The following is a 53,886-nucleotide window of genomic DNA, read 5'->3' as shown; positions in this document are numbered from 1 at the left end:
GTCGGCGCCCGCACCCCCGCCGACCTGGTCTACCGGGACGAGATCGACGGCTGGCGCGGCCCGGCCCGCGTGGAGGTGACCGTCGACCGCCCAGGGCCGGGCTGGCGCGGCGCGGTGGGCGTCGTCACCTCCCTCCTGGACCGCCTCTCCCTGCGTCCCGAACGCACCTGCGCGCTGCTGTGCGGACCCGAGGTGATGATGCGTCACACCACCCGCGACCTGCTGGGCCGCGGACTGCCGCCGCAGCGGGTGCAGGTGTCGCTGGAACGCAACATGCGCTGCGCCACCGGCCACTGCGGCCACTGCCAGCTCGGCCCGCTCCTGCTGTGCCGGGACGGGCCGGTCGTCGCCTACGACCGGGTGGCACCCCTGCTCCAGGTGAGGGAGTTGTGACATGAGTACCGACCCGCGACCGGGCGACCGGCGGCCCACGCTCGCCGTGTGGAAGTTCGCCTCCTGCGACGGCTGCCAGCTGTCCCTGCTGGACTGCGAGGACGCGCTCCTCGGCCTCACCGAGCGGCTGCGCGTGGACCACTTCCTGGAGATGACCCCCACCGAGGGGGCCGGCGGGGAGCGCGCGGGGCCCGGCGGCCGGGGACCGTACGACCTCTCGCTGGTCGAAGGATCGATCAGCACCGCCGAGGACGCCGAACGCATCAGCCACGTCCGGCACGTCTCCCGGTACCTCGTGACCATCGGCGCGTGCGCCACCGCCGGAGGCATCCAGGCCCTGCGCAACTTCGCCCACGTCGACGAGTTCCTCACCGCGGTCTACGCCCGGCCGGAGTACATCGACACGCTGGAGACGTCCACGCCGATCTCGGCCCACGTCCCGGTCGACTTCGAACTGCGCGGCTGCCCCATCGACCGCGGCCAGCTCCTGGAGGTCGTCACCGCCTTCCTGGCCGGACGCAGGCCCCGGATCCCCGCGCACAGCGTCTGCTTCGAGTGCAAGAGGCGCGGTACGACCTGCATCACCGTGGCCCACGGCACCCCCTGCCTGGGCCCGGTCACGCACGCCGGGTGCGGCGCCCTGTGCCCCGCCTACGGCCGCGGCTGCTACGGCTGCTTCGGGCCCAGCGAACGGCCCAACCTGCGCTCCATGGTCGACCAGCTGCGCCACGACGGGATGAGCGAGCGGGACGTCCTGCGTGTCTTCCACACCTTCAACGCCGCCTCCCCGGAGTATGCCTCCGTACCCGACCTGGCGGCCGAGGAGCGGCACTCTCCCGGGGCCAGGACAGAGACCCGCCCGGAAAGGTCCGCATGAACCCTCGCGGAACCCGTGTGCTGCGGCTGGACGCACTGGCCAGGGTGGAGGGCGAGGCAGCGCTCCACCTGAGCGTCGACGGCGGCTCGGTCACCGGGACACGTCTGCGCATCTACGAACCGCCGCGCTTCTTCGAGGCCCTCCTGACCGGCCGGGGCCACACCGAACCCCCCGACATCACCGCCCGTATCTGCGGCATCTGCCCGGTCGCCTACCAGATGAGCGCCTGCCAGGCGATCGAGAACGCCTGCGGCGTCCTCGTCGACGGCCCCCTCGCCGAGCTGCGCCGCCTGCTGTACTGCGGCGAGTGGATCGAGAGCCACGCCCTGCACGTCTACCTGCTGCACGCCCCGGACTTCCTCGGCCTCGCGGACGTGGTGGAACTCGCCCGGCACCAACGCGCCGCCGTGGAGCGGGGCCTGCGGCTGAAGCAGACCGGCAACGCGATCCTCGAACAGCTCGGCGGCCGGCCCATCCACCCGGTCAACGTCCGGGTCGGCGGCTTCTACCGGACACCGGCGCCCGAGGAACTCCGGCCGCTGGCGGAGCGACTGCGGCAGGCCCTGGAGGACGCGCTGGAGACCGTCCGCTGGGTGGCGGCGTTCACCTTCCCCGACGCCCGCGGCGACCACGATCTGCTCGCCCTGCGCGACCCCGGCCGCTACGCCGTCGACTCCGGGACCCCGGCCGTCATGTCCGCCCGCGCGGACGGCCCCCCACCGCGCGGATTCCCGGTGGCCGGCTTCGAGGAGCACGTCCGGGAAGGACAGGTGCCGCACTCCACGGCCCGGACCGCCACCCTGGACGGCCGCCGCTTCCTGACCGGCCCGCTGGCCCGCTTCGCGCTCAGCGGCCGGTGGCTGCACCCCGCGGCGGCCGAGGCGGCGCGCGCGGCCGGGCTCGGCGACCCGGCCGGCGGCGCGGTGTGCGACAACCCGTACCGGAGCGTCGTCGTGCGCGCCGTGGAGATCGTGCACGCCGTGGAGGAGGCCCTGCGGATCATCGACGGCTACGTCCCGCCGCCCCGCCCGGCCGTCGAGGTCCCGCCCCGCGAGGCGACCGGCACGGGCGCCACCGAGGCGCCCCGCGGCCTGCTCTACCACCGCTACGACCTCGCCCGCGACGGCACGCTCACCGGCGCCCGGATCATCCCGCCCACGGCCCAGAACCAGGCCGCCATCGAGGAGGACGTGCGCAGGGCGGTCCAGTCCCGGCTGGACCGCGCGGGCCCCGCCGGCGACGAGGAGCTCACCCACCTGTGCGAGCGGGCCATCCGCAACCACGACCCCTGCATCTCCTGCGCCGCCCACTTCCTCGACCTCACCGTGGACCGCGCGTGAGCGCCCGGGTCGTGGTGATCGGCGTGGGCAACCCCCTGCGCGGCGACGATGCGGCCGGGCCGGCCGTGGTGGAGGCCCTGCGGGGCCGCGTCCCCGCGGACACCGTCCTGGCGGTCAGCGACGGGGAGCCCGCGCGCATGCTGGACCTGTGGCGGGGCGCGGACACCGTGGTCGTCGTGGAGGCCCTGCGCACCCGGCCGCCCCGGCCGGGCCGGCTGCACACCCTGACCCCGGCGGAGGCGGCCGGCCACGCACCGGGAACGGCGAGCACGCACGCCATCGGGCTGGGGGAGTGCATCGCCCTGGCCGAGGCCCTCGACCGGCTGCCGCCCCGGCTCGTGGTGCACGCCGTGGAGGTGGCCGACGTCGGGCTCGGCGCCCGGCTGAGCGAGGCGGTGCGGTCGGCCCTGCCCGAACTGACCGAGCGCGCCGCCGCCTCCGTACGGCAGGCGTACGCACGCACACCCTGGAAGACGGTGGGGAAGATGACACGTCCCGTGGTGGTGGGCGTCGACGGATCGGACGCCTCCTCGCACGCGGTCGACTGGGCCGTGGACGAGGCCGTCCGCCACGGCCTCCCGCTCCGGCTGGTGTACGCCTCCCTCTGGGAGCGCTACGAGAGCGACCCGGCCGAGCCGATGACGGCCGGGGACGTCGTGGCCGCGGCGGCCGAACGCGCCGGGCGGCGCAACCCGGACCTGGAGATCACCACCGCCGTCGTCCCCGAAGAGGCCGCGGCGGCCCTCGTCCGCGCGGGCGCGGACGCCTTCGCCCTGGTGACCGGATCGCGCGGCCGCGGCCGGCTCAAGGGGCTGCTGCTCGGCTCGGTCGGTCTGGCCGTGGCGGCCCGCGCGCACTGCCCGGTGGTGGTGGTCCGCGGCGACCGCGCGGGCCTCGCGGGCACCCACGAGCGGATCCTGCTCGGCCTGGGGGACGCGGACACGGGCACCGACGCCGTACGGTTCGCCCTCCGGGAGGCCGAGGTGCGCGGCTGCGTCCTGGACGCGGTGCGCGCCTGGCGCAGGCCCGCCTACGACCGCGGCGGCCACCGGCTGCCGGACGCCGAACGGCCGGACGAGTACGAGGAGCAGGCCGCCGACCTGCTCGCCGCCCTGCTGCGGGAGCCGGTCGCCGAGCACCCGCACGTCCGCACCCGCCGTACGACGCTCGAGGGCCCGCCGGGCCGGGTCCTCGTGGACCGGTCGGCGGCCGCGGACCTCGTGGTCGTCGGGGCGCGGCGCAGGACCGGCCACTTCGGGCTCCAGCTCGGCCGGGTGGGCCACACCCTGCTCCACCACGCCCAGTGCCCGGTCGCGGTCGTGCCACAGCGGTGAGCCCCGCGGTCACCCCAGTTCAGACGTTGGAGCCGCCGTTGGTGCGGCGCTGCCCCGAACGGCTGCCGCGCCAGTCCAGCACCAGGGCGGTGGCGTCGTCCGCCAGTTGCCCCCCGCACGCGTCGTACACCGCCCTGGTCAGGGTCCGGACCACTTCGCGTGGGTGGTCACCCTGGGTGTCGCGGATGAGGGCCGGCAGGTCGAGCGCGGCGGCGCAGCGTTCCTGCACACCGTCGGTGATCAGAACCAGGCGGTCGCCCGCCTCCAGTTGGAGCCGCTGCACCTCGTAGGGGATCTCGGACCGCACCCCGAACGGCAGGTTGACCTTGACCTTCAGCTCCTCCACGCGGCCGCCGCGCAGCCGCAGCGGCCAGGGATGGCCGGCGTTGACCAGCTCGCAGGCGCCCGTCTCCAGCTCGACGCGCAGCAGCTGGCCGGTGGTCATGCCGCGCGCGTGGTGGGCGATGGCGCGGTGGGCGGCGTTCGCCTGGTCGAGGAGGCCGAGGCCGGCGCGACGGGCCCCGCGCAGGGCGTTGACGGTCAGCGTGGCCAGCAGCGCGGACGCCGTGTCGTGACCCATCGCGTCCGTGATCGACAGGTGCAGGATGTTCTGGTTGAGGGCGTAGTCGTAGGTGTCGCCGCCGATGTCGTCGGCCGGGGCCAGGCCGCCCGCCAGGGTGAACTGGGCCCCTTCGCAGCAGGGCGCCGAGGGCAGCAGCTGGTGCTGGATCTCGGCCGCCAGGCTCATGGTGGTGGTGCGCCGCCCCCAGTGGTAGAGGTCGGTGAAGCGGCGGTCGGTCACCACGATGTACGCCAGCGCGTGCGCGGCCTGGGTGACCGAGTCCCGGACGGTGTCGTCCGCGTACGGCACCGCCATGTCCAGCACGCCGATGCAGTCGCCGCGGTTCGTCACGGGCGCCACGAGCCGCCAGCCGCCCTCCGGGTGCTCCTCCTGGTGCAGGCGCTGGGAGCGCAGCACCCGGTCGTAGACGCTGCCCGCCAGCCCGATCCGCTCCGCCTGGCCGTACGCCTGCCCGGGTGCGCCGGCCTTGGGCAGCCGCACCGCCTCCCGTCCGAGGACGTCGACGAACAGGAACGACACGTCCGTGGCCGAGAACCTCTTCTCCAGGTTCCGGGCCACCACGTCCACCGACTCCACCGGGGCGGCGTCCTCCGCCGCCCGCAGCACCTCATCCAGGCCCAAGCCGTCGTCACCGAACACAGGCACCTCCCCGCTCCCTTCTGCCCTGTGGTCCGGCCCGGATGCGCCGGCCCGGGGAGTACGCCCGGCGCGGGGAGCGGCTCCTCAGCCGAACAGGCTCCGCACCCGGATGGTCTCGACGTGCCGCCACGTGCCGTCGGGCAGCAGCATCCAGTCGCCGGCGGCGCCCCGGGCCCGCAGGTGCACCGAACCGGCCGCCGGCCGGGCGGCCCGCTGCCGCGCCTTCCGCGTCGACGGCAGGGGGGCGCCGCACCGGGCGGTCTCGGCCCGCCCGCCGCCCCGGGTGCGCTTGCGCCTGCTCATCGTCCGACTCCGTCCGCGTTCCGTCGCCCTGCCGGCGTCACTGTCCGCATACCCGTTCCGATGGGGCCGAACGGCACCCGCGGCCCCCGCCCGCCCTGGGGCCAACGGCCGGCGAGGGGGCCGTGCGGCCCCGTGACGGCGCGCCGCCGCCGGGTGAGCGTGGAAGGCGGAGGCCCGGCACGAGGAGGCAGACGTGGACGAGCGACCCACAGTACGCGGTCTGATGAACGCCGCTCCCTACTCGATCAGTGAGGACGAGAGCGTGCTGATGGCCTGGGAGGTCATGGAGCGGACCGGGCAGCAGCAGCTCCCCGTGGTCCGCGGGGACGGCTGCTGCGCCGGGCTCCTGGAGCGCGCCGAACTCGCCGCGGTCTGCGCGGCCGCCGCCACGGCGCTGTCGCGCCGCAAGGTGCGCGCGCTCGTGCACGCCCGCCGGACCGTCACCGCGCACCCCGAGGACGCGGCCGTGCGCGCGGCGGCCGTGATGACGGCGGAACGCCTCGACGCCCTGCCGGTCACCGACCGGCACGGACGCCTGGTCGGGCTGCTCACGGCCCGGGACTACGTCGCCGCGGCCGCCGGGCTGCGCGCCCACGCCGAACCCGCCGGCCAGGGCCCCGCCCGGGCCACCCTGCCCGGCCTGCCACCGCACCGCTCCACTCGGGAACACGGCATCCCCATCCCCTAGTTCGCTACCGTGGCCGGGTGGCAGACACCCGTGAGCGTCCGGTCGCCGTCTTCGACCTCGACAACACCCTGGCCGACACAGCCCACCGCCAGCATTTCCTGGCGGAACGGCCCCGGAACTGGGACGCGTTCTTCGCCGCCGCGCCGGCGGACCCCCCGCTCGCCGAGGGGGTGGCCCTCGCCCTGGAGCAGGCGCGCGCGTGCGACGTCGTGTACCTCACCGGGCGGCCCGAGCGGTGCCGGCGCGACACCGTGGACTGGCTCGCCGCCCACGGGCTGCCGGAGGGGCCGCTCCACATGCGGCGCGACGCCGACCGCAGGCCCGCGCGGTTCACCAAGCTGGCGATCCTGCGCCGCCTCGCCGGCACCCGCGAGGTCCGGGTGCTCGTCGACGACGACGACCTCGTGTGCGACGACGCCGAGCGCGCCGGATTCACCGTCGTGCGGGCCCGCTGGGCCGAGCGGTCCGCGGCGCTCGAGGACGCCCAGGAGCGCGAGGGGCGCACCTGACGGCCGCGAGACCCGTCCTCAGCACCCGTCCTCAGGATTCCTGCTCGGTGTCCTCGATGCGGAAGCCCACCTTCAGGCCGACCTGGTAGTGCTCGATCCGCCCGTCCTCGAGCTGGCCGCGGACCTGGGTCACCTCGAACCAGTCGAGGTTGCGCAGGGTCTGCTGGGCGCGTGCGATGCCGTTGCGGATGGCCTGGTCGACGCCCTCGTGCGAGGTGCCGACGATCTCGGTGACCCGGTAGGTGTGGTTCGTCATGCGGGTGCTCCTCTCCGGACACGCGTCACGGCTCACTCCACCGTCCCCCATCCCCGCCCGGCGCGCGAGGCGTCGGCCGTACCCCCCGGTAGCGCTTGACCAACGCATTGGTCCATACCAAAATCAGCACACCCGTACGAACCCTCGTGTTCGTCCCCCCACGTCGGGCCCGCTCCCCTGTCCGCACCGCCAGGCCAGACAGAACAGGACCCCTCGTGAGACCTCGTCTGCTCGCTCTTCTCTGCGTGACCGGCTCCCTCGTCAGCGGCTGCGGCCTCCTGCCCGGCGGCCACGACCGGCACACCGTCACCGTGTGGCTGATGAAGGACAGCGCCTCGCAGGACTTCCTGCGCCGCTTCACCGAGGACTTCGAGCGCACCCACCCGGACCTGCGCCTGGACATCCGCATCCAGCAGTGGACCGGCATCGTGGACAAGGTCCGCGCGGCGCTCAGGAGCGACGCCGGGGACACCCCCGACGTCATCGAGGTGGGCAACACCCAGGTCCCGCTGTACGTCGAGGACGGCCGGCTCGCCGACCTCACGCTGGAGTCGATGCGCGACTGGGGCAAGGAGGACTGGCTGCGCGGCCTCGCCGAACCGGGCAGGGACGGCACCACGCAGTACGGCGTGCCCTGGTACGCGGCCAGCCGGGTCGTCATCTACCGCAAGGACCTCTTCGCCGGCGCCGGCATCACCGACCCGCCGAAGACCCGCGCGCAGTGGCTCGCGGACACGGAGAAGCTCAACTCCGGCGGCGACCAGGGCATCTACCTCGCCGGACAGGACTGGTACACCCTCGCCGGCTTCGTCTGGGACGAGGGCGGCGAGCTCGCCGTGCGGCGCGACTACGCGTGGCACGGCGCCCTGGACACCCCGGCCGCGCTGCGCGGGATGGACTTCTACCGGCGGCTCCAGGCGCTCGGCCACGGGCCCGTCGACGCCGACGAGGAACACCCGCCCCAGGCCGGGGTGTTCGCGGGCGGCGAGGTGGCCCAGATCGTCGCCGTGCCCGGCCTCGCCGACTCGATCGTCCGCCAGAACCCCGGCCTGAAGGGCAAGCTGGGCTTCTTCCCGGTGCCCGGCAAGGCCGCCGCCCGGCCCGGGACCGTCTTCACCGGCGGCTCCGACCTCGTTGTCCCGCGGAACACCGACGACCAGTTCGCCGCGACCGCCGTCGTCGGCGCGCTCGCCGGCGCCAAGTGGGACACCGACCTCGCCCGCACCATGAACTACGTGCCCAACAAGACCACGCTGGCCGGCGCGGTCGCGGGCGAGGAGGGGGTCGCCGCCATGGCGGCCGGCGCCGCCCACGGCCGGGCGACCCCCAACACCCCCGAGTGGGCCGCCGTCGAGGCCGACAACCCGATCAAGGGCTACATGACCAGGGTGCTGCGCGGCGCGGACCCGCGGGCCGAGGCCCGCCGCGCCGCCCGCAGGATCACCGAGGAGCTCACCCCGGACCTGGGGTGAGCCGCCCCGCCGCGACGCACTCCGCCGCGACTCACCCCGCCACGCTCAGCGACAGCGCGAACCGGTCCTCGGCGTCCGTCCACCAGTGGGTCAACTCCAGCCCCACGGCTGCCAGTTCCGCGGTCACGCCCTCCTTGCGGAACTTCGCCGACACCTCGGTGCGCAGCTCCTCGCCCGCCGCGAAGTCCACGGCGAGGTCCAGCGCGGGCACCTTGACGGTCTGCGCGGTACGGGAGCGCAGCCGCATCTCGATCCACTCCCGCTCCGCGTCCCAGAGCGCCACGTGGTCGAAGGCGTCCGGGTCGAAGTCGGCGCCCAGCTCCCGGTCGACGACGGCCAGGACGTTCTTGTTGAACGCGGCCGTCACCCCGGCCGCGTCGTCGTACGCCCGGACCAGCACCCGCTCGTCCTTGACCAGGTCCGTGCCCAGCAGCAGGCCGTCGCCCGGCTCCAGCAGACCGCGCACGGACGCCAGGAACTTCGCCCGCTCGGCGGGCAGCAGGTTGCCGATCGTGCCGCCGAGGAACGCCACCAGCCGGGGTCCGGGCGTGCGGGGCAGGGCCAGCGGGGCGGTGAAGTCGGCGATCAGCGCGTGCACCGCCAGCTCCGGCCGCTCCTCGACGATCGCCTGCCCGGCCTGGGTGAGGGCGCTCTCGCTGACGTCGACCGGTACGTAGGCCCGCAGCGAGGTGAGCGCGTCGAGCAGGTGGCGGGTCTTCTCCGAGGAGCCGGAGCCCAGTTCCACCAGGGTGCGGGCCCCGCTCGCGGCGGCGATCTCCCCGCTGCGGGAGGCGAGGATCTCCCGTTCCGCGCGGGTGGGGTAGTACTCGGGCAGCTCCGTGATCCGCTCGAACAGCTCGCTGCCGCGCGCGTCGTAGAACCACTTCGGCGGCAGCCACTTGGGGGTGTCGGTGAGGCCGTGCAGGACGTCGGAGCGCAGCGCGGCGCCCGTGGCGTCCTCGGGGAGGGTGCGGGTGACGTGCAGGGGACTCACGTGCAGGGCTCCTTCGGTGCGGAGTCGGCAGTGGGGGAGGGCGCCGGTTCGCCCAGTGGGGCGAGCAGGACGCCGGCGCGGGTCGCGGTGAGCACGGTGCGGTCGGGGGCCTCCCGCCAGAGGGGGTCGTCGTCGTACGGCTCGGAGGCGACGACCGTGGCGAGGCCGGGCTCCGTGCGGTACCAGAGGCTGTCGCCCCAGGCGGTGGCGGTGACGGTGGCGCCGTCGGTCAGCAGCAGGTTGAGGCGGGAGGCGGGGGCGGCCGCGGCCAGCTGGCGAACCGTTTCTCCGAGGGCCTGTTCCGGCTCGTCGCCGCAGCGCAGCCGGTGCAGGACCAGCGCCCAGACGAACGCCGAGTCGGTGCGCGCCTCCATCGACAGCAACTCGACCGGGGGCAGCGCGGACACCAGCGCCGCCACCGAGTCCGGCCAGCCGCCGATCGCGCCGTTGTGGCTGAACAGCCACCGCCCGGCGGTGAAGGGCGCCGCCGCGGCCTCGGCGTCCGCGCCCGACAGGGTCGCGTCGCGCACGGCGCCGAGCACGGCGCCGGAGCGCACCACCCGGGCGAGGTCGGTGAGGGACAGGTCCGCCCAGATGGGCCCGGCCCGCCGGTAGCGGGCCGGCACCGGGTCGTCCGGGGCGTACCAGCCCACCCCGAAGCCGTCGGCGTTCACCGTCCCGTACCGCTGGCCGCGCGGCGCCCACGACTGCCGGAACAGGCTGTGCTCCGGTTCCGTCAGCACCCGGCCCAGCGGCACCTCGGGTCCGAGATAGGCCACATGACGGCACATCAGACGGCCTCCGAACGCGCGGTGCGGAACCCGGAGAAGATCTGCCGGCGGACCGGGTGGTCCCAGTTGCGGAACGTGCCCCGGCAGGCCACCGGGTCCACGGCGAACGAACCGCCGCGCAGCACCTTGTAGCCGGGGCCGAAGAACACCTCCGAGTACTCCTTGTACGGGAACGCGGTGAAGCCCGGGTACGGCAGGAAGTCGCTCGCCGTCCACTCCCACACGTCGCCGATCAACTGCCGCACGCCCAGCGGGGACGCACCGGCCGGGTAGCTGCCGGCGGGCGCGGGCCTGAGGTGCCGCTGGCCCAGGTTGGCGTGCTCGGGCGCCGGGTCGGCGTCGCCCCACGGGTAGCGGGTGGAGCGGCCGGTGGCCGGGTCGTGGCGGGCGGCCTTCTCCCACTCCGCCTCGGTGGGCAGCCGGCGCCCGGCCCAGCGGGCGTAGGCGTCCGCCTCGTACCAGCACACGTGCAGCACCGGCTCGTCGGGCGGGACGGCCTCGGTGACCCCGAAGCGGCGCCGCAGCCACTGGCCGCCGTCCCGCCGCCAGAACAGCGGGGCGGTCAGCGAGTGCCGCCGCACGTGCGCCCAGCCCTCCGGCGTCCACCAGCGCTCGGTGCCGTAGCCGCCGTCCTCGATGAACGCCTGGTACGCCGCGTTCGTCACCGGGGTGGTGTCGATCCAGAACGGTGCCACCTCCACCGGGTGCGCCGGGCGTTCGTTGTCCAGCGCCCACGGCTCGTCCGAGGTGCCCATGGTGAACGGGCCACCGGGGACCAGGACTTCGGCGGGGCCGGTGAACAGGGGCCGGGGTTCCGGGTCCGGGGCGGTCAGGGCCTGCGGACCGGTGCGCAGCTGATGGGTGATCAGCATCGTCTCGTCGTGCTGCTGTTCGTGCTGCGCGATCATCCCGAAGGCGAACCCCGCCTCGGTCAGCCGGGTGCCGTGGAAGTCCGCCGCCTCCAGCAGGTCCAGGGCCCGGCCGCGCACGTCGGCGGCGTAGCGGCGGGCCTCGGCGGGCGGCAGCAGCGGCAGCGAGGGGCGCTCGGACCGCGGGTGCTCGAAGGCGTCGTACAGGCTGTCGATCTCCGGCCGCATCGCCTCCCGGCCGCCGACCGCCCGCAGCAGCCACTGCTCCTCCTGGTTGCCGATGTGCGCGAGGTCCCAGACCAGCGGGGACATCAGCGGGGAGTGCTGGGCGGTGAGGTCGGCGTCCTCGACGCACGTCGTCAGGAGGGTCGTGCGCGCGCGGGCGGTGGTGAGGGAGGCCAGCGCCCGCTCGCGCAGGGACTCGGTGTCGGTCTCGGTCTCGGTGTCGGTCTCCGGGACGGTCATGTGGGGAAGTCCTTCCTCGCGTGGGCGCGCGCTCGCGTGCCGTCCACGCGGTCGAGCAGGTCGTCGGCCGGGCAGCGGCCCCGTGTGACATGGCGGTCGGCGTACTCCGCGACGGCGTCGAGGACCGCGGACGTCGCACCGAGCCGGGGCAGGGCCTCGAGCGCCGCCGCGAAGCAGGCGACGGCCGCGTCCCGCAGCTCGGGGTCGGCGAGCCCCCGCCGGGCCGCTTCGATCCACAGCGGGTTGTGCGGGGCCGGCAGCTTCAGGGCCCGCTCGGCGAGCGGTTTCACCGCCCGGTGCGCGGACTCGGCGGCCTCCGGGTCGTCGAACAGCGCCGCGGTCACCGCGAGCGGCACGATCCAGCCGTCCTCGCCGGGCTGCGCGTCGATCATGCGCAGCTCCAGGTGGCCGCGCGGGCGGACCGGCGGGAACAGGGTGGTCAGGTGGTAGCCGAGATCCTCCCGGGTGGGCGGCCGGGGCGCCCGGGTGCGGATCCACTCGCGGAAGGGCAGGCCCTCGGGCACGTGCCAGGGGCCGCCGTCGCGCCGGACGCACATCACCGGCGCCTCCAGCACGTGCCGGGCCCAGGCCGCCCGCGGCTCCCCGCCCGGCGGGGGAGCGCCCGCCCGGCCGGCGCCGATCCGCGTCCACATCAGCTGCCGCGCGGACTTCCAGCCCGTGGGCCGCCCGTCCACCAGCGGGGAGTTGGCGAACGCGGCCACCAGGACCGCGCCCAGGTGGTGCGCCAGCCACCAGCGCCGCTCGTACCCGAGCGGGCCCGGCTCCTCGTGTCCGGCGTCCAGGCACACCTGGACGGAGGCCGAGGCGCACATCATGTGCCGGCCGGCCGTGCCGGTGCGGTCGAGACAGGCCTCCATGGCGTCGTAGCGCGGTTCGCGCAGGAACCGGCGGGGTGCGTGCCAGGGGTCGTGGCCGACGCCGGAGAGTTCCAGACCGTGCCCAGCGAGGACCGCGCGGACGGCGTCCAGGTCGGCGGAGACGGTGCCGACGCACTCCATGAGGGAGGCGGCGGGCGGCGAGCTCAGCTCCAGCTGGCCGCCGGGTTCGACGGTGAGCGGCGAGCGCAGCGGCACGGTGCGCAGTGCCGCGTAGGCCGCTTCCAGTCGTTCGGGTGTCACGGGGAGCTGCGGCCGGCGCAGCTCGTGGACGAGCCATTCCACCTCGACCCCGACGGTGCGGGGCGGGCCCGTCTTGAAGCAGATGCCCCGGACCAGGGCCTCCACCTCGGCCTCGGTGACGGCGGTGCGGTGCTCCGTACAGTCGCCACCATCGCTATAGGAATCGGACATGTCGGGATCCTCCTGAGATTCCACCATGTCGCCGCAGCCCGGCGTTCGGTGAGCCGGGGCGGCACTCGTCCCACCCAAGACCCTCGCGCCGAATCGCACAAGAGTGCCCAGGGGGACGTCCCGGATCGGTAACCTCCGTTCCCTTCCGCGTTTCCGGCCGCTTCGGTCCCCGGAAACTCCGTTGCACCGCATCCCAGGATCACCCAGGATGCGTGCATGAGCACGACGGGGGAGACCGCGCGGGCCGCGCTCATGGCGTCCACGGGGGTGGCGCCATGAGCGCGCGCCTGCGCGGGATCGCGGCGCGGACCGAGGAGATCGTGGCGGCGGGCGCGTACCGCGCGCCGGACGGCCGGACGGTGTCCCTGGGGGCCGCTCTCGCGGCCGCCCGGGCGGGCACGCGGATGTACGGCCCCGAGCCGGTGCCGGTGCCGGAGGCCCGGGAGGCGGAGACCGTCGTCGAGGTCACCGGCGAGAGCAGCCTGGAGGCCGCCCGGCGGCTGGCCGGCGCGCCGGTCGCGGTGCTGAACTTCGCCTCGGCCCGCAATCCCGGCGGGGGTTATCTGAACGGCGCGCAGGCCCAGGAGGAGGCCCTGTGCCGGGCCTCCGCGCTGTACACCTGCCTCCTCGAGGCCCGCGGCTTCTACGACCACCACCGCGCACACCGGGACCCGTTCTACTCCGATCGGGTGATTCACAGCCCGGCCGTGCCGGTGTTCGGCGACGACCGGGGCGGGCTGCTGCCGGAGCCGTACCTCGCGGGCTTCCTGACGGCGGCCGCCCCCAACGCGGGCGTCGTACGGCGCACCGCGCCCGAGCGTGCGGGCGAACTCCCGGCCGCCCTCGCCCGGCGGGCCGAGCGGGTCCTGGAGGCCGCCGCCGCGCAGGGCTACCGCCGGCTGGTGCTGGGCGCCTGGGGCTGCGGTGTCTTCCGGAACGACCCGGCTCAGGTCGCGGGCGCCTTCCGGGGGCTCCTCGGACCCGGCGGAAGGTTCGCGCGGACGTTCGCACACGTGGTGTTCGGCGTGCTGGACCGCACGCCGGACGCGGTAATCCGGGAGGCATTCGTACAGGCGTTCGCGGGCGGTGGGTACGGGTCGGTGTCAGCCGCTCATGCCGAGAGGTGAGGCTCACGCCGGGCGGTAACCCGTACGCGGGGCGGTGACGCTCAGGTCCAGCCGTAGCGCTCGTGGAGCCGCTGCCGGACGAGGTTGAACCGCATCCGGTCCAGTGCGCAGGCCTCCCGGCGCATGCCGTCCTCGTGCAGCCGCAGCACACGGTCCACGTCCACCCAGGAGTCGCGCCCCGTCCGGTCCCAGGGCCCGCTGCCTATGGCGACCCACTCCCGGTCGCCGTCGTGCCGCTTGCTGGACAACTGGACGGCGAGGAAGGTGCCCGCCGCCTCGCGGGCGACGACCAGCACGGGTCGGTCCTTGCCCCGCCCGTCGTTCTCCTCGAACGGCACCCACGTCCACACGATCTCACCCGGGTCCGGGTCGCCGTCGTGGGCGGGGGAGTACTCGGTGCGCACCCGGCCGACCTGGCGCGGGTCGGCCTCGGTGGTGGCGTGGGGGCCGTGGCGGCCCGGGACGTTCTCATCGGTGACTGTGCTCACGCAGGCACCCTAGTGGTCCGGCCCGGGACGGCAACGGGCGCCCCGTCCCGGCCGGTTACGCCGGTGAGGTCCCGGCGTACGAGGGGATCTGCATACCGGGGCGGCGGCGGTGCACCGTCAAGTAGGCCAGGCCCGAGTCACCCGCGGTGATGCTGCGGGTGGAGCCGTGCGGCAGCCACAGCAGGCTGCCCTCGGTGAGCGCCTCCGGCTCCTGCGACGCGCCCTTGCCGAGCACCCCGTCCCCGGCGACCACCAGGAGCAGCACGTCCAGCAGCGGTTCGGTGTGGGTCGCGATGCGCCCGCCCGGGGCGAGCCGGATCACGTTGGCGTCGAGCTGGCGCCCGCTCTCGGCCAGCTTCCACAGCGCGCCGGCCGGGACCGGCGGCGCCCCGGCCAGCGCCCGGGTGTCGCACAGGACGCGCGGGTCCGGTCCGGCCGGACCGTCCGGCCCGCTCCCGCTCGCGGACGACGACGTCATGGGATACCCCTCGTTCCTCGGCTCCTGCTGACCACCCTACAATTACTACAGTTCCAACCGGTGAAAAATCTGCCCAGGTGAGAGGGGTGATCCGGCTTGACCACGCGGGAGAGCCCGCGCCGCCAAGAGGTGCTGGAGGTGCTGCGGGCCGCTCCGGAGCCGCTCGGGGTCGCCGAGACGGCCGAGCGGCTGGGCGTCCACCCCAACACCGTGCGCTTCCACCTGGACGCCCTGGTGGCCGACGGCCTCGTCGAGCGCAGCCTCGCCGCGCCCTCGGGGCCCGGCCGGCCGCGCACCGTGTACGCCGCGCACCGCGGCATGGACCGCGGGGGTGTACGCGGCTACCAGTTGCTGGCGCGGATGCTGCTCAGCCGGTGGGCGTCCGCCGACCCGGCCGAGGCGCGCGCGGAGGCCGAGCAGGCCGGCCGCGCCTGGGGCCGCTACCTGGTGGACCCGCTGCCGCCGTCCGTACCGCCGACGGCCGAGCGCTCGGCGGACCGGCTCGTCGCCCTGCTGGACGACCTGGGTTTCGCCCCCGCACCCGAGGGCGCGGATCCGGCGGGCGGCCCGCCGAGCCGGATCCGGCTGCGGCACTGCCCCTTCCTGGAACTCGCCGAGGAGCACGGTGCGTTGGTGTGCCCACTGCACCTCGGCCTGATGCGGGGCGCCCTGGACGGGCTCGGCGCGCCGCTGACGGCCACCGGCCTGGAGCCCTTCGCCGAACCCGACTCCTGCCTGGCCCACCTGGCCGGGCCTCCCGCCGACCGGCTCCCGACCGCCGCCCCACCGCGCGGCACAGAAAGGCGAACCCGATGAACACCGTCCCGGCCGCCACCGCGAGCGCGATCGTCTTCGTCTGGCTCGGAATGGTGCTGGCGATCTCCTTCCTGGAGGCGCCGCTGAAGTTCCGCGCGCCGGGCGTGACCATACCCATCGGGCTGGGCATCGGCCGCCTGGTGTTCCGCGCGCTGAACGCGGTCGAGGCCGCCCTGGCCGCCGTCGTGGTCGTCGCGGTCGCCGTGGGCGGCCCCCCGGCCGGGATCACCGGGCTCACGGCGGCCGTCGCCGTGCTGCTCGCCGTCCAGCTGACCGTGGTCCGCCCCCGTCTCAACCGCAGGTCGGACCGGGTCCTCGCCGGCGAGGACCTGCCCCGCTCCCGCGGCCACCTCTGGTACGTGGCGCTGGAGCTGGCCAAGGTCGTGGTCCTCATCGCGTTGGGGATCGGCCTGCTCACGGCGTGACCCCGGCCTCCGGCCACAGGTGCTCGTGCCGGCAACGACGTTCAGCGGCCGGGCGGCGCGGCCGGGAGCCGTCGCGCCCCCGGCGGCTCGGTCCGCCCTGGGCGTGACCCCGACCCCCCAGGTGCCGGCTCACGCCGCCGGGGTTCGCACGTGCGCCGGGTGCGGTGGTGGCCACCGCTCGTGCCGGCGCAGTCCGGCCTCCGGTCGAGCGGCGAGCGAAACCGGCAGCGGTCCGCTTTCCGGCCGCGGCCGGACGAACGCGGCGCACTCGGCAGGCGCCCCGCCTGGCCGCCCGGCCGCTCGGCCCGCTGACGGCATGACCCCGGCTCCTGGGTGCGGGCTCGCTTCCCCGGGGCCGGCGCGTCCGCCGGGTGCGGTGGCTCGTGCCGGCGTGCTTCGGCCTCCGGTCGCGCGGCGAGTGAGACGAGCAGCGCTTCGCTTCACCGGCCGAGGCCGGGCGGCCGTGGCGCGGTCGACGGTCGTCCCGCCCGGCCGTCCGGTCTGCCGACGGCGTGAGCCCGGCCTTCCCAGGCCGCAGGTGACCGTTCACACCGCCGGGGACGGCACGTCCGTCCGGTGTGGTGGTGGCCAGTGCTCGTGCCAGCGCAGTTCGGACTCCAGTTGGGCGGCGAGTGAGACCAGCAGTGGCTCGCTGTGGGCGGGGCCGAGGAGCTGGGCGCCCACGGGGAGGCCGTCGCCGACGAAGCCGGCGGGGACGTTGACGCCCGGCCAGCCCAGGACGTTCCACGGCCAGGCGTACGGGCACGCGGCGATGATGGCGCGGTCGGTGGCCGCGCCGCCCAGCCGGTGCAGGGCGCCGATCGCGGGCGGGGGAGCGGCGGTCGTCGGGGCGAGGATCACGTCGTACGAGTCGAAGAACGCGCCGATGCGCCGCTGCAGGACCGCCTCGGCGCGCCGCGCCGCCCGCAGCGGGGCGCCGGCGAGCAGCCGGCCCAGCCGGGCCGCCTCCCGGGTGCGCGGATCGAGGAGCGCCGGGTCGGGGACCTCGCGGGCCCACTCGGCGATCCCGGCGGTGGCGCGCGGGACGAAGGTCAGCCCGATCCGGCCGTAGGGCGGGTCGGCCTCCTCCACGTCGTGCCCCAGGGCGGCGATCCGGTCGGCGAGTTCGACGACGCGGGCCCGGACCTCCGGGTACAGCCGCGCCGGTACGGCCGTGAACGGCGGCCTCAGCGACAGCGCGACGCGGAGCCGGCCCGGGTCGCGGCCGACCGCGTCCGCGACCGTGAGCGCGGGCGGGCGGTGCGGGTCCAGGTCGTGGTTGCCGCTCGCCGCGTCCAGCAGCAGGGCGGCGTCGGCGACCGTGCGGGCCAGCGTGCCGTTGACGGTGATGCCCTGGAAGGACTCGCCGCGCGGCCAGGTCGAGATGCGTCCGCGCTGCGGCTTGATGCCGATCAGATGGGTCCAGGAGGCCGGGATGCGCACCGAACCGGCGCCGTCCGAACCCAGCGCGGCCGGGACCAGCCCGGCGGCCACGGCGGCGGCCGAGCCCCCGGAGGAGCCCCCCGGCGTGTGGCCGGTGTGCCACGGGTTGCGGGTCTCGCCGAACGCCGGGCCCTCGGTGAACGGCCACTGCCCGAGCTCGCAGGTGTTGGTCTTGCCGACGATCACGGCCCCGGCCGCCCGCAGCCGCCGTACCGCCTCGCCGTCCCGCGCGACCGGCGGGAAGTCGCCCCGGCAGCCGAACGCGGTCGGTTCGCCCGCGACGTCCATGTCGTCCTTCACCGCCACCGGCACCCCGAGCAGCGGGCGCCGTACGCCGGCGGCCCACTCCCGGTCGGCGGCGTCGGCCTCGGCGAGCGCGGCCTCGGCGCGGACGATGCGGAAGGCGTTCAGCGTGGGCTGGGCGGCCTCGATCCGGGCCAGGGCCCGCTCCACGAGCGCGCGGGAGGTGACCTCCCCGCCGGCCAGCGCGCGGGCGGACTCGACGAGGCTCTCGGTACGGTCGGGCGTCATCGCGGGAGCACCTCCGGGAACCTCGGGCACGCTGTCTACCGAACGGTAACGTCACCGCCCGTGCCTTCGTACAGAGGGCGCACCGGTGACATCCGGTCAGGTTCCCGGACGGCCCTCATCCGGCCAGCAGCCTGCGCAGCCAGGCGAGGCGGGCCGCCCGGGCCGCCCGGGACAGGGACGCCTCGGGTGCGAAGCCGTCGAACCCGTGGAAGCCGCCCGGCCAGACGTGCAGCTCGGCCACACCGCCGCACGCCCAGATGCGGGAGGCGTAGGCGACGGCCTCGTCCCGGAAGGTCTCCGCGGAGCCGACGTCGAGGAAGGCCGGGGGCAGGCCGGACAGGTCCGTGGCCCGGGCGGGAGCGGCGTAGGGGGAGACGCCGGGGCCGCCCCGCCGGTCGCCGAGCAGCGCCGTCCAAGCGGTCTCGTTGGCGGTGCGGTCCCAGACGCCGACGCCCGCCATCTGCCGGCACGAGAGGGTGTCGTTGCGGTCGTCGAGCATGGGGTACAGCAGCATCTGGCCGATGGCCGGCGGGCCCTCGCGGTCGCGCAGGGCGAGGGCGAGCGCGGCGGCCAGGCCGCCGCCCGCGCTGGCCCCGGCGAGGACGATCCGGTCCGGGTCGCCGCCGAACTCCCGGGCGTGCCCGGCCGTCCAGAGCAGGCCCGCGTACACGTCGTCGATCGGCGCCGGGTGCGGGTGTTCGGGCGCGAGCCGGTACTCGACCGACACGACGACCGCGCCGAGTTCGCGCGCCCAGGCCAGCGGGCCGTCCACGCCGGCCCGGTTGGTGCCGAGGATCAGGCCGCCGCCGTGCATGTGGTAGATCACCGGCAGCGAGTCGGCGGGACCGGCGGAGGCGGGGCGGCAGACGAGCACGGAGAGGTCCGGGGCGCCCTCGGGGCCCGGCACCGTGCGGTCCTCCGCCGCGAAGGCGCCGTCCACGGTGGGGTCGAACAGCTCGGCCAGCTCACTGCCCGCGCTCCGCCGGGCGGCGGGGATGTCGTCCGCCGTCAGTCCCGGGGTGATCGCGTCCCCGGCCGGCTCCAGCGCGGCGGCGAGCTCCGGATCGAACGGAGGCGGGGGCGGGACCTCGGGCATGGCTTCTCCTCACCTGCTTCTGCGACGCGGGTCTCGCGTCCTGCGACACATATGACCCGTACGGCTCCTTCGAACCTGCGCGTCGGCCGGACGGCGGGAGCCCGTCCCCGGCCCGCACCACGGCGAAGGGGCCGGAGCCGTGCGGCTCCGGCCCCTTCCGGGTGGTGCGGGTGCGTCTGTGCCGGGGCTCAGGCGGCCGCGGCCTCGCCCACGTTGCCGTGCAGCCGGGCGACGACCTCGGTCAGCTGGGCGGCGACCTCGGCGTCGTCGACCGGATGGGTCTCGGCGAAGCGGGTCACGGAGCCCGGGATGGACAGCTTGATGTCCTCGATCACCTTGCCGCCGGCGATGCCCACGGCCTTGCGGGTGTCGTCCTGGGCCCACACGCCGCCGTACTGGCCGAAGGCGGTGCCGATCACGGCGACGGGCTTGCCGCCGAAGGCGCCGGCGCCGTACGGGCGGGACAGCCAGTCGATGGCGTTCTTCAGGACGGCCGGGATGGTGCCGTTGTACTCGGGGGAGAAGAGCAGGAAGGCGTCGGCGGCCTGGGCGGCCTCCCGCAGCTTGGCGGCGGCGGCCGGGACGCTGCCCTCGACGTCGACGTCCTCGTTGTAGAAGGGCACCTCGGCCAGGCCGTCGAAGAGGACGACCTCGGCACCCTCGGGCGCGAGCTTGACGGCCGCCTCGGCGAGCTGGCGGTTGTGCGAACCGGCGCGGAGGCTGCCGACGAGCGCGAGGATACGGACAGACATGGTGGTACTCCAAGGGGCCTGAAACATAGCCGATACGATCCGGACCGAGGTCCGTTTAGTTGCCACTCAAAGGTGTATCAGGTCAAGCGGACCGCGGTCCAGTTTTGTTCCCGGTGCTTTACGCTGTCTTCATGTCCAGCGTCCTGCCGCCCTTCCCTCAACCCCAGGAGCCCGTCGACCCGCCTCGGCTGCTGGAGGTGGAGCCGGGTCCCGGCGAGCCGTGCCTGCGCGCCGACGCGGCCCGCAACCGGGCCCGGCTGCTGGAGGCGGCCGCCCGGCTCATCGCGGAGCACGGGGTGGCCGGGGTGACGATGGAGGCGGTGGCCGCGGCGGCCCAGGTCGGCAAGGGCACGGTGTTCCGCCGCTTCGGCGACCGCACCGGTCTGCTGATGGCGCTGCTCGACCACTCCGGCAGGCAGCTGCAGGCCGACTTCCTGGGCGGGCCCCCGCCGCTGGGCCCCGGGGCGCCGCCCCTGGAGCGGCTGCGGGCGTTCGGCGTCGCGGTGCTGTACCGCTCCGCCGAGCAGCTGGAACTGCAGCTGGCCGCCCAGCCCGAGCCGACCCGCCGCTACGCCCACCCGGCGTACCAGGCGCTGCGCACCCACGTCGTGATGCTGCTGCGGCAGATCCTGCCCGACGGTGACTGCGACCTGCTGTCCCACCCGCTGATGGCGTACCTCGACCCCGGCCTGATCCACCACCTGACCCGGCAGCGCGGGATGCCCATGGAGCGCCTGGAGACCGGCTGGACCGACCTGGTGGCCCGCGTGACGGGCACGGAGCCGCCGCGCTAGGCCTCGCCGGCCGGGTTGCGCCGTTCGCCCGGCGGGCGAGACCCGCTGGGGCGCGGGGGAGCGGGTTCCGTCGTGGGCCGCGCTCGCGCGCACGGCCGCGGCCCGGCCGGTTCCGCCACGCCTCGCGGGCGGCCCGCCACGCGCCGCGGCGCACGCGCGTCCGCGTCGGCGCGGCAGCGGTGTCAGGCTTCCCGGTGCTACCGGCCGCTCCGGGTCCCCGGCTGGTCCCGCGCCTCTTCGTGACGGCGTGCCCCGCGCCACTCCGCGCCGCCTCACTGCGGCGTGCCCCGCGCCCCGGCCGGTTCCGCGCCGTCCTGCGCGAGGCGTGCTCCGGGTCGCCGGCGGGTTCCGCGTCGTCTTGCAGGCGGCGTGCCCCGCGCCCGGGGCCGGTTACGCGCCGTCTTGCGGGCGCCGTGCCCCGTGTCGCCTTGCGGGTGGCGTGCCTTGCGTCCCCGGCCGGTCCCGTGTCGCCTCACGGCGGCGTGCCCCGCGCCCCGGCCCTGGCGCGCCGTCCTCACGTGCCGCCCTCAACAGCTGGAGAGCGGCGTCAGCCCCCACTGGCACATAGCCGCCGGACCTATCCGGCGGCGCCGCCGCTTCGTTCAGGTATGAACCACGTTCCCCCGCCCGTCCCCGCCTCCGGCCGCTCTGCCAAGATGCGGTCTGTCATGGTTCAGATACCGAACACGCCCTCGTCCCCCGCGCCCGCACCGCACTCGGTTCCCACGAGCGCGGACGTGGCCCGGCTGGCCGGCGTCTCGCGCGCGACCGTCTCCTACGTCCTCAACAACACCAGCGCCGTACGGATCAGCGAACCGACCCGACGGCGGGTCCACGAGGCGGCGCAGGAACTGGGGTACGTGCCCCACGCCGCCGCCCGCAGCCTGCGCGCCGGGCACAGCCGCATCGTCCTGATGCCCGCCCCGGCGATACCGGTGGGCCCCCTGTACAGCCGGTTCCTGGGTGAACTCCAGGCGGCCCTCGGCCGGCTCGACTACACCGTCGTGCAGTACGGCTCCGTCGGCCTGCGCGGCGACGAGGCCGCCCGGGCCTGGGCCGAACTGCGGCCGGTCGCCGTCCTGGTGCCCGGCGGGGACATCGGCCCGCGCGGGGTGGCCGTCCTCCAGCGGGCCGGAGCCCGGGCCGTGGTGACCCTGGGGCCCGAGCGCGTCGACGGCGCGCACGCCCTGCTGACGGACCACAGCGCCGTCGGCCACAGCGCCGGCGCCCACCTGTACGCACGCGGCCGGCGCCGCATCGGAGTGGTCGTCCCCGAGGAGCCCGGCCTGGAGGTGTTCTCCGAGCCCCGGCTCGCGGGCGTGCGCCGGGCCCTGCACGGCACGGACGCGACGGCGACCGTGCTGCCGCTGGCGTACACGGAGCAGGCGGCGGCCGAACTCGCCGCCGGCTGGCGCGGGTTGAGCCTGGACGCGGTGTTCGCCTACAACGACGAGTACGCGATGCTGCTCATGCGCGCCCTCCAGGACGAGGGTGTCCGCGTCCCCGAGGACGTGGCCGTGGTCGGCGCCGACGACCTGATGCTGGGCCGGCTGCTGAGACCCCGCCTCAGCACCGTCCGCATCGAGCTGCCCTCCGGCCGGGACCTCGCCGAACTGGTCGACCGCGCGGTGCGCGACCCGGGCGCCGAGCCCGAGGTGCGCGAGGTGCTGGGCGCCTCGCTCGTGCACCGCGCGTCGAGCTGACGGCGGGCGGCTACCGGTCGCCGCCCTCCTGGGCCGCGATGCTCTTGCGGACCTCGTCCATGTCGAGCCGGCGCGCCTGGCCGATGACGTCCGTGAGGGCGGCCTCGGGCAGGGCGCCCGGCTGCGCGAAGATCGCGACCTGGTCCCGCACGATCATCAGCGTGGGGATCGACTGGATGCCGAAGGCCTGCGCCAGCTCCGGCTGGGCCTCGGTGTCCACCTTGCCGAACACCAGGTCCGGGTTCTCCTCGGCGGCCTTCTCGTACACCGGCGCGAACTGACGGCACGGACCGCACCAGGACGCCCAGAAGTCGATGAGGACGAACTCGTTCCCGGTGACCGTCTCGTCGAAGTTCTCCTTGGTCAGCTCCACAGTGCTGCTCATGGCGTCGTTCCCTCTTCCTGGTGTGGGGGTTGTGCCGACGGCGGAAACACGGTGACCCGGTCGCCTATTCCGCGCGCGCACGGTCGTGTCCCGCGCGCGTACCCATGTGGCCGACGCGGCAACCACCCGACAGACTGAGCCCATGACGGAAACGGAATCCATCGCGTACGACGTCGTGGTGCTCGGGGCCGGGCCCGTGGGGGAGAACGTCGCCGACCGCACCCGCGCGGCCGGCCTGTCCACCGCGGTCGTGGAGAGCGAACTGGTCGGCGGCGAATGCTCGTACTGGGCGTGCATGCCCAGCAAGGCGCTGCTCAGGCCGGTCATCGCCCAGGCGGACGCCCGACGGCTGCCCGGCCTGGCCCAGGCCGTCCGCGGCCCCCTCGACACACCGGCCGTGTTCGCCCGCCGGGACGACTACACCTCGCACTGGCAGGACGACGGCCAGGTCGCCTGGCTGGACGGCATCGGCGCCGACCTGTACCGGGGCCAGGGCCGCCTCGCCGGCCCGCGCACGGTCACCGTGACCGCCTCCGACGGCACGGTCACCACCCTCACCGCCCGGCACGCCGTCGCCGTCGCCACCGGAACCCGCGCCCAGCTGCCCGACCTCCCCGGGCTCGCCGAGGTGCGGCCCTGGACCAGCCGCGAGGCCACCAGCGGCAAGGCGGCCCCGGGCCGGCTGATCGTCGTGGGCGGCGGCGTCGTCGCCACCGAGATGGCCACCGCCTGGCAGGCCCTCGGCTCCCGCGTCACCCTGCTGGTGCGCGGCAAGGGCCTGCTGGGCCGCATGGAACCCTTCGCCGGGGAACTGGTCGCCGAGGCGCTCACCGAGGCGGGCGTCGACGTGCGCACCGGCACCTCGGTGGAGTCCCTCACCCGCGAGAACGGCACCGTCGTCGCCGTCACCGGCAGCGGCGAGCGTGTCGAGGGGGACGAGATCCTCTTCGCCACCGGCCGCGTCCCGGCCACCGGCGACATCGGCCTGGAGACCGTCGGCCTGGAACCCGGCTCCTGGCTGGGCGTCGACGACAGCCTCCGCGTCACCGGCACCGACTGGCTGTACGCGGTCGGCGACGTCAACCACCGGGCCCTGCTCACCCACCAGGGCAAGTACCAGGCGCGCGTCGCGGGCAACGCCATCGCCGCGCGCGCCGCCGGCGACCCCGTCCTGGACGAGCCGTGGGGCGCGCACGCCGCCACCGCCGACCACCACGCCGTGCCCCAGGTCGTCTTCACCGACCCCGAGGCCGCCGCCGTCGGCCTCTCCCTGGCCGAGGCCGAACAGGCCGGGCACCGCGTCCGCGCCGTCGACGTCGAGTTCTCCTCGGTCGCCGGGGCGGGACTGTACGGCGACGGCTACAAGGGCCGCGCGCGCATGGTGGTGGACCTGGAGGAGGAGATCCTGCGCGGCGTCACCTTCGTCGGCCCCGGCGTCGGCGAACTGATCCACTCCGCGACCGTCGCGGTCGCGGGCCGCGTCCCGCTCGGCCGCCTGTGGCACGCCGTCCCGTCGTATCCGACGCTCAGCGAGGTGTGGCTGCGGTTGCTGGAGGCCTACCGCGACAACTGACCCCGCTACCGGGGCAGTTCGAAGCCGAGCTGCTCGGCCGCCGCGTCCGGGGTCGGCTGCGCCCACAGGGCCGCGGCCGCCTCGTTCGTGGACAGGGAGCGCAGCTCGGCCCGGTCGAGGTACAGGGTGCCGTCGAGGTGGTCCGTCTCGTGCTGCACGATGCGGGCGGGCCAGCCGCCGAACACCTCGTCCAGCGCGCGGCCGTGCTCGTCCTGCCCGCGCAGCCGCACCTCGGCGTGCCGGGCCACCACCGCCTGCCAGCCCGGCACGCTCAAGCAGCCCTCGAAGAACGCGGCGCGGGCGGTGCCGACCGGTTCGTACGACGGGTTGACCAGCACCCGGAACGGCTGCGGCACCCGGCCCCGGGCCACCGCCACCTCCTCGGGCACCGGCGCCGGGTCCTCGACTACCGCGATCCTCAGCTCGATCCCGACCTGGGGGGCGGCCAGGCCGACGCCGGGGGCCGCGTGCATGGTGACGCGCAGCGCCTCGACGAAGCGCGCCAGCAGCGCGGGGCCGAGCTGGCCGTCGTAGTGCTCGGCGCCGCGCCGCAGGACCGGCCGGCCGGCCGCGACGATGGGCAGGGGGCCGCCTGCGGCGAGGAGTTCCTCGACCCGCTCGGCCAGCGGGGCGTGCTCACGGGGAGGTGCCATCGCGTCAGGATGCCATGCCGCCTCCGGTGGCGGGCCGTGAACGGCCGGTCCTCCGGTCACTCCTCGGGGAAGTCGCCCGCGAGCGCCGAGGCGATGCGCAGGTGCTGTTCCGCCTCCTCGTGACGCGCCTGGCGCTGGAGGGTGCGGCCCAGCATCAGCCGGGCGTAGTGCTCCACCGGGTCCCGCTCCACGATGAGCCGCAACTCGGCCTCCGCACGCCGCAGTTGGGCGGAGTGGTAGTAGGCGCGGGCCAGCAGCAGCCGGGGTCCGGTCTGCTCCGGCACCTCCTGGACCAGCCCGGCCAGCACGCGCGCCGCGCCCGCGTAGTCCCGGGCGTCGAAGAACAGTCGCGCGCGCTCCCAGCGCTCGGCGGGCGTCCCCTGGTCGTAGTACGTGTGGTCGTAGTACGTGCTCTGCACCTGCGTCTCCACTGGTGACCTCCCTTTCGACAGGCCCCAACGAACCGCAGTAGTTCAATATTCCACTACTCTTCGCCGCTCGCCCGAGGGCCGGCCGCCGCCGGGTCCAGGGGCGTGTCCAGCAGGGCCGTCAGGTCGCGGGTCAGCTCCCTGGCCCGGGCGCCGTCCGGTCCGCCGAGCGGCTCGAGGAGCTGGGCGAGCAGTCCCTGGACGACGCCGATCGCCCGCCGGGTGGCCGCGCGCCCCTCCTCGGTGAGCGCCAGCTGGACGGCGCGCGGATCGCGCGGATCCCTGGCCCGCTCCAGGAGCCCGGCCGACTCCAGGCCCCGGGCCAGCTTGGACACGTACAGCGGCTCCAGACCGGTGTGGTCGGCCAGCCGCCGCTGGCTGGGCCGCTCGCCCGAGCGCTGCATGCCGTACAGCGACGCCACCAGCGCGTACTGGGCGTGCGTCAGCCCCAGCGGAGCCACCGCCCGGTCGACGGCGACCCGCCACTTCATCGACAGCCGCCACACCAGGAAACCGGGGGTCGCGCCCTCGGGCGCCGTGCCGCTCATGCCGGGTACCGTACATGGCTACTACGGGGCGTCCGGGCCGCGACCCCTCAGGGTCAGGAGGCCGCGCGGTGGCGCATCGCGTCCCGAGCCCGGTCCACCGGTCCGAGGAGCGGTGCGGCCAGCTTGTTCGTGGCCTCGTTGTTGACCCAGCGGTGCGGCCGGGTGGGCGCGTAGACCTGGGTCAGCTTGACCTCGGCGCCCAGCATGCGCAGCCGGGCGGCGCTGACGGCCCTGCGCAGCGCCCGGAACTCCTCGCGCTCCTCACGCGCGGCGTGCCGGGTGATCGCGCGCCGCGCCTCGTTCAGGCGCCGCAGGTACCCGGCCCCGCCCGGTCCGGTGTGCCACAGCCCGATCAGCAGTCGCTTGGCCTCCTTCTCCTCGGTGCGGCGGCGCGCAGCCAGCTCGCGGCCGTGCCGGAGCGCACGGCGCGCGGCGGGGTGGACGTGTGCCTCCTCGGCCGCCTCGTGCACGGCGAGCAGGCGCATCAGCCGCTCGAAGTTCCGGCGGCGCCACGGACCGGGCAGCGCGGCCCGCAGGAAGCCCAGCTTGATCTGCCGGTGCTGCCGGGTGAGCACGTCGACGACGTCCTCGCCGCCCAGGGCGCGCGTCACCCGCAGGGACCAGCCGGGAGCGGTGGTCGCCGCGCGGGCCGCCGTCTTGCCGGCGAGCAGCGGCCTGGCCGCCGCGCCCTGCGCGGTCAGCTTGGTCAGGGTGCCCATGATCCCTCCTCACTCGCGGTCTCGGCGCTGCCGGGTACCCCTCCTGCGGCGCCCCTAGTACCCGGGCGAGGGACGGGTCCTGACCGAGGCGCCCGCCCGGGTACGAGGCCGTGGGCTCCCGGCAGAGGGCGCGGGCGGCAGCAGATACGCGCCTGCGGGAAGCGCCCCGACGCCCTCGTCTCCCACCTCGCCGGACCGTGGACCGGGCCCGGGACGCCCTGAGCCGGCGCCGGACGGCCAGAGCCTGCCCGGCGCTCACGCGTCCGGCAGCACCAGCGTGCACGTCTCCCCGGGGGCGATGGTCACGGCACGGTCCGCCAGCATGATGCGGATCGGGGTCTCCTCCGAGTCGGGCACCCCGATCTCCAGCTGGCCGCTGCGCCGCCGCACCTCGACACCCCAGTGGCCGCGGTAGCGCAGCGAGAAGCCGTACTCGGAGAGCGCCGGCAGCGGCACCGGGTCCAGCCACAGGGCGTCCTCGCGCGGCTCCAGCCCGGTCAGGCCGCGCTGGATCAGGTCGAGGGTCCCGGCCATGGCCCCCAGGTGGATGCCCTCGCCGGTCGTGCCGCCCTGGATGTCGGCGATGTCCGCCTCCAGCGCCTCCTGGACGTAGCTCCACGCCTCGGCCCGCCGGGCCCGGGCGAGGACGAGGCCGTGGACGAGCCCGCTGAGCGTGGAGCCGTGACTGGTGCGCCCCAGGTAGTAGTCGACCGTGCGGCGCCAGATCTCGTCGTCCAGGTGGTACCCGAGCCGCCGGAACAGGTCCCGCAGCTCGGCGGGGGACAGCAGGTAGCCCAGCATGAGCACGTCCGCCTGCTTGGACGCCTTGTAGCGGTTGACGCTGTCGCCCTCGGCCTCCAGGATCCGGTCCAGGCGCCGGATGCTGTCGTAGCGCGCGCGGTAGCGCTCCCAGTCGAGCTCGGCCAGGTCCTCGTAGCCCGCGAACTGGCTGACGACGCCCTCGTGGAACGGCACGCGCAGCCGCCGGGAGACGTGCTCCCAGCGCGGCAGCTCGCCCGGGTCCAGCCGGACCCGCTGGAACAGTTCCTCACGGCGCCACACCGGCAGGCGGCGCAGCAGCTCCAGGGTGCGGGTGAGCACCCAGGAGGCCATGACGTTGGTGTACGCGTTGTCGTCCAGGCCCGGCCGGGCGGCGCCCGGGTAGCCGTCGTGGTACTCGTCGGGGCCGACGACGCCGAGGATGCGGTAGCGGTCCGTGCCCGGGTCGAGGACCGCGAGGTCCGCCCAGAACCGGGCGATCTGCACCAGCATCTCCGCGCCCCTGGTGTGCAGGTACTCGGTGTCGCCGGTCGCCTCGCAGTACTGCCACACGTTGTAGGCGATCGCCGAGCCCACATGGTGCTGGAGCCGCGAGTGGTCGGGCAGCCAGCTGCCCGAGCGCGGGTTGAGGTGCAGCTCCTGGGTCTCCTCCCGGCCGTCGCTGCCGCTCTGCCACGGGTACATCGCCCCGGCCCGCCCGGCCGCGGCGGCCGCCCGGCAGGCGCGCCTCAGGCGCCGGTGGCGGTAGTTCAGCAGCGCCCGGGAGACCTCGGGGAAGTGCAGGTTGAGGTACGGCACGACGAACAGCTCGTCCCAGAAGACGTGGCCCCGGTACGCCTCGCCGTGCAGCCCGCGGGCCGGCACGCCGACGTCCAGGTCCGCGGTGTGCGGGGACAGCGTCTGCAGCACGTGGAAGAGGTGGAAGCGCAGGATGCGGCCGGCCTCTCCGGGCACCCGAAGGTCTGCGCGCCTCCACAGCAGTTCCCAGGCCGTGGCGTGGGCGTCCAGCAGGGTGGGGAAGTCCGGCGCCGCCGTCACCCGGTCGACCGCCTCGGCGAGCGGGTCGCTGATCGCCGTGTCCCGTGAGGTGTGCAGCGCCACGGTCTTGTCCACGGTGACGGGCCGGCCCGGGGCCACCGGCACCACCAGGCGGTGCACCGCCCGGTGGCGGCCCGGGCACGGCGCCGACTCCGACGGCGCCGCCCCGGCGGACACCGTCGTCCGGGCGGCCAGCGCGACCGTGACGTCCGAGGTGCTGGTCCGGCAGCTCAGCCAGACGGTGTGCGGCTCCCGCACCCCGGTGCGCACATGGGTCACATGGTGGCGGTTGAGCGCCCGGTAGCGGTGCACGCCCGCGTTCGTCACCTCGCCGTCGAGGCACGACTCGATCTCGATCTCCCCGGACCAGCCCTCGGCCGTGAACACCGTCCTGAGGGCCGCCAGATGGGGGTCGCCCATGTGCACCAGGCGAGTCTGCTCGACGCCGAGCACCCCCGGCGGGTGCGGGTGGCGGAAGGATCGCGTCAGGGTGGCGCGGCGCAGGTCCAGGGTGTGCCGGTGGTCCAGCACGGTATGGGTGTCGGGGGAGAACCAGGGGCCCCACTCGCCGTCGGCGCGGCGCGGACGGAACCGGAGCAGCAGCCAGTTCGGCAGGTTCACCATGTCCTCGTTCACCACCTGCCGCCCTGCCACGGCCGACTCCAGGCGGTTGTAGCAGCCGGCCGCGTACGTGCCCGGGTAGTGCACCAGCCCCGCCCGGCACTCGGGCACGGCGCCGCGCGTCGCGAAGTAGCCGTTGCCGAGCGTGCACAGCGCCTCCCGCAGGCGCTCGCCCGCCGGGTCGTAACCCGACCACTGCCACATCCACTCCGACATCCGCCGCCCTCCCTCGCCGCCGCCCGCGTGACCGGCTCGGCCCGGCTCAGACCGGCTCGGGGACGACGGCGACCGGGCACCGCGCGTGGTGCAGCAGGGCATGGGCGACCCGGCCCAGCTGCAGCCCGAAGTGGCCGTGCCGGCGCATCGCGCCCACGACGACCAGATCGGCCCCGGCGGACGCCTCCAGCAGGACCCGGTGCGCGGGACCCTCGACCGGCCGGCGCTCGATGTCCGCACCGGGGTGCTCCCGTACGGCCTCGCGCAGCGCGTCGTCGAGGGCGGCGGCGGCCCGCTCCTCGCGCAGCCGGGCGGCGTCGTCGGCGATCAGCATGTGGTCCACGGGCTCCTGCGCGGGATTCCGCCAGGCCCTCACCGCCGTCAGGGCGCAGCCGCGCACCGCGGCCTCGCGGACGGCGAACCGCACGGCGCCGCCGGCCGGGTCGCCCACCCCCACCACGATCCGGCCGAGGCCACCTCGCAGGTTCGGCTCCTCGCCGCGGACCACGACGACCGGGCACACTGCACGGGCCGCGACCGCGAGGCTCACCGACCCCAGCAGCAGCCCCGCCACCTGGCCCCGCCCCCGTACGCCCGTGACCAGGGCGAACGCCTCGTTCCCCGCCCGCAGCAACGCGGACACGGCGTCGTCGGGCACCACCTCGCCGGACGCCTTCACCCCCGGATCGCGCAGCCGGGCCCGCTCCAGGCAGGAGCCGACGACGTGCTCCGCCATGACCGTCTCGGCGGGACGCGCGGTGCCGAAGGACGGCTGGGCCGCCTCGTACCGCTCCCACAGGGAGGCGTGGACCAGGCGCAGCGGCAGCCCGTGCCGGGCCGCCTCGGCCACCGCCCAGTCGACCGCGAGCAGACTGGAGTCCGATCCGTCGACGCCCACGACCAGCGGGAGTTCCATCGCCGCCACCGCCTTCCGCCGTCCTGCTGCCGTCGGGCCCCCGTGACTACCGTCGCACCGTCCGGGTGGTGCCGCGACACACCGGCCCCGCCCCGGGCGGTCAGATCTGGGGGACGACCGCGACGGGGCACGGCGCGTGGTGCAGCAGGGCGTGACTGATCAGGCCCAGCTGCAGACCCCGGTGCACCACGCGCGGGCGGGCGCCGACCACCAGCAGGTCCGCTCCCGTCGCCGCCTCCAGCAGGGCCTGGCGCGCCGGTGCCTCGATCAGGCGCAGCTCGATCTCGGCGTCCCGGTACCGCTCCGGCAGACCGCGCACCGCGTCCTCGAGGACCTGCGCCGGCGGGCGCCGGTGCGCCTCCAGCGGCCACGACGGGGCGCGGGGCGTGGCGTGGGCGGCGAAGGGCGCGCTCCAGGCGTGCACGGCCGTCAGCCGGCAGTGCCGCACGTGCGCCTCGCGGAGCGCGAACTGCAGGGCCGTGCCGCTGCTCCCCTCGTCCTGGACACCGGCCACGACGGTGCCGAACCGGCCGTTCCGGTGCTCCGCCGCCCCGCGCACCACCACCACCGGGCAGTCGGCCCGGGCCGCCACGGCGAGGCTGACCGATCCCAGGAGCAGCCCGGCGAGGTCGCCGAGCCCCCGCGAGCCGAGCACCAGCGCGAAGGCGTTGCGCCCCCGCCCGACCAGGGCGGAGGCGGCGTCCTCGTGGACGGTCTCGGTCGTCAGCCGGACCTCCGCGGCGCGCCCGGCGGCCCGGGCCGAGGCGGCGCCGATCACGTCGGAGGCCTCCCGGTCCGCGCCCACCGCGTGCAGGAGGTGCAGGGGCACCTCGTGCCGGACGGCCTCGTCGGCGCCCCAGTCGACCGCCTCCAGGCTCGCCTCGGATCCGTCGACGCCGACCACCAGGGGAATCGTCACCGCCCCTGTCTCCTCTCGTCCCGGGTTCGGGCCTCGGGCGCCTCACGCGCGGGTCCGCGTGCGCCGCGGGGCGGATCGGGTGATCCTCGAAGCAGAGGACCGACCGTGCGACCGGACCCGACCACCGTCACGTCCAGCTTCTTACGAGACGGAGACCGCCGCCATGCAACGACTCGTCACCGCCGGTCCCCCCGGTGCACCGGCGACCCGTGACCGGCCGGGCGGCGGGCCGCCGCCCCGGGCGGCGGCGTGCGAGACCCACACGGCCGTCCTGTTCTTCGTCGGCGACCGCGTCTACAAGGTCAAGAAACCCGTCGACCTGGGCTTCCTGGACTACTCCACGGTGGCGGGCCGCCGGGCCGCCTGCGCGCGCGAGGTCGCCCTCAACCGCCGGTTCGCGCCCGACGTCTACCTCGGTGTGGGGGAGTTCCGCGGCCCCGGCGCCGAGGAGCCCGAACCCCTCGTGGTGATGCGCCGGATGCCCGAGGACCGCCGTCTGTCCCACCTCGTGGGGTCCGGGGCCGCCGTCGACGACGTGCTGCGGACCGTCGCGCGGAACCTCGCCGCCTGGCACGCGGAAGCCCCCCGCGGCCGCGACGTGGACGAGCAGGGCACGCGGGACGCGCTGGCCGCGCGCTGGGAGGCCGGCTTCGCACAGGTCCACGCCCTGGCCGCCGACGGCCCGGTGCCCGACGGGCTCGCCGAGACCGAGCGGCTGGTGCGCCGCTACCTCGCCGGCCGCAAGCCCCTGTTCGACGCCCGGATCGCGCAGGGACGGATCGTCGACGGCCACGGCGACCTGCTCGCCGACGACGTCTTCTGCCTCGACGACGGCCCCCGCGTCCTGGACTGCCTGGAGTTCGACGACCATCTGCGCTACGTCGACGGCCTGGACGACGCCGCCTTCCTCGCCATGGACCTGGAGCAGCTCGGCGCCCCGGAGGCCGCCGCCTGCTTCCTCGCCCGGTACGGCGAGTACTCCGGCGACCCGGCGCCTCCGTCCCTGTGGCACCACTACCTCGCCTACCGGGCGTTCGTCCGCGCCAAGGTCACCCTGATCCAGGCCCGCCAGGGCGCGCCCGGCGCCGAGGCGCCGGCTCGGCGGCTCGCGGCCGCGGCACTGCGCCACCTGCGCACCTCCGCCGTCTGCCTCACCCTCGTCGGCGGGCTGCCGGGCAGCGGCAAGTCCACCCTCTCCGGCGCGCTCGCGGACCGGCTCGGCGTCACGCTGCTCAGCAGCGACCGCCTCCGCAAGGAACTGGCGGGCCTGCCCGCCGAGCAGTCCGCGGCCGCCGGTTACGGCGTGGGCCTGTACACCCCCGAGTGGACGGCCCGGACCTACACCGCCCTGCTCGACCGCGCGGCCGCCCTGCTGTCGCTGGGGGAGTCCGTCGTCCTGGACGCCACCTGGTCGCACGCGCGGGCGCGGGAGGCGGCGCTGCGCGTGGCCGAACGCACCAGCGCCGACCTGGTGGCCCTGCACTGCCACGTGCCGCACGAGGTGTCCGCGGCCCGGCTGGGCACCCGCGGGCCCGGCATCTCGGACGCCGGCCCCGCCGTGGCCGACGCCATGGCCGCCGCGGAACCGCCGTGGCCGGAAGCCGTCGCCGTCGACACCAGCGGGCCGCTGCGGTCCGCGGTCGCCCGGGCGCTGGCGGCCGTCCGGCCCTGGGGCACCGGCCAGGCCCCGGTCTTCCGCCGCCCCTGCGGGCAGCCGGACTGACGGACCCGGCGGCCGTGTTGCCCACCGGCCCCGCGGACGCGACCGTGGAGGGTGGGTGCCGGGGGACGGCCACACCTTCTGTCCCAACCGGATGAAAGACGCCTACGAGGTGTTCGCGGACGGCCCCGCCACGGGAGCCCTCAAGGTGGTGCTGCGCCGCGGGTGACCGCCGGCGGGCCACGCCACGGGAGAGGTGGAACGCATGGACAGGGATGAGTCCGGACCGCGGGTCGTCGTCGGCGTCGACGGATCGCCCTCCTCGTACGCGGCCCTGCGCTGGGCCGTGCGGTACGCGGGCCTCGTCGGCGGCGTCGTCGAGGCGGTCGCGGTGTGGGAGCTGCCGGGCCTTTACGGCTGGTCGGCGCCCGCCGTCGACATGGACGTCGACGAGGAGGAGACCCGGACCCGGATGCGGCAGGAGGTCACCGACGTGCTCGGCGAGGAGGCGGCCGGCTCGGTGCGCACCCGCGTGGTGCACGGCAACGCGGCCGACGTGCTGCTGCGGGCCGCGGAGGGGGCCGAGGCGGTGGTCGTCGGCAGCCGGGGCCGGGGCGGGTTCAAGCGCGCCCTGCTCGGTTCCGTCAGCCAGCACGTCTCGCAGCACGCGACCTGCCCGGTGGTGATCGTGCGCTCGGAGGATCACTGAACGGTCACTGGAAGGCGGCGTGGATCTCCTGCTCGGTCGCCTCGTGCGACACGATCAGCAGCTCGTCGCCCGGCAGCAGCCGTACCTCCGGACCGGGCACCGTGGGCCGTCCGTCGCGCACCACGGTGGCGACGACGGTGCCGGCGGGCAGCGGGATCTCGCCGAGGGTGTGCCCGGCCGCCCGGGACCGCTCGGTGAGGGCGGTCTCGATGACCTCCACCCCGGCCTTGCTCAGCCGCAGCAGCGCCACCGTGTCCGTGGCGCCGGTGGCCTCCTCGATGAGCGAGATCAGCGGGGTGGCGGAGGGCACCGCCACGTCCACTCCCCACCGCTGGTCGAACAGCCAGGCGTTGTCCGCGTCGTTGACGCGCGCGGCCACCCGGGGCACCCCGCAGCGGCGCTTGGCGAGCAGGCTGACGACGAGGTTGTCCTCGTCCCGGCCGGTGGTGGCGATGACCAGGTCGCAGCCGAGGGCGCCCGCCCGCTCCAGCACCCCCGGATCGCAGGCGTCCCCGGACACCAGCCGCACCCGGGTCAGGCCCGCCAGCTCGGCCACCCGGCCGTCGTCGTGCTCCACCAGGCTCACGTCGTTGTGCGCGGCGGACAGCACCTGCGCGATCTGGGTGCCCAGCCGGCCCGCGCCCGCGATCAGGACCTTCACGTTCCCAGCTCCTTGTCGAGGAAGCCGCGCAGCCGGCCCAGCGCGGTCGCGGCGACGGCGAAGGTGACCAGGTCCCCGGGTTCGGCCGGCACGCCGTGCCCGGGCAGCAGCGAGCGGCCCGCGCGGGTGACCTCCACGACGCGGACCTCCCCGTCGACGTCGAAGTCGGTCAGCGGGCGTCCGCTGAGATAGGCCGGCAGCTCGGACCGGACCAGGAGGGTCTCACCGTTGCCGAACACCAGTTCCGGCGTGAGGTGGCGGTGCAGCAGCATCTGGTGGATGCGGTTGACGGACCAGCGGACGCTGGACACCGCCGGGATGCCCAGGTCCCGGTAGAGGTCGGCGCGGCGCGGGTCGTGGACGCGGGCGAGGACGATCGGCACCCGGTACGTCTCCTTCGCGGTCCGCGCGCTGACGATGTTGCCGTTGTCCGTGGAGGTGACCGCCACGAACGCGTCCGCGTGCGTGATCCCGGCCGCCTCCAGCACCCCGCGGCTGAAGCCGCTGCCCAGCAGGAAGCCGTCCGCGAGGCCCGGCGGCAGCAGCCTGCGGGCGGTGGGCCGCCGGTCCACGACCCGCACGTCGTGGCCCTCGGTGACGAGCTGCGCGGCGAGGGTGGACCCGACCCGGCCGCAGCCCACGACGATCACCCTCATCGCGCCGCCTCCCCCGGGACCGCCCCACGGCGCCGCAGCACCCACTTGCGGGTCTCCTCGGCCGCCAGCAGCAGCACCCCGAAGGCGGCCAGCACCGCCCAGTCGGACGCTGCCAGCGGCGCGGTGCCGAACACCGCCTGCAGCGGCGGCGCGTAGCTGATCGCCGCCATCAGCGCGATGCCGAAGGCGCCCGCGGCCAGCAGCCAGGGATTGGACAGCAGACCGGCCCGGAAGACGCTCCTGCGGTCGGTGCGCACCGCGAGCGCGTTGAAGAACTGGCTGACGACGATGCCGGCCTGGACCATGGTGATCGCCTCCCGGTAGACGGGCAGGTCCTTGGTGAAGTCCGCGTAGGGGATGCCGGAGGCGCCCACGTGCCAGAAGAAGACGGCGCACACGCCCAGGGACTGGATGCCGCCCAGGAAGAGGATGCGGCCCACCACGGCGGCCGAGAACAGCTTCTCCCGGCGCGGCCGCGGCGGGCTGTCCATCACGTCGGCCTCCATCGGCTCGGCGCCGAGCGCCAGGGCGGGCAGCACGTCCGAGCCCAGGTCGATGGCGAGGATCTGCACGGCCGTGATCGGCACCAGCGGGAACCCGGTGAACGTGGCGGCCAGGATCGGCACCAGCTCGGCGATGTTGTGGCTGAACAGGTAGATCAGGAACTTGCGGATGTTGCGGTAGACCGAACGGCCCAGCCCCACGGCCGTGGTGATGGACGCGAAGGAGTCGTCCAGCAGCACCATCACCGCCGCCTCCCGGGCGACGTCGGTGCCGGAGGCGCCCATCGCCACCCCGATGTCGGCGTGCTTGAGCGCGGGCGCGTCGTTGGCGCCGTCCCCGGTGACGGCGACGACGTCGCCCCGCCGCTGCAGCGCCGTCACGACCCGCATCTTGTGCTCGGGGCTGACCCGGCACAGCAGCAGCTCCCCGGAGTCCCGCAGCAGCGCGTCCAGGCCGCTGTCGTCCAGCGCGTCCAGCTGCGCGCCGGTCACCACGGCCGGATCCGGCCCCCGCACGATGCCGACGCGGCGGGCGACGGCCTCCGCCGTCAGCGGATGGTCACCGGTGACCATGACGATGCGGATCCCGGCCCGCCGGCACGCCTCCACCGCGTCCCGCACCTCCGGGCGCGGCGGGTCGTACATCCCGGCGAGCCCCAGCAGGGTCAGCCCCGACTCGGTGTCCGCGAGCGGCGGCCGGGACTCGGCGACCCGCCGCCGGGCGACCGCCAGCACCCGCAGCCCCTTCCCGGCCATGCCGTCCGCGGCCGCGGCCACCTCGGCGCGGGAGGCGTCCGTCAGCGGCTCCGGCACGCCGCCCCGGTCCACGGCATCGCAGCGGGCGAGCAGCTCCAGCGGTGCGCCCTTGACGTACGCGAGGTACGCACCGTCCTCGTCCCGGTGCACGGTGCTCATCAGCTTGCGCACGGAGTCGAACGGATGCTCTGCGACCCGCGGGGTGCGGGCCTCCTCCGCCGCCGGATCCACGCCGGCCTTCCGGGCGGCCACCAGCAGCGCCCCCTCGGTGGTGTCACCGAGCACCCGCCACCCGTCCCGCCCGGCCGGCGGCACCAGCCGGGCGTCGCTGCACAGGGCCGCCGCCCGCAGCAGCTCCCGCACCGGCCCCGCGTCCGCGACCTCGCCGGACGGCGCGTACCCCACCCCGGTCACCTGGTGCGACACACCGTCCGCCCACAGCTGGACGACGGTCATCTCGGCCTGCGTGAGCGTGCCCGTCTTGTCGGTGCACACCACGCTGGTCGACCCCAGGGCCTCCACCGCCAGCAGCTGCTTGACGAGCGCGTGCCGGCGGGCCATGCGGCGCACCCCGATCGCCAGTGAGACCGACAGCGTCGCCGGCAGCCCCTCCGGCACCAGCGCCACCATCACCCCGAGCGCGAAGACGAACGTCTCGACGAACGACTGACCGCTCGGCACGCGCACCGCGAACAGCACGGCCCCGGTCGCCAGCGCCACGCCCGCCACCCGGCGGGCCATCACGGCGACCTGGCGCTGCAACGGGGTCTGCTGGCGCGGTGCCGCCGCGGTGAGCCGGAAGATCCGCCCGAACTCGGTGGCGGTCCCGGTGGCGAACACGACCGCCCGGCCGGTGCCCGTCACCAGGTCGGTGCCCATGAACACGCAGTTGCGGGCCTGCAGCGGCGGCCCGCCCGGCGCGGGTCCGGCGACCCGCGCGACGGCGTCGCTCTCCCCGGTGAGCGCCGCGTTGTCGACGGCCGCGTCCTGCGCCTCGACCAGCCGGCAGTCGGCCGGCACCGCGTCCCCGGCCTCCAGCAGCACCACGTCACCCGGCACCAGGTCCCGCGCCGGCAGCTCCCGCGGCTGCCCGTCCCGCAGCACCCGGCAGGTGTGCGGCACCATCGCCTGCAGGGACTCGGCCGTGCGCTCGGCGGAGTACTCCTGCGCGAACCCGATGCCCGCGTTCAGCAGCACCACGCCCAGGATGGCCACGGCCAGCTGGAACGTGGCCGGGTCCCGGGGCTGTTCCAGCGCGTAGGCGAGGAAGGTGATCGCCGAGGCGACCAGCAGCAGTACCGCGAACAGGTCGGTGAACTGCGCGAGCAGCCGCCGCCCCAGCCGTCTGCGGGCCGCGGCGGGCAGCTCGTTGGGGCCGTGCCGGGCCAGCCGCGCGGCGGCCTCGGCCGGGGCGAGCCCGCGCGGGCCGCTGCCCAGCGCGGCGAACACGTCCGGGGCCGGCAGGGCGGTGACGGCCGGACCGTCCGCGGGCAGGCCGGTGGGCGGTCCGGCCGCCGGCGCCGGGGCGACCCGCGGCGGGCCGCCCTCGCGCAGCGCCGCCGTCCCGGACGTGGCGCGCCCCTCCGTCGCCCGCCGGTCCGGTTCAGGGCTCATCCGGGGCCCCGCCCGGCCGCAGGCGGCCCGGGCGGCTCCTGCAGGACGCTCCAGGAGACCGGCCCCAGCAGGTCGCCCAGGTGCCGGAACACGTCGAGGAACAGGTCGTCGATCGTGAGCACGCCGACCACCTGACGGCCGTCCAGGACCGGCAGCCGGCGCACCCCGGTGCGGCGGAACGCCGCGTAGGCCGCCGTCAGGTCGTCACCGGCGTCGACCGTGACCACGCGCTCCGACATGACCTCGGCGACCGATGCCTCCCGGCCGAGCCCGCCGCCCAGGCCGCGCAGGGCCACGTCGCGGTCGGTGACGATGCCGCGCAGCAGCCCGTCCTCGACGACCAGCAGCGATCCGACGGCGGACTCGGCCATCAGGCGCGTCGCCTCCGCCAGGCAGGCCCGCGGGCCCACGGTCACCGCCGGTGCGGTCATCAGCTCGCCGACCCTCACGTGCCCCCTCCTCGCCTCTCGCGCCGCGCCGTCACGGCCGCGGCTGCGGAACCGCGATGACGGGACAGTGCGCGTGGTGCAGCACGCCCTGGCTGACCGAACCCATCAGCATGCCGGCGAAGCCGCCGCGGCCCCGGGTGCCCACCACCAGGGCCAGCGCGTGCGCCGACGCCTGGGCGAGGACCTCCACGGGATGCCCCACGACCAGCTCGTGCCGCAGGTCCACCTCCGGGTAGCGGGCCTGGCGGCCGGCCACGGTCTCCGACAGCACGCGGCGGCACTCCTGCTGGTCCGCGTACTCGTCGAAGATCCGCACGTGCCCCGGCTCCCACACGTACAGGGCGCGCAGCTCCGCACCGCGCAGCGCCGCCTCCTCGAAGGCCAGGTCGACCGCGGCGGCCGACCGCTCGCTGCCGTCGACGCCGACCACGACGTACGCGGGCTCCTGGGTGACGTGCTCCGGCTCCGGCACCACGACCACCGGGCAGTGCGCACGGGCCACCACCGGCAGCGCGACCGAGGCCGAGCCGAACACCTCCTGGGCCCGGCTCAGATGCCGCGACCCCAGGACCACGGCGGCCGCCTCGCGGCTCTGCTCGCGCAGCACCCACACCGGGTCGCCCTCGGAGAGCAGGGCGTCCACCTCCAGTTTCGGCTGCCGGTGCGCGACGAACTCCGCGGCCTCCTCGACCACCTGCTCACCGGCCTTGTGGAGCGCCTCGTTCCACTCCTCCCAGGACGGCGGCACCGTCCGCCCGCGGTAGCCCCTGGTCGGCACGCCCTCGGCATGGACCACGCGCAGCGGCAGCCCGCGGCGGGCCGCCTCGTCGGCCGCCCAGGCGAGCGCCATGCGCAGTCCGGGGTCCGGGCCGACGCCCACCACGACCGGCCGCCGGTCACTCGGCCCGGTCATGACCGTCTCCCGCTGCCGCCCCGCCCGGGGCCGGGCGGGGCGGACGTCAGGTGCCGGACGTAGGCGTCGGGCCCCGGGAAGTACAGGGTCACCCGTCCGTTCTCGGCCCAGCGCACGTCGTACGGCGGGCTGCCGTCCGGATGGTGGAGCCCCACGACCTCGCCGTCCCGGGCCACGACCCCGGCGGAGGTGCCCCGTACGACGATCTCGTCGCCGACGCGGGCCCGCATGGAGGTCCCGGTCGCCTCGGGCCGGGGCGCCGGGTCTGCTTTCCCGGCCGGTGCCGGAGCGATCATCGTCCTCGCCTCCTCGCTGCGGCGCCACGGAAGGTCGCCGCCCATCCCATCGAAGCCTCTGGGGCGCCGTGGCTCCAGGGCCATTGGTCCCCGCGCCCGGCCCGCCGGACCCGGGTGCCGGTCATCCCCGGCCGGTCGGCGGGGAGGCCGGGGCGCCGGTGTCCGCGTCGGCGGATTCCCGGAGGAACCGGGCCTCCAGACCGGCGCGCACCCGCGCGGTCAGCTCCCGCAGCGCCGGCGAGACGACCGGCCGCACCGGTTCCGGGGCGTCGATCCTGCGGGCCGCGGCGGGCAGGGCGGCCAGGTCCGCGCGCAGCCGCTCACGGGCGTCCCGCCAGTGGTCCGGCGCCCCGGTCCGCCGCCCGCCGCGCATCACCGTGCGCAGCAGCGGCCGCGCGGAGTCCGGGGGTTCCTCCTGCCACAGGGCTACGACGTCGGGCTGCCCGGCGCGGCGGAAGACCTGTTTGCGGCCCGGGGCCGTGACCTTGGCCGAGGACAGCTTCATCATGGGGCGGCCGTCGTACTCGACGAGCTTGTACGCGGCGTCCAGGTACGGCGCGTCCGCGGCCACCCCGATCCGCGTGCCCACGGCGTACACGTCGATCGGGGCGCCGGCGCGCACCAGCCGGTCCACGCCGTACTCGTCGAGTCCGCCGCTGGCCACGATCCGCACGTCGGTCAGGCCGGCGGCGTCCAGCACGGCGCGGGCCCGGCGGGCGAGCGCGTCCAGGTCGCCGCTGTCCAGGCGGACGGCGCAGCCCGGTCCGCGCGCCAGGTCCCTCAGCACCCGCGCCGCGACCTCCACGCCCGCCACCGTGTCGTAGGTGTCGACGAGGAAGGTGACCGGGCCGGGATGGCAGCGGGCGAACGCGCGGAACGCCTCCTCCTCGCCGGGGAACGCCTCGACGTAGGAGTGCGCCATGGTGCCCGAGGCCGGGATGCCGAGGGCGGTGGCGGCGGCGACGTTGCTGGTCCCGGCGAAGCCCGCCAGCGCGCCGAGCCGCGCCGCCTGCAGCCCGGCCCACGGGCCGTGGGTGCGGCGCAGCGAGAAGTCCACCACCGGCCGGCCGGCCGCCGCCAGGACGCAGCGCGCCGCCTTCGACGCGACGGCCGTCTGGTGGCAGACCTGGTTCAGCAGGTACGTCTCGGCCAGCTGCGCCTGCGGCAGCGGGGCGGTCACCTCCAGCAGCGGCTCCCCGGCGAACACCGCGTGCCCCTCCGGGACGGCGCGCACCTCGCCCTCGAAGGCGAGCCCGAGCAGCGGTTCCAGGCCCCTCACGGGGCGGCGCAGGGCGTCCGCGAACTCCTCGACGTCCGGCCGCTCCACGCGGTAGCCGGCCAGGAAGTCCAGCGCGGGTTCCAGACCCGCGGCAACCAGGAAGCCCCGGCCGGGCGGGAGGTCGCGGACGAAGAGGCTGAAGGTGGCCGGGGCCCGCATGTCCTCGCGCAGGTAGGACAGGGCCATGGTCACTTCGTACAGGTCGGTGGTGGTGACGTCGGACATGGTGATCGCCGCCGGGTGTCGTCGTGCCGTCCTCACCAGTCTGATCGCGACGGGCCCGTCCGCGCGCGCGGAGAGAGGCCGCTCGCGCGCGCGGAGAGGTATGGGGAAGAAAGGGACCTCGGGCACCCCGGCATGGGCTGTTCGGCCTACGCGGCGCGCGGTCGCGCGCGCTGCACTGGAGATGTCCCAGCCACGCCCGCAGCGAGGAGGTACCGCGATGGCCACGCTGGCACGCAGGCAGAAGTTCACGTTCCCGGACATGCCGGACTGGTTCGAGAGCCTTCCGACCCGGTTCGGGATGCCCACCATGGGCGACCTGTACACGGTCCGCATCGAGGACTACACGGAGGGCGGCCGCTATGTCGTACGGGCCGAGCTTCCGGGCATGACCCCCGACGACATCGACGTGTTCCTCAGCGAGGGGGTGCTGACGGTCCAGGCCGAACGCACCGAGAAGGACATCAGCAAGAACCACAGCGAGATCCGGTACGGCGCGATGAGCCGCAGCGTGACGCTGCCGCCCGGCGCCGACGAGAACGACGTCAAGGCCGACTACACCGACGGCATGCTCACCGTCAGCGTGGGCCTGGGCGCCGAGAAGGCGGAAGCCAAGCACATCGAGATCCAGCACGGAAGCTGACGGCGGACGACGGTTCCGGCGGGCCCCGCGGGGGCCCGCCGCACCGCCGTGTCCTCACCGGGAGCCGTGCGAGGCGGCCCAGCGGCGCCGTACCGCCTCCTCCTGCTCGGCCTCCTCCAGCCCCAGTTCCACCGCGGCGAGTTCACCGCGCAGCCGGGGGATCCAGTGCCGGCGCAGGGCGCGGACCCGCTGTCGCGTCCGCTCGGCCTCGGCGGCGAGCAGGTCGGCCGCCGCCTGCCGGACGGCGTGCTCGGCGGCGGCGCGGACCGCGGCGCGGTAGGCCGTCTCCGCGTGCGCGAGCGCGGTGTTGGGCGGAGTCGTCTCGGCCGCGGAGCGCACCGGACCGGCCCACTCCACGGCCGCCGGATGGCGCACACCCATCAGCGCGCCCCACCGTACGTCGACACGCGCTCCCTCCGCGGGCACCGCCTCGGCCAGCGCCCGCTCGCCGCCCAGCAGCACCCCGCGCACCAGCCAGCCGTCCGCCTCGGCCAGCCGCTCGCGCCACACCCGGCCCGCTTCCCGCGCCGCCCCGCGCGCCGCGCGCTCGTGGTCCAGCAGCAGCCGCAACTTGCGTTCCAGCAGGTCCGCGCCGCGCAGCGCGGTGCCGAGAGAGCGGCGCAGCTTGAGCCGTCCGGCCCGGCCCGGTGGTACCCGGTGTCCTCGCCCGGTCATGGCGGTGCCTCCCCGCGGGGGTGGCGGTGGGCGGCGAGCAGGTCGGCGGGGAGCATGCCGAGCTGGCTGTCCGGCAGGGTGAGCAGTACCTCCCAGGCCCGGTCCAGCGCCTCCTCCAGCGGCCGGTTCTCCCGCGTGTCCTGGGCGAGGAACCGGGCGCGGAACGCGTCCTCCAGGTCGAGGTGGCCCAGATCGGTCGGGCTGAGCGCCTGCCGTCCGATCAGGTCGGCCAGTTCCCGTACCTGCCGGGAGCGGGCCAGTGCGGCGATCAGCTGCGCGGCGACCGCCGGATGGTCCGCGCGGGTGCGCCCCGCCCCGGTCCCCTTGCGCATCAGACGCGACAGCGAGGCCAGCGGATCGACCGGCGGGTACGTCCCCGCCCCGTACGCCTCAGCGGACAGCACGATCTGGCCCTCCGTGATGTAGCCGGTGAGGTCCGGCACCGGGTGCGTGATGTCACCCGCCGGCATCGTCAGCACCGGCAGCACCGTCACCGAGCCGGGCCGCCCCCGGATCCGGCCGCAGCGCTCGTACAGGGAGGCGAGGTCGCTGTAGAGGTAGCCGGGGTAGGCGCGGCGGGCCGGGATCTCACCGCGTGCGGCGGACACCTCGCGCAGGGCCTCCGAGTAGGCCGTCATGTCGGTCATCACCACCAGCACGTGACGGCCCCGCGTGAACGCCAGGTCCTCGGCCACCGTCAGCGCCAGGCGGGGGGTGAGCAGCCGCTCGATGACCGGGTCGTCGGCGGTGTTGAGGAACAGCACCAGGTCCCGCGCCGCCGAGCGCTCGGCCAGCCCGTCCCGGACGAACGCCGCGTCGGCGTGCGTGAGCCCCATCCCGGCGAACACCACCGCGAACGGCTCCCCGCCGCACGTCGCCTGGGCCGCGATCTGCACGGCCAGCTCCAGGTGCGGCAGCCCGGCCGCCGAGAACACCGGCAGCTTCTGTCCCCGCACCAGCGTCGTGAGCACGTCCACCGCGCCCACACCGGTGAGCACCGGCTCGGTCGGCGGCTCCCGGTGCACCGGGTTGACCGGCGCGCCGCCGACCGCCGCGAAGGCCCCGCCCAGTACGGGCGGCCCGCCGTCGGCGGGCTCGCCCCGCCCGTCGCACACCCGCCCCAGCCATCCGGGGCCCACGGGGATCCTGAGCGGGGAGCCCGAGAAGGCGACGCGGGTGCCGGACCGGTCCATCCCGGCCGTGTCCTCCAGCACCTGCACCACCGCCAGATCCCGGTCGACCTCCAGCACCAGCCCGTGCCGGCGCTCTCCCGAGTCCAGGCCGATCGTGGCGAACTCGTCCCAGCCGACCCCGCTCACGCCCTCGACCACGACGAGGGGGCCGCGCAGTTCCCGTACGCCCGTGTACTCGATGTCCGCGGGCCCGCTCACGCCGGCCCCTCCAGCCGGCCCAGCACGGCGTCCCTGGCCGCCGCCACCGGAGCGGTCTCGTCCGGGCCGGCCGTCTCGCGCGCCCGGAGCAGCGGCGTGAAGTCGACCGCCTCCACGTCCTCCGGCCGGGCGCCGGAGTCGACCAGCTCCCCGCAGCGGTCGACGACCGCCAGTACGGACTCCACGAGGGCCGCCGTCTTCCCCGGGGCGCTGTAGGCGTCCGCCGGCGACAGCGCGCTCTGCTGGATCAGCGCCTCGCGCAGCAGCCGTCCCCCGAGCACGCTGATCCGCTCGCGCGGCGGCAGCGCCGTGACGCCGACCAGCTCCACCAGGTCGGCGAGCCGGTCCGCCTCGGCGAGCAGCCGCGCCACCCGCCCGCGCCGCTCGGCCCACTCGGCGTCACCGCCGCGCGCGTGCGCGGCCGCCAGCGCGGCGGCGTCGCGGGAGAAGGAGTCCGCCCAGGACACCGCCGGATAGTGCCGCGCGTAGGCCAGGTCGCGGTCCAGGCTCCACAGGCACCGCACGAACCGCTCGGTGTGCGCGGTGACCGGCTCGGTGCGGTCGCCGCCCGGCGGGGACACGGCACCGATCACGGTGACGGAACCGGTCGCCCCGCCGAGCGTGCGGACGGCGGCGGCCCGCTCGTAGAAGGCGGCCAGCTGCGAGGCGAGCCCCGCCGGATAGCCCTCCTCGGCGGGGAGTTCGCCCATCCGCGAGGCGAACTCGCGCAGCGCCTCCGCCCAGCGGGAGGTCGAGTCGGCGATCAGCACCACGTCGAGCCCCATGTCGCGGAAGTACTCGGCGACCGTCGCGCCCGTGTGCACGCTCGCCTCCCGCGCCATCATCGGCATGTTGGAGGTGTTCGCGATCGTCACGGTCCGTTCCGCCAGCCGGCCCCCGGTGCGCGGATCGGTCAGCTCGGCCAGCTCCTCGATGACGTCCGCCATCTCGTTGCCGCGCTCGCCGCAGCCGACGTAGACGATCACGTCGGCGTCGCACCACTTGGCGATCTGCTGCAGCAGCATCGTCTTGCCGGTGCCGAAGCCGCCCGGCACCGCGACCGTGCTGCCGCGGGCCACCGGGAAGAGCAGGTCCACGGCGCGCTGCCCGGTGGTCAGCGGCACGTCCGCCGTCAGCCGCCGGGCGACCGGGCGCGGCCTGCGCACCGGCCAGGACTGCGCCATCCGCACCTCGCGACCGCCCACCACGGCGAGCACGGCGTCCACCGGATACGCGCCGGCGTCCACGATCCGGGTCACCTCGCCGGAGAGATCGGGGGGCACCAGGAGCCGCAGCCCCACACCCGCCCCGACTTCGCCGAGGACAGCCCCGGCCGCGACCCGCGCGCCCTCGGCCACCCGCGGGGTGAACGGCCAGGTGCGGTCCGGGTGCGCGGTGCCCGTCCCGGTGTCGCCGCCGACCGCTCCGGCCGCGACCTGCGCGCCTTCGGGCACCCGTGGCGTGGACGGCCGGGTGCGGTCTCCGGGCGCGGTGCCCGTCCCGGTGTCGCCGCCGACCGCTTCGGCCGCGACCTGCGCGCCTTCGGGCACCCGTGGCGTGGACGGCCGGGTGCGGTCCGGGGGCGCGGTGCCCGTCCCGGTGTCGCCGCCGACCGCTCCGGCCGCGACCTGCGCGCCCTCAGCTGCCCGTAGGGGTGCGGCGCCCGGACCGGTGGTGACGAGCAGGTCGCCCGCCGCGTCCAGAGGGCGCAACAGCCCGTCGAAGACACCGCCGAGCAGATCCGGGGCCAGCCGCACCGACAGCGGCCCGTGCTGCGGCTCCGCGGTGTGCCCGGGGGCCAGTCCGCCGGTGTACTCGTACGCCTGCACGGTGACCGTGTCGCCGCGGATGGCGACCACCTCGCCTGGCAGCCGGCCGGCGCCGAGCACGACCAGGTCGTGCATCGCCACGGGGGACGGGCAGTCGATCTCGACGAGGGGCCCGGCGACCCGCAGCACGCGGGCCTCGCCCGCCGGTACGGGGCCGCCCCCGGGGGAGTTCATGGCGGCCCCCACAGCGTCTCGGCTCGCGCGCCGAGCCGGTTGAGGGCGCGGTCGGCGAGGGTGTCTGCCGACAGGCCGCGCCGGTGGCCGGGTACGTCGGCCGTCACCCTGCCCCCCGCGGCACCCGTGATCCGCGTCCGGGATCCCTCCATGGAGTTCATGGCGGCCCCCACAGCGTCTCGGCTCGCGCGCCGAGCCGGTTGAGGGCGCGGTCGGCGAGGGTGTCTGCCGACAGGCCGCGCCGGTGGCCGGGTACGTCGGCCGTCACTCTGCCCCTCGCGGCACCCGTGATCCGGGCCCGGGATCCCTCCATGGAGTTCATGGCGGCCCCCACAGCGTCTCGGCCCGGGCCCCCAGCCGGTTGAGGGCGCGGTCGGCGAGGGTGTCTGCCGACAGGTCGACCCGGCGGCCGGGAACCTCGGCCGTCACTCCGCCCCCCGCGGCACCCGTGACCCGCGCCTGCGGCCCCAGCAGGGCCCGCGCCGCCGCCGCGAGCCGGTCCTGCGGGACGGCACCCCGCGCCAGCGCCCGGCGCACCCCCTCCCGGATCCGGGCCCGCAGTTCCGCGTACGCCTCGGCGCGGGCCGCCAGTTCCGCCGCCCAGGCGTCCTGCACCGCCCGCGTCCGCTCCCGGCCCGCCGCGTCGGCCCCGTCGGCCGCCCCCAGCTCCCGCGCCCGCGCGAGCACCGCCTCGGCCGCCTCCCGCGCCTCCGCCAGCACCTTCTGCGCATCGGCCCGCGCACGCCCCAGCACCGCATCGGCGGAAGCGCGCGCCGTGCGCAGGAGTTCGGCGCGCACGGGGTCGAGGGCGTCGGTGGGGGTCGTCATCGGCACATCACCCCGGTGAGCGGCCAGCCGGAGGCCGGCGCCCCGGCTGCCGCGCGGACGCAGGCTTCTCGGGCGCGGGCGCGTGCCCTCATGACGGCAGCACCACGGTGAGCGGCCGGTCGGTGGCCGGCGCCGTCACGGCGTCGCCGAGTGCCTCGGCGGCCTCGGGGGTGAGCAGCACCAGGGCGACCGTGGCCGGGAGCGTCCGCCAGGCGCGGCGTACGGCGTCGGGGTCCTCCGCGACGAGGACGTCGACCCCGGCCAGGGCCAGACCGCACACGCCGGTCCGGGTGCCGATGGCGGCCACGGTGCCCACCGCTCACGCCTTCCCGATGAGCAGGATGGCGACCACCAGCCCGTACACGGCGATGCCCTCCGCCAGGCCGACGATCACCATCGCCCGGCCGAACAGCTCCGGCCGTTCGCTCAGCGCCGCCAGTGCCGCCGCGCCCGTGTACGCGACCGCGATCGCGGCCCCGATCGACGCTCCGGCCACCGCGATGGCCGCCGCGATCAGCGCCGTCCCGTCGGCCCCGCCCGAGGTGGCCGCGCGGGCCGACGCCTGTGCCGGGCCCGCGAGCGCCGTGACCAGGACGGCCGAGGCGCCGCCCAGCAGCGCCAGGTTCGTCGCCAGGAGCCAGCGGAAGGCGTGCCTGGCCCGGTGCCGCCGCAGCAGCCGCACGGCACCGAGCGCCGCGGCCAGGACCGGCAGGACGATCAGCCAGGTGAGCATGGGACCACCTTCCGGGCACGGTCGGCAGGCTCCGCCGGCGGAACGTGCCAGGGACGGAACGGGCGGCCCTCCGTCTCGAAGAGCCGGGAGAACAGCTCGTAGAACTCCAGCCGCAGGGCCTGCACCCCGGCCACCAGGGCCTCCAGGGCGAACGAGACGGCCGTGCCGACGGTGAACAGCAGTACGGCCCCGGCGACCCCGAGGGGACCGCGCGCGGCGAGGCCCGCCGTGCCGCGCCACACCACGCCGGCGAGCGCCGCATGGGTGAGGCCGAACGCCGCGAGCCGGGCGAAGGACAGGGTGTTGGTGCCCGTGCGCACCACGACGTCGAACAGCCGCACCACCGTCTCGGCGACTCCCCCGCCGCCGCCCGCCGTGGCCCGGAACAGGCCGTACGCCACCAGCGCCAGCCCGGCCCCGGCGAGCCCGGCCCCCGTGCCGGCCGCGGCCGGCCGGTGCAGCAGCAGGCCCGCGGCGGCCAGGGCGAGCCCCAGGTAGAACAGCAGCCCGGCCCAGCCGGTCGCCGCGCACAGACCCGCGCCCCACCCGCCCTCCCGCACCCGGTTGACCGCACCGGCGGCGTGCGCGAGGGCCAGCAGCCCCGCCCCGAACAGCACCGCGGCGGCCAGCAGCCGGGCGGGGCTCTCCAGCGGGTTCAGCCACAGCACCGGCAGCAGCCCGGTCGGCCCGAAGAACTCGCCGTACGCCGCTCCCGCGAGCATCGCGGCGGCTCCGGCGCCCGCCAGGAACGGCCACAGCCGGCTCAGCCGGGCGAGCCGCCGGGGCCGCCCGAGGCGCAGCGCGAGCGCGCCGAGCAGCAGCAGCGCACCGTGCCCCACGTCGCCGAACATGATCCCGAACATGGCGGCGTACGCCAGGCCCGCCGGCCACGAGGGGTCCAGGTCGACGTAGGCCGGTGTGCCGTACGTCGTCACCAGCGGCGTGAAGGAGACGGGTCCGCCCCGCCGCAGCAGCGTCGGCGGATCGGCGCCGGGCGGGGACGGCAGCGTCAGCAGCGCGCCGCCCGCCGCGGCCAGCCGCTCCGCGACGCGTACGACCTCCTCGGCCGGGCACCACCCGGCCAGCGCGGCCACCTCCCCGCGCCGTACGGCGCCCCGCGCACGCTCCTCCAACTCGGCCTCGCCGGCCAGCAGGCCGACGCTGCGTTCCCGTTCGAGCAGGTCCAGGTCGGGTGCGGCGGCGGCCAGGACGGCGCCCGTCGTGCCCGGTGCCTCCCCGCCGCGCCCCCGCAGCCGTTGCAGCCGCACCGCCGCCGAGCCCGGCGGGGCCTCCTCGGCGCGGTCGAGTTCCACGCAGCCCTCCTCGGCGATCCGCACGAGCGCGTCCCGCAGGCCGGCCCGGGGCACGACCACGGCCACCCGCCGCATCCGGACCGGCACCATCCCCTCAGGCCAGGGCATCGAGCACCTCCCCGGGCCGTCCACCGCGCGCAGCCGACTCCAGCGCGGCGCGCACCCGCCAGGCGTCCACCGACAGCACGGCGACCGCGCCCACGACCACGCGCGGCCCGTACCGGCCCTCGCGCAGCAGCGCCGCGCCCTCGGTCTGCAGCGTCCGCCACCAGCGGGCCTCGGCCCGCCACAGCGCGTCCGGCTCCTCGGCCTCCGCGAGGACCCACCGGGCCGCGGCGGGCAGCCGGTCACGGAACTCGGGGTACGTGGCGGCGCCCGGCGCCCGGCTCCCGAGCAGCCGTACCGCGTCGCGCCGTACGGGCTCCGGCAGCGTGCGCCCGTACACGAACAGTTCACGGGCCGTCAGCAGCACGGCCCGGCCCTGCGCCCAGCGCCGCGCGGCCGGTACGGCGACGGCCGTGCGCCGCGCGGCGGCCATGCGCATGCCGGTGACCAGGGCCCACGGAGTGTCGCCGCCCGGGTCGCCCCAGGGCGAGGCGGCGAGGACGGCCCGCAGCTGCGCGGGCGTGGCGGCGTGCGCCAGGTTCCGCCAGGCGGTCTCCAGCGCCCCGAGCCGGTACGGCTCCGGTACGTCCGCACGGCGGCCCTCCGGCGCGGGCAGCCGGGAGACGACGTTGGCGATCTCGAATCCCGCGGCGAGCGGAACGAGCAGCCGCGCGCCGCCGCGCGGCAGCCAGCCGGCCAGCACCCGCAGGTGCCACAGCAGCGTCGCGGACACCGCCCGCTGCGCCTCGGCCGGCCCGGCCGCCGCCCGCGCGTACCGCCCGTACGGTGTCGCGGCCAGCCGCCGCAGACCGTCACCGAGCGTCGGCCCCGCGGCGATCTCCCGCGCCCCGGCGCCTCCCGGATGCCGACCGACGAGAGCCTTGGCCCGCACAGCCCCGGCCACCCATCCGGCACTCACGACGCCCCACCCGGCCCGCCGGGCTCGTCCGACCTGCTGAGCCCCTCCAACTCCTCCAGCCCCCGTGGCCGGCCGGTCCCCGCGAGCTCGACCTGCCCCTCCGACCCGCCGGGCAGGCGCAACGCGTCCGCCACCGCCCGCTCCACCAGCTCCGGCATCCGCTCCGCGGCCCGCGCCCGTACCGCCGCGGCCGCGCTGTCTCCGGCGGCGCGTACGGCGTCCGCCTCGTGGCGCGCCCGGGCGAGGAGCGGTTCCGCCGTCCGCCGGCGGACCTCCGGGGCCTGCTCGCGGGCGGCCGCCACGAGCCGGGCCGCCTCCCGTGCGGCGTCCTCGCGGACGGCCCTCGCCGCCTCGTCCGCCTCCGCCCGGATCCGGTCCGCCTCCCGCTGCGCCCGCGTCAGCCGCGCGAGGGCGGGCTCCAGTTCGGCGGCGCGCTCCGCGGCACGGTCGGCGGGCACGCCGGCCGTGGACGCACCCGGCGTCCCCGCCGGGCGGAACCGCTCCAGGAAGTCCCGCAGGCTCATCGGCCGGCCTCCCGTCCGGTCGGCTGTCCCCTCAGTGTCACCGTTCCCGTCCCGGCCCGCACCGGATAGGGCCGTCACGCCGTGGCACCAGGGCCGTTCGGCTCTGTGCGGGTGCGGGCCCGGCGGAACACTGGGACGGTAGGCAACACGACGCAGTGGACTCCGGAGGCCATCGTGAACACGCACGAGAACTTCTCGGCGGAGACCGACGCCCGGCGGTCCGTCCCCTCCCGCTCCTGGAGCCCCGGTGAGCAGGCCCGGCACGACGTACTCCTGCGCTACCTGGGCGCCGTCGCCACGGCCGCGGCCGAACACGCCCGCACAGGGACCCCCCACACCGAGACCGCTCACACCGAGACCGCGCACACCGAGGCCCCGCCGGCCGCCTCGCCCGGGCAGGGGGCGGCCTCCTCGCGTGAGAGCGCCCTGCCCCTGGTGCGGGACGTGATGGACGTGCCCGCCGCCTCCGTCCGCGACGAGCTGCCGTACCGCGACATCGCCCGCCTGCTGGCGCGCGAGCAGGTGAACGCCGTCCCGGTCGTGGACGCCGAGGACCACGTCGTCGGCGTCGTCTCGGAGTCCGACCTGCTGGCGAAGGTCGCCTTCGAGGCGTCCGGTCACCGGCCCGGCCCCGTCGGCAGGCTCCGCGAGCGCCGGATGCACGACAAGGCCCGCGGCGAGAGCGCCGCCGACCTGATGACCAGCCCCGCGATCACGGTGCTGCCGGACGCGACGGTCGCCGAGGCCGCCTGGCTCGCCGCGCTGTCCCGGCTCAAGCGGCTCCCCGTCACCGACCGCCGGGGCCGCCTCGTCGGCGTCGTGCGGCGCGAGGCGCTGCTGCAGGCCCTCATCCGGGACGACACGGGGATCCGGACCGAGGTCGAGACCAGGATCGCGACCGTCTGCCCGCCGGCCGAACGGGACGCCGTGGACGTGACGGTGCACGACGGCGTGGTCGAGCTGACGGGGAGGGTGCCGGGCGCGACCGTGGACAGGCTGGTGGCCGAGGTCGAGGCGATCACGGACGTCGTCGAGGTCAAGAACCTCCTCACGGCGGGCTGAGCATGCACGGAGGGTCGGCCGGTCCCCGGCCGGGACCTGTGGCCCCTGACCCCGTCACCGCCGCGCGGCCACGCTGGGAGCGGACCTTTCACCCCGGGAGGCGGAGATCATGACGCGAACCATCACGGTAGGTCTCGACGGCTCGCCCGAGAGCCGGGCCGCCGCCGAATGGGCGGCGCGCGAAGCACGGATGCGCGCCCTGCCCCTCAAGATCCTCCACGTCTGGGAGCCCCTGCCCGAACCCGCCGCCCAGGCGCCGCTGCTGGGCGCCGAGACCCGGCAGGAGTGGACCGACAGGATTCCGCGCGAGTCCGCGGAGGGCATCCGGCTGCGCCACCCGGGCCTGGAGGTCATCACCGACCAGGTCACCGGCAGCGCGCCCGAGGCCCTCGCGGAGGCGGCCGACGGCAGCGAACTGATGGTCCTCGGCTCACGCGGCCTCGGCGGGATCGGCGGGTTCATGGTCGGCTCGGTCAGCCTGTGCGTCATCGCGCACACCGTGCGTCCCGTGGTGCTGGTCCGGGCGGCCCAGCAGGCCGCCGACGAGCACCAGATGGACCCCGCGGGCGTACCGTCCGCCGCGACACCCTTCCGGCCCGTCGTCCTCGGCCTCGACACCGGCGCCCCGGACGAAACGGTGCTGGAGTTCGCCTTCGACGCCGCCGCCCGCCGGTCCGCCGCCCTGCGGGTCGTGCACGGCTGGACCCCGCCGCCCACCTACCTCTACGGCATGTCCGCCGACCTCGACCCCCGCGGCTCCCTCGCGCGCCGCGAGGCGGCCGTCCTGACCGAGATGCTGCGCCCCTGGCGCGCGAAGTTCCCCGACGTCCAGGTGATCGAGGCCAGCCGGTACGAGAACGCCGCGCCCGCCCTCGTCCACGCCTCCCGCGACGCCTCGCTGGTCGTCGTGGGCCGGCGCATCCGCACCAGCCGCGTCGGCGTGCACATCGGGCACGTCACGCACGCCGTCCTGCACCACGTCACCGCGCCCGTAGCCGTCGTCGCGCACGGCTGAGCCGCCGTTCCGAGGAGGAGAGACGATGCAAGCAGCGGTCGCCGGCCGGGCCGGCCCGGGCCAGGGGCGGTGAGCGGCATGGCCCTTCCGGTCGTCGCCGGGGTGGACGGCTCCGAGCCGAGTCTCAGGGCCGTGGACTGGGCCGCCGACGAGGCGGCCCTGCGCGGTGCGCCGCTCCGGCTCGTGTACGCCTCCCTCTGGGAGCGCTACGAAGGCCCATCCTTCGCGCCGGACGTCGGCGAACCCGACGAGGAGGTGATGGCCGAGGACGTCGTCCGGGCCGCCGAGCGGCGCGCCCGCCGCCGGCAGCCGGCCGTCCACGTGACCAGCGAACTGCTGCCCGAGGAGCCCGAGTACGCGCTGGTGCGCGAGAGCCGCTCGGCCCTCCTGGTGCTCCTCGGGTGCCGTGGCCGCAGCGGCCTGACCGAGGCCCTCCTCGGCTCCGTCGGCGTCATGGTGGCCGGCCACGCCCACTGCCCGGTGATCGTGCTGCGCGGCAGCCACGACAACCAGGCGCGCTCCGGGGCCCGGGGCCGCGTCGTCCTGGGCGTGGGGGAGAAGCCGGCCGGTTCGGCGGCCGTCCGGTTCGCGGTCGAGGAGGCCCGGCTGCGCGGCGTCCCGCTGGAGGCCGTACGGGCCTGGCGGCGCCCGGCGCACGCGATGACCGGCCACCCGCTGATGACCGGTGAACCGGCCCACCAGGGGGAACGGCAGGCGGCGGAGACGCTGGAGGAAGCACTGAGCGACGTACCGGACGACCTGCCGGTGCGACGGCGCACCCTCGAGGGCCGCCCCCGCGACGTCCTGCTCGCCGCGGCCCACGGCGCCGACCTGCTCGTCGTCGGCGCCCGCCGCCACCCGGGCCACTACGGCCTCCAGCTCGGCCGCGTCCCCCACGGCGTACTGCACCACGCCGCCTGCCCGGTGGCGGTCGTCCCGGAGCCCGCCTGAACGAACCTCCCCGAGGGCCACGTACCTCAGTGCTCACTTCCCCGCCCCGGCCTACCGGCCGAGGTCGGGGGTGGGCCAAAGGTCCGGCGGGAATCCGTCCGGGGAGGCATGACCGGGGCCCACCTCCCTGCCCCGGCCGGGCCGGGCGCGGGCGGCCTCGGCGGGCGTGAGGTGCCGGCGAGCGGGGCTGTCGCTCATGACGAAGCGCGGCGGGTGGCGTCCGTATCCGGAGGCGGCGCACGGGGTCGGCGGGGATCCGCCCGGGGCGGCGTGACCGGGGCCCCGGCCGAGGACCAGCCCCTCACCTCACCCCACCTCCCCGCCCCGGCCGGCCAGGCCAGGGCGGCCGCCGTCGACGACGCGGCGCGGCGGGTGGCGTCCGTGTCCGCAGGCGGGCAAGGGTCAGGCGGGCGATCCGCCCGGGGCGCGAGACCGGGGCCCGGCCGAGCACCGGCCCCTCACCCCACCCCACCCTCACCCCCACCTCATCTCCCCGCCCCGGCCGGCCAGGCCAGTGCGCGGGTGACGTCGGCGAGTGTGAGGATGCCGACGAGGCGGCCCCCGTCCATGATCAGGGCGCGGCGGGTGGGGCTCGACTCCAGGCGGGGCAGGAGGTCCAGTACGGGCTCGTCCGGGGTGGCCGTGACCACGTCGTCGAGGGGACGCATGACCTCGCGGACCGTCGTGCCCGCCCGCGCACCGGGCGCGGTCGCCTCGATGCGGCGGACGGTGAG

General features: G+C 76.0%; 58 protein-coding genes and 1 pseudogene (2 of these 59 cut by a window edge). 20 read left to right on the top strand and 39 right to left on the bottom strand.

From position 1 onward, the window contains the following. From AQJ66_RS22105 to AQJ66_RS40125, 5 genes and pseudogenes are all read left to right on the top strand, one after another. Window positions 1-393, top strand: the 3' end of a protein-coding gene (locus AQJ66_RS22105; protein ID WP_061925016.1) for an FAD/NAD(P)-binding protein. The gene continues 426 nt to the left of window position 1, outside the view; 393 of the gene's 819 nt are visible here — the last part of the coding sequence; its start codon lies off the left edge, out of view; it ends in the stop codon at window positions 391-393. 1 nt (window position 394) lies between these two features. Next, window positions 395-1,270 (top strand): NADH-quinone oxidoreductase subunit B family protein, encoded by an 876-nt coding sequence (locus AQJ66_RS22100; protein WP_061925013.1) that lies wholly within the window; start codon window positions 395-397, stop codon window positions 1,268-1,270. Beyond that, entirely contained in the window at window positions 1,267-2,610 is a 1,344-nt protein-coding gene (locus tag AQJ66_RS22095; protein WP_061925010.1) for a Ni/Fe hydrogenase subunit alpha, read from the top strand. Before AQJ66_RS22100 ends, AQJ66_RS22095 begins: the two co-directional genes overlap by 4 nt. Then, a pseudogene (locus tag AQJ66_RS40130) lies at window positions 2,529-3,035 on the top strand (hydrogenase maturation protease); the annotation flags it as partial. The gene AQJ66_RS22095 and the pseudogene AQJ66_RS40130, both read left to right, overlap by 82 nt. 60 nt (window positions 3,036-3,095) lie before the next feature. Next, a complete protein-coding gene (locus tag AQJ66_RS40125; protein ID WP_167359179.1) occupies window positions 3,096-3,944 on the top strand; it encodes a universal stress protein in 849 nt (282 codons plus the stop codon). A gap of 19 nt (window positions 3,945-3,963) precedes the next feature. Here the strand turns inward: AQJ66_RS40125 and AQJ66_RS22085 are convergent, their stop codons facing one another. Both AQJ66_RS22085 and AQJ66_RS38925 read right to left on the bottom strand, forming a co-directional pair. Next, window positions 3,964-5,166, bottom strand: coding sequence for a PP2C family protein-serine/threonine phosphatase (locus tag AQJ66_RS22085; RefSeq protein WP_061925005.1), 1,203 nt, complete (start codon window positions 5,164-5,166; stop codon window positions 3,964-3,966). Between the two features lie 84 nt (window positions 5,167-5,250). Beyond that, on the bottom strand, window positions 5,251-5,469 hold the full coding sequence (locus AQJ66_RS38925; protein ID WP_061925003.1) for a hypothetical protein: 219 nt from the start codon (window positions 5,467-5,469) through the stop codon (window positions 5,251-5,253). Window positions 5,470-5,662: 193 nt separating this feature from the next. Between AQJ66_RS38925 and AQJ66_RS22075 the strand changes: the two genes are divergently transcribed. Both AQJ66_RS22075 and AQJ66_RS22070 read left to right on the top strand, forming a co-directional pair. Beyond that, window positions 5,663-6,157, top strand: coding sequence for a CBS domain-containing protein (locus AQJ66_RS22075; protein WP_159052599.1), 495 nt, complete (start codon window positions 5,663-5,665; stop codon window positions 6,155-6,157). Between the two features lie 17 nt (window positions 6,158-6,174). Then, window positions 6,175-6,666, top strand: coding sequence for a phosphatase domain-containing protein (locus AQJ66_RS22070; protein WP_061924997.1), 492 nt, complete (start codon window positions 6,175-6,177; stop codon window positions 6,664-6,666). 31 nt (window positions 6,667-6,697) lie between these two features. Here AQJ66_RS22070 and AQJ66_RS22065 read toward each other — a convergent pair whose 3' ends face one another. Continuing rightward, window positions 6,698-6,922, bottom strand: a complete 225-nt coding sequence (locus tag AQJ66_RS22065) for a dodecin (protein ID WP_061924994.1) — start codon at window positions 6,920-6,922, stop codon at window positions 6,698-6,700. A 215-nt stretch (window positions 6,923-7,137) separates the two neighbouring features. On the opposite strand from AQJ66_RS22065, the gene AQJ66_RS22060 reads away from it, so the two are divergent. Next, window positions 7,138-8,394, top strand: coding sequence for an extracellular solute-binding protein (locus AQJ66_RS22060; RefSeq protein WP_061924990.1), 1,257 nt, complete (start codon window positions 7,138-7,140; stop codon window positions 8,392-8,394). Window positions 8,395-8,425: 31 nt separating this feature from the next. On the opposite strand, the gene egtD is transcribed toward AQJ66_RS22060, so the two are convergent. The 4 genes from egtD to egtA are packed head-to-tail and all read right to left on the bottom strand — an operon-like array spanning window position 8,426 to window position 12,823. Continuing rightward, window positions 8,426-9,388, bottom strand: a complete 963-nt coding sequence (gene egtD, locus AQJ66_RS22055) for an L-histidine N(alpha)-methyltransferase (RefSeq protein ID WP_061924987.1) — start codon at window positions 9,386-9,388, stop codon at window positions 8,426-8,428. Continuing rightward, the gene (egtC, locus tag AQJ66_RS22050) at window positions 9,385-10,179 is read right to left on the bottom strand and encodes an ergothioneine biosynthesis protein EgtC (protein WP_061924984.1); all 795 of its coding nucleotides are present in this window, start codon (window positions 10,177-10,179) and stop codon (window positions 9,385-9,387) included. Before egtC ends, egtD begins: the two co-directional genes overlap by 4 nt. Next, window positions 10,179-11,513 (bottom strand): ergothioneine biosynthesis protein EgtB, encoded by a 1,335-nt coding sequence (gene egtB / locus AQJ66_RS22045; RefSeq protein ID WP_061924981.1) that lies wholly within the window; start codon window positions 11,511-11,513, stop codon window positions 10,179-10,181. Before egtB ends, egtC begins: the two co-directional genes overlap by 1 nt. Beyond that, on the bottom strand, window positions 11,510-12,823 hold the full coding sequence (gene egtA, locus AQJ66_RS22040; RefSeq protein WP_061924978.1) for an ergothioneine biosynthesis glutamate--cysteine ligase EgtA: 1,314 nt from the start codon (window positions 12,821-12,823) through the stop codon (window positions 11,510-11,512). The genes egtB and egtA overlap by 4 nt, the downstream gene beginning before the upstream one ends. Window positions 12,824-13,098: 275 nt before the next feature. Here egtA and AQJ66_RS22035 point away from each other — a divergent pair, with 275 nt between their 5' ends. Next, window positions 13,099-13,950 carry a TIGR02452 family protein gene (locus tag AQJ66_RS22035; RefSeq protein ID WP_061924974.1) on the top strand — a complete coding sequence of 284 codons (852 nt, stop codon included), beginning with the start codon at window positions 13,099-13,101 and terminating at the stop codon, window positions 13,948-13,950. A gap of 41 nt (window positions 13,951-13,991) precedes the next feature. On the opposite strand, the gene AQJ66_RS22030 is transcribed toward AQJ66_RS22035, so the two are convergent. Beyond that, complete coding sequence (locus AQJ66_RS22030; RefSeq protein ID WP_061924970.1) at window positions 13,992-14,438, bottom strand: type II toxin-antitoxin system PemK/MazF family toxin; 447 nt, start codon at window positions 14,436-14,438, stop codon at window positions 13,992-13,994. Window positions 14,439-14,493: 55 nt separating this feature from the next. After that, on the bottom strand, window positions 14,494-14,916 hold the full coding sequence (locus tag AQJ66_RS22025) for a hypothetical protein (protein ID WP_061924967.1): 423 nt from the start codon (window positions 14,914-14,916) through the stop codon (window positions 14,494-14,496). Between the two features lie 96 nt (window positions 14,917-15,012). On the opposite strand from AQJ66_RS22025, the gene AQJ66_RS22020 reads away from it, so the two are divergent. Together AQJ66_RS22020 and AQJ66_RS22015 are read left to right on the top strand one after the other, a co-directional pair. After that, window positions 15,013-15,732, top strand: coding sequence for a helix-turn-helix transcriptional regulator (locus AQJ66_RS22020; RefSeq protein WP_061924965.1), 720 nt, complete (start codon window positions 15,013-15,015; stop codon window positions 15,730-15,732). Next, entirely contained in the window at window positions 15,729-16,157 is a 429-nt protein-coding gene (locus AQJ66_RS22015) for a hypothetical protein (protein ID WP_061924962.1), read from the top strand. Before AQJ66_RS22020 ends, AQJ66_RS22015 begins: the two co-directional genes overlap by 4 nt. 546 nt (window positions 16,158-16,703) lie before the next feature. On the opposite strand, the gene AQJ66_RS22010 is transcribed toward AQJ66_RS22015, so the two are convergent. The 3 genes from AQJ66_RS22010 to AQJ66_RS22000 all read right to left on the bottom strand — a co-directional run bounded on the left by AQJ66_RS22010 (window position 16,704) and on the right by AQJ66_RS22000 (window position 19,979). Then, window positions 16,704-18,131, bottom strand: coding sequence for an amidase (locus AQJ66_RS22010; protein WP_061924959.1), 1,428 nt, complete (start codon window positions 18,129-18,131; stop codon window positions 16,704-16,706). Between the two features lie 115 nt (window positions 18,132-18,246). Then, window positions 18,247-19,227 (bottom strand): alpha/beta hydrolase fold domain-containing protein, encoded by a 981-nt coding sequence (locus AQJ66_RS22005; RefSeq protein WP_061924956.1) that lies wholly within the window; start codon window positions 19,225-19,227, stop codon window positions 18,247-18,249. Window positions 19,228-19,415: 188 nt separating this feature from the next. Next, window positions 19,416-19,979, bottom strand: a complete 564-nt coding sequence (locus AQJ66_RS22000; RefSeq protein WP_061924953.1) for an NAD(P)H-dependent oxidoreductase — start codon at window positions 19,977-19,979, stop codon at window positions 19,416-19,418. Window positions 19,980-20,092: 113 nt separating this feature from the next. Between AQJ66_RS22000 and AQJ66_RS21995 the strand changes: the two genes are divergently transcribed. Then, complete coding sequence (locus tag AQJ66_RS21995; protein ID WP_208611417.1) at window positions 20,093-20,773, top strand: TetR/AcrR family transcriptional regulator; 681 nt, start codon at window positions 20,093-20,095, stop codon at window positions 20,771-20,773. 656 nt (window positions 20,774-21,429) lie between these two features. Further along, complete coding sequence (locus AQJ66_RS21990) at window positions 21,430-22,476, top strand: LacI family DNA-binding transcriptional regulator (protein ID WP_107119009.1); 1,047 nt, start codon at window positions 21,430-21,432, stop codon at window positions 22,474-22,476. A gap of 10 nt (window positions 22,477-22,486) precedes the next feature. Here AQJ66_RS21990 and trxA read toward each other — a convergent pair whose 3' ends face one another. Next, entirely contained in the window at window positions 22,487-22,861 is a 375-nt protein-coding gene (gene trxA, locus AQJ66_RS21985) for a thioredoxin (RefSeq protein WP_061924946.1), read from the bottom strand. A gap of 142 nt (window positions 22,862-23,003) precedes the next feature. Here trxA and AQJ66_RS21980 point away from each other — a divergent pair, with 142 nt between their 5' ends. After that, window positions 23,004-24,434 (top strand): dihydrolipoyl dehydrogenase family protein, encoded by a 1,431-nt coding sequence (locus AQJ66_RS21980; protein ID WP_061924944.1) that lies wholly within the window; start codon window positions 23,004-23,006, stop codon window positions 24,432-24,434. Window positions 24,435-24,439: 5 nt separating this feature from the next. Here the strand turns inward: AQJ66_RS21980 and AQJ66_RS21975 are convergent, their stop codons facing one another. From AQJ66_RS21975 to AQJ66_RS21945, 7 genes are all read right to left on the bottom strand, one after another. Then, window positions 24,440-25,087, bottom strand: coding sequence for a peptide deformylase (locus AQJ66_RS21975; RefSeq protein WP_061924941.1), 648 nt, complete (start codon window positions 25,085-25,087; stop codon window positions 24,440-24,442). Window positions 25,088-25,143: 56 nt separating this feature from the next. Further along, the gene (locus tag AQJ66_RS21970) at window positions 25,144-25,518 is read right to left on the bottom strand and encodes a tetratricopeptide repeat protein (protein WP_244162886.1); all 375 of its coding nucleotides are present in this window, start codon (window positions 25,516-25,518) and stop codon (window positions 25,144-25,146) included. A gap of 53 nt (window positions 25,519-25,571) precedes the next feature. Beyond that, complete coding sequence (locus AQJ66_RS21965) at window positions 25,572-26,063, bottom strand: MarR family winged helix-turn-helix transcriptional regulator (protein ID WP_061924938.1); 492 nt, start codon at window positions 26,061-26,063, stop codon at window positions 25,572-25,574. Window positions 26,064-26,116: 53 nt separating this feature from the next. Further along, window positions 26,117-26,782, bottom strand: a complete 666-nt coding sequence (locus AQJ66_RS40120) for a hemerythrin domain-containing protein (RefSeq protein ID WP_244162885.1) — start codon at window positions 26,780-26,782, stop codon at window positions 26,117-26,119. A gap of 255 nt (window positions 26,783-27,037) precedes the next feature. After that, window positions 27,038-29,437 (bottom strand): glycoside hydrolase family 65 protein, encoded by a 2,400-nt coding sequence (locus tag AQJ66_RS21955; protein WP_061924935.1) that lies wholly within the window; start codon window positions 29,435-29,437, stop codon window positions 27,038-27,040. A 46-nt stretch (window positions 29,438-29,483) separates the two neighbouring features. Continuing rightward, window positions 29,484-30,353 (bottom strand): universal stress protein, encoded by an 870-nt coding sequence (locus tag AQJ66_RS21950; RefSeq protein ID WP_061925320.1) that lies wholly within the window; start codon window positions 30,351-30,353, stop codon window positions 29,484-29,486. Between the two features lie 100 nt (window positions 30,354-30,453). Beyond that, complete coding sequence (locus tag AQJ66_RS21945) at window positions 30,454-31,272, bottom strand: universal stress protein (protein ID WP_061924932.1); 819 nt, start codon at window positions 31,270-31,272, stop codon at window positions 30,454-30,456. 163 nt (window positions 31,273-31,435) lie between these two features. On the opposite strand from AQJ66_RS21945, the gene AQJ66_RS21940 reads away from it, so the two are divergent. Both AQJ66_RS21940 and AQJ66_RS21935 read left to right on the top strand, forming a co-directional pair. Beyond that, a complete protein-coding gene (locus AQJ66_RS21940; protein ID WP_079060342.1) occupies window positions 31,436-32,995 on the top strand; it encodes a bifunctional aminoglycoside phosphotransferase/ATP-binding protein in 1,560 nt (519 codons plus the stop codon). 202 nt (window positions 32,996-33,197) lie between these two features. Next, on the top strand, window positions 33,198-33,641 hold the full coding sequence (locus tag AQJ66_RS21935; RefSeq protein ID WP_061924929.1) for a universal stress protein: 444 nt from the start codon (window positions 33,198-33,200) through the stop codon (window positions 33,639-33,641). Window positions 33,642-33,645: 4 nt separating this feature from the next. Here AQJ66_RS21935 and AQJ66_RS21930 read toward each other — a convergent pair whose 3' ends face one another. The 7 genes from AQJ66_RS21930 to AQJ66_RS21900 form a co-directional block, all read right to left on the bottom strand. Then, window positions 33,646-34,302, bottom strand: coding sequence for a potassium channel family protein (locus AQJ66_RS21930; RefSeq protein ID WP_061924925.1), 657 nt, complete (start codon window positions 34,300-34,302; stop codon window positions 33,646-33,648). Continuing rightward, the gene (locus tag AQJ66_RS21925) at window positions 34,299-34,958 is read right to left on the bottom strand and encodes a potassium channel family protein (RefSeq protein ID WP_061925315.1); all 660 of its coding nucleotides are present in this window, start codon (window positions 34,956-34,958) and stop codon (window positions 34,299-34,301) included. The genes AQJ66_RS21930 and AQJ66_RS21925 overlap by 4 nt, the downstream gene beginning before the upstream one ends. Beyond that, window positions 34,955-37,831 carry a cation-translocating P-type ATPase gene (locus AQJ66_RS21920; protein WP_208611416.1) on the bottom strand — a complete coding sequence of 959 codons (2,877 nt, stop codon included), beginning with the start codon at window positions 37,829-37,831 and terminating at the stop codon, window positions 34,955-34,957. Before AQJ66_RS21920 ends, AQJ66_RS21925 begins: the two co-directional genes overlap by 4 nt. Further along, window positions 37,828-38,280, bottom strand: a complete 453-nt coding sequence (locus AQJ66_RS21915; RefSeq protein WP_061924922.1) for a CBS domain-containing protein — start codon at window positions 38,278-38,280, stop codon at window positions 37,828-37,830. Before AQJ66_RS21915 ends, AQJ66_RS21920 begins: the two co-directional genes overlap by 4 nt. A gap of 31 nt (window positions 38,281-38,311) precedes the next feature. Beyond that, window positions 38,312-39,193, bottom strand: coding sequence for a universal stress protein (locus AQJ66_RS36710; RefSeq protein ID WP_063804066.1), 882 nt, complete (start codon window positions 39,191-39,193; stop codon window positions 38,312-38,314). Further along, complete coding sequence (locus AQJ66_RS21905; RefSeq protein WP_061925306.1) at window positions 39,190-39,489, bottom strand: DUF1918 domain-containing protein; 300 nt, start codon at window positions 39,487-39,489, stop codon at window positions 39,190-39,192. The genes AQJ66_RS36710 and AQJ66_RS21905 overlap by 4 nt, the downstream gene beginning before the upstream one ends. 121 nt (window positions 39,490-39,610) lie before the next feature. Further along, window positions 39,611-40,993: a nicotinate phosphoribosyltransferase gene (locus tag AQJ66_RS21900; RefSeq protein WP_079060341.1), complete on the bottom strand. Its 1,383-nt coding sequence runs from the start codon at window positions 40,991-40,993 to the stop codon at window positions 39,611-39,613. Window positions 40,994-41,210: 217 nt separating this feature from the next. On the opposite strand from AQJ66_RS21900, the gene AQJ66_RS21895 reads away from it, so the two are divergent. Beyond that, window positions 41,211-41,633 carry an Hsp20/alpha crystallin family protein gene (locus AQJ66_RS21895; protein ID WP_061924919.1) on the top strand — a complete coding sequence of 141 codons (423 nt, stop codon included), beginning with the start codon at window positions 41,211-41,213 and terminating at the stop codon, window positions 41,631-41,633. Between the two features lie 54 nt (window positions 41,634-41,687). Here the strand turns inward: AQJ66_RS21895 and AQJ66_RS21890 are convergent, their stop codons facing one another. The 11 genes from AQJ66_RS21890 to AQJ66_RS40655 form a co-directional block, all read right to left on the bottom strand. Then, window positions 41,688-42,308, bottom strand: coding sequence for a V-type ATP synthase subunit D (locus tag AQJ66_RS21890; RefSeq protein ID WP_244162884.1), 621 nt, complete (start codon window positions 42,306-42,308; stop codon window positions 41,688-41,690). Beyond that, window positions 42,305-43,699: a V-type ATP synthase subunit B gene (locus AQJ66_RS21885; RefSeq protein ID WP_061924917.1), complete on the bottom strand. Its 1,395-nt coding sequence runs from the start codon at window positions 43,697-43,699 to the stop codon at window positions 42,305-42,307. The genes AQJ66_RS21890 and AQJ66_RS21885 overlap by 4 nt, the downstream gene beginning before the upstream one ends. Further along, window positions 43,696-45,702 (bottom strand): V-type ATP synthase subunit A, encoded by a 2,007-nt coding sequence (locus AQJ66_RS21880; RefSeq protein WP_061925301.1) that lies wholly within the window; start codon window positions 45,700-45,702, stop codon window positions 43,696-43,698. Before AQJ66_RS21880 ends, AQJ66_RS21885 begins: the two co-directional genes overlap by 4 nt. Beyond that, entirely contained in the window at window positions 45,699-45,863 is a 165-nt protein-coding gene (locus AQJ66_RS38920) for a hypothetical protein (protein WP_159052598.1), read from the bottom strand. Before AQJ66_RS38920 ends, AQJ66_RS21880 begins: the two co-directional genes overlap by 4 nt. Further along, a complete protein-coding gene (locus AQJ66_RS38915) occupies window positions 45,860-46,024 on the bottom strand; it encodes a hypothetical protein (RefSeq protein ID WP_159052597.1) in 165 nt (54 codons plus the stop codon). The genes AQJ66_RS38920 and AQJ66_RS38915 overlap by 4 nt, the downstream gene beginning before the upstream one ends. After that, window positions 46,021-46,530, bottom strand: a complete 510-nt coding sequence (locus AQJ66_RS21875) for a hypothetical protein (protein WP_061924914.1) — start codon at window positions 46,528-46,530, stop codon at window positions 46,021-46,023. The genes AQJ66_RS38915 and AQJ66_RS21875 overlap by 4 nt, the downstream gene beginning before the upstream one ends. Before the next feature lie 88 nt (window positions 46,531-46,618). After that, window positions 46,619-46,846: a V-type ATP synthase subunit F gene (locus AQJ66_RS21870; protein WP_061924911.1), complete on the bottom strand. Its 228-nt coding sequence runs from the start codon at window positions 46,844-46,846 to the stop codon at window positions 46,619-46,621. 3 nt (window positions 46,847-46,849) lie between these two features. Further along, entirely contained in the window at window positions 46,850-47,263 is a 414-nt protein-coding gene (locus AQJ66_RS21865) for an ATP synthase subunit C (protein WP_061924908.1), read from the bottom strand. After that, window positions 47,248-48,684: a V-type ATPase 116kDa subunit family protein gene (locus AQJ66_RS21860; protein ID WP_244162883.1), complete on the bottom strand. Its 1,437-nt coding sequence runs from the start codon at window positions 48,682-48,684 to the stop codon at window positions 47,248-47,250. The genes AQJ66_RS21865 and AQJ66_RS21860 overlap by 16 nt, the downstream gene beginning before the upstream one ends. Further along, complete coding sequence (locus tag AQJ66_RS21855; protein ID WP_061924905.1) at window positions 48,671-49,600, bottom strand: hypothetical protein; 930 nt, start codon at window positions 49,598-49,600, stop codon at window positions 48,671-48,673. Before AQJ66_RS21855 ends, AQJ66_RS21860 begins: the two co-directional genes overlap by 14 nt. Then, window positions 49,597-50,124: a hypothetical protein gene (locus AQJ66_RS40655; RefSeq protein WP_063804065.1), complete on the bottom strand. Its 528-nt coding sequence runs from the start codon at window positions 50,122-50,124 to the stop codon at window positions 49,597-49,599. The genes AQJ66_RS21855 and AQJ66_RS40655 overlap by 4 nt, the downstream gene beginning before the upstream one ends. Before the next feature lie 174 nt (window positions 50,125-50,298). Between AQJ66_RS40655 and AQJ66_RS21845 the strand changes: the two genes are divergently transcribed. From AQJ66_RS21845 to AQJ66_RS21835, 3 genes are all read left to right on the top strand, one after another. Then, the gene (locus AQJ66_RS21845) at window positions 50,299-51,186 is read left to right on the top strand and encodes a CBS domain-containing protein (protein ID WP_061924902.1); all 888 of its coding nucleotides are present in this window, start codon (window positions 50,299-50,301) and stop codon (window positions 51,184-51,186) included. A gap of 109 nt (window positions 51,187-51,295) precedes the next feature. Next, on the top strand, window positions 51,296-52,201 hold the full coding sequence (locus AQJ66_RS21840) for a universal stress protein (RefSeq protein ID WP_061924900.1): 906 nt from the start codon (window positions 51,296-51,298) through the stop codon (window positions 52,199-52,201). A 78-nt stretch (window positions 52,202-52,279) separates the two neighbouring features. Then, window positions 52,280-53,152, top strand: a complete 873-nt coding sequence (locus AQJ66_RS21835; protein WP_061924898.1) for a universal stress protein — start codon at window positions 52,280-52,282, stop codon at window positions 53,150-53,152. Between the two features lie 485 nt (window positions 53,153-53,637). On the opposite strand, the gene AQJ66_RS21830 is transcribed toward AQJ66_RS21835, so the two are convergent. After that, window positions 53,638-53,886: the 3' end of a site-2 protease family protein gene (locus tag AQJ66_RS21830; protein WP_208611415.1), read on the bottom strand. The gene runs 882 nt beyond the window's last position; 249 of the gene's 1,131 nt are visible here — the last part of the coding sequence; the start codon falls outside the window, past its right edge; it ends in the stop codon at window positions 53,638-53,640.

It is taken from the genome of Streptomyces bungoensis, assembly GCF_001514215.1.
Classification (GTDB): domain Bacteria; phylum Actinomycetota; class Actinomycetes; order Streptomycetales; family Streptomycetaceae; genus Streptomyces; species Streptomyces bungoensis.
The sequence above is the reverse complement of the archived record's forward strand: the minus strand, read 5'-3'. Positions and strand labels throughout refer to the sequence as shown.

Excerpts from the sequence above, each read along its gene's own strand:
- AQJ66_RS22100 (WP_061925013.1), top strand. The coding sequence starts at position 395 with ATGAGTACCGACCCGCGACCGGGCGACCGGCGGCCCACGCTCGCCGTG.
- AQJ66_RS22095 (WP_061925010.1), top strand. The coding sequence starts at position 1,267 with ATGAACCCTCGCGGAACCCGTGTGCTGCGGCTGGACGCACTGGCCAGG.
- AQJ66_RS40125 (WP_167359179.1), top strand. The coding sequence starts at position 3,096 with ATGACACGTCCCGTGGTGGTGGGCGTCGACGGATCGGACGCCTCCTCG.
- AQJ66_RS38925 (WP_061925003.1), bottom strand. The coding sequence starts at position 5,469 with ATGAGCAGGCGCAAGCGCACCCGGGGCGGCGGGCGGGCCGAGACCGCC.
- AQJ66_RS22065 (WP_061924994.1), bottom strand. The coding sequence starts at position 6,922 with ATGACGAACCACACCTACCGGGTCACCGAGATCGTCGGCACCTCGCAC.
- egtC (WP_061924984.1), bottom strand. The coding sequence starts at position 10,179 with ATGTGCCGTCATGTGGCCTATCTCGGACCCGAGGTGCCGCTGGGCCGG.
- egtB (WP_061924981.1), bottom strand. The coding sequence starts at position 11,513 with ATGACCGTCCCGGAGACCGACACCGAGACCGAGACCGACACCGAGTCC.
- egtA (WP_061924978.1), bottom strand. The coding sequence starts at position 12,823 with ATGTCCGATTCCTATAGCGATGGTGGCGACTGTACGGAGCACCGCACC.
- AQJ66_RS22035 (WP_061924974.1), top strand. The coding sequence starts at position 13,099 with ATGAGCGCGCGCCTGCGCGGGATCGCGGCGCGGACCGAGGAGATCGTG.
- AQJ66_RS22025 (WP_061924967.1), bottom strand. The coding sequence starts at position 14,916 with ATGACGTCGTCGTCCGCGAGCGGGAGCGGGCCGGACGGTCCGGCCGGA.
- AQJ66_RS22015 (WP_061924962.1), top strand. The coding sequence starts at position 15,729 with ATGAACACCGTCCCGGCCGCCACCGCGAGCGCGATCGTCTTCGTCTGG.
- AQJ66_RS22010 (WP_061924959.1), bottom strand. The coding sequence starts at position 18,131 with ATGACGCCCGACCGTACCGAGAGCCTCGTCGAGTCCGCCCGCGCGCTG.
- AQJ66_RS22005 (WP_061924956.1), bottom strand. The coding sequence starts at position 19,227 with ATGCCCGAGGTCCCGCCCCCGCCTCCGTTCGATCCGGAGCTCGCCGCC.
- AQJ66_RS22000 (WP_061924953.1), bottom strand. The coding sequence starts at position 19,979 with ATGTCTGTCCGTATCCTCGCGCTCGTCGGCAGCCTCCGCGCCGGTTCG.
- AQJ66_RS21990 (WP_107119009.1), top strand. The coding sequence starts at position 21,430 with ATGCGGTCTGTCATGGTTCAGATACCGAACACGCCCTCGTCCCCCGCG.
- trxA (WP_061924946.1), bottom strand. The coding sequence starts at position 22,861 with ATGAGCAGCACTGTGGAGCTGACCAAGGAGAACTTCGACGAGACGGTC.
- AQJ66_RS21980 (WP_061924944.1), top strand. The coding sequence starts at position 23,004 with ATGACGGAAACGGAATCCATCGCGTACGACGTCGTGGTGCTCGGGGCC.
- AQJ66_RS21975 (WP_061924941.1), bottom strand. The coding sequence starts at position 25,087 with ATGGCACCTCCCCGTGAGCACGCCCCGCTGGCCGAGCGGGTCGAGGAA.
- AQJ66_RS21965 (WP_061924938.1), bottom strand. The coding sequence starts at position 26,063 with ATGAGCGGCACGGCGCCCGAGGGCGCGACCCCCGGTTTCCTGGTGTGG.
- AQJ66_RS40120 (WP_244162885.1), bottom strand. The coding sequence starts at position 26,782 with ATGGGCACCCTGACCAAGCTGACCGCGCAGGGCGCGGCGGCCAGGCCG.
- AQJ66_RS21955 (WP_061924935.1), bottom strand. The coding sequence starts at position 29,437 with ATGTCGGAGTGGATGTGGCAGTGGTCGGGTTACGACCCGGCGGGCGAG.
- AQJ66_RS21950 (WP_061925320.1), bottom strand. The coding sequence starts at position 30,353 with ATGGAACTCCCGCTGGTCGTGGGCGTCGACGGATCGGACTCCAGTCTG.
- AQJ66_RS21940 (WP_079060342.1), top strand. The coding sequence starts at position 31,436 with ATGCAACGACTCGTCACCGCCGGTCCCCCCGGTGCACCGGCGACCCGT.
- AQJ66_RS21935 (WP_061924929.1), top strand. The coding sequence starts at position 33,198 with ATGGACAGGGATGAGTCCGGACCGCGGGTCGTCGTCGGCGTCGACGGA.
- AQJ66_RS21925 (WP_061925315.1), bottom strand. The coding sequence starts at position 34,958 with ATGAGGGTGATCGTCGTGGGCTGCGGCCGGGTCGGGTCCACCCTCGCC.
- AQJ66_RS21920 (WP_208611416.1), bottom strand. The coding sequence starts at position 37,831 with ATGAGCCCTGAACCGGACCGGCGGGCGACGGAGGGGCGCGCCACGTCC.
- AQJ66_RS36710 (WP_063804066.1), bottom strand. The coding sequence starts at position 39,193 with ATGACCGGGCCGAGTGACCGGCGGCCGGTCGTGGTGGGCGTCGGCCCG.
- AQJ66_RS21905 (WP_061925306.1), bottom strand. The coding sequence starts at position 39,489 with ATGATCGCTCCGGCACCGGCCGGGAAAGCAGACCCGGCGCCCCGGCCC.
- AQJ66_RS21900 (WP_079060341.1), bottom strand. The coding sequence starts at position 40,993 with ATGTCCGACGTCACCACCACCGACCTGTACGAAGTGACCATGGCCCTG.
- AQJ66_RS21895 (WP_061924919.1), top strand. The coding sequence starts at position 41,211 with ATGGCCACGCTGGCACGCAGGCAGAAGTTCACGTTCCCGGACATGCCG.
- AQJ66_RS21890 (WP_244162884.1), bottom strand. The coding sequence starts at position 42,308 with ATGACCGGGCGAGGACACCGGGTACCACCGGGCCGGGCCGGACGGCTC.
- AQJ66_RS21880 (WP_061925301.1), bottom strand. The coding sequence starts at position 45,702 with ATGAACTCCCCCGGGGGCGGCCCCGTACCGGCGGGCGAGGCCCGCGTG.
- AQJ66_RS38920 (WP_159052598.1), bottom strand. The coding sequence starts at position 45,863 with ATGAACTCCATGGAGGGATCCCGGACGCGGATCACGGGTGCCGCGGGG.
- AQJ66_RS38915 (WP_159052597.1), bottom strand. The coding sequence starts at position 46,024 with ATGAACTCCATGGAGGGATCCCGGGCCCGGATCACGGGTGCCGCGAGG.
- AQJ66_RS21875 (WP_061924914.1), bottom strand. The coding sequence starts at position 46,530 with ATGACGACCCCCACCGACGCCCTCGACCCCGTGCGCGCCGAACTCCTG.
- AQJ66_RS21865 (WP_061924908.1), bottom strand. The coding sequence starts at position 47,263 with ATGCTCACCTGGCTGATCGTCCTGCCGGTCCTGGCCGCGGCGCTCGGT.
- AQJ66_RS21860 (WP_244162883.1), bottom strand. The coding sequence starts at position 48,684 with ATGCCCTGGCCTGAGGGGATGGTGCCGGTCCGGATGCGGCGGGTGGCC.
- AQJ66_RS40655 (WP_063804065.1), bottom strand. The coding sequence starts at position 50,124 with ATGAGCCTGCGGGACTTCCTGGAGCGGTTCCGCCCGGCGGGGACGCCG.
- AQJ66_RS21840 (WP_061924900.1), top strand. The coding sequence starts at position 51,296 with ATGACGCGAACCATCACGGTAGGTCTCGACGGCTCGCCCGAGAGCCGG.
- AQJ66_RS21835 (WP_061924898.1), top strand. The coding sequence starts at position 52,280 with ATGGCCCTTCCGGTCGTCGCCGGGGTGGACGGCTCCGAGCCGAGTCTC.